General features: G+C 72.0%; 52 protein-coding genes (2 of these 52 running past the window's edge). 21 read left to right on the top strand and 31 right to left on the bottom strand.

Annotated features, from left to right (window positions below):
• From BLW85_RS13040 to pulA, 6 genes are all read left to right on the top strand, one after another.
• Positions 1-966, top strand: the 3' portion of a protein-coding gene (locus BLW85_RS13040) for an extracellular solute-binding protein (protein ID WP_070027498.1). It extends 306 nt beyond the left edge of the window; 966 of the gene's 1272 nt are visible here — the last part of the coding sequence; its start codon lies beyond the left edge, outside the window; its stop codon occupies positions 964-966.
• A gap of 101 nt (positions 967-1067) precedes the next feature.
• Complete coding sequence (locus BLW85_RS13035; protein ID WP_070027497.1) at positions 1068-2072, top strand: carbohydrate ABC transporter permease; 1005 nt, start codon at positions 1068-1070, stop codon at positions 2070-2072.
• A gap of 19 nt (positions 2073-2091) precedes the next feature.
• Entirely contained in the window at positions 2092-2997 is a 906-nt protein-coding gene (locus tag BLW85_RS13030) for a sugar ABC transporter permease (RefSeq protein WP_070027496.1), read from the top strand.
• A 198-nt stretch (positions 2998-3195) separates the two neighbouring features.
• On the top strand, positions 3196-4884 hold the full coding sequence (locus BLW85_RS13025; protein ID WP_074992122.1) for a glycoside hydrolase family 13 protein: 1689 nt from the start codon (positions 3196-3198) through the stop codon (positions 4882-4884).
• 134 nt (positions 4885-5018) lie between these two features.
• Positions 5019-6392 carry an alpha-amylase gene (locus BLW85_RS13020; protein ID WP_208624836.1) on the top strand — a complete coding sequence of 458 codons (1374 nt, stop codon included), beginning with the start codon at positions 5019-5021 and terminating at the stop codon, positions 6390-6392.
• Positions 6393-6585: 193 nt separating this feature from the next.
• Positions 6586-11994, top strand: coding sequence for a pullulanase-type alpha-1,6-glucosidase (gene pulA / locus BLW85_RS13015; RefSeq protein WP_074992121.1), 5409 nt, complete (start codon positions 6586-6588; stop codon positions 11992-11994).
• A gap of 59 nt (positions 11995-12053) precedes the next feature.
• Here the strand turns inward: pulA and BLW85_RS13010 are convergent, their stop codons facing one another.
• The 11 genes from BLW85_RS13010 to glnII form a co-directional block, all read right to left on the bottom strand.
• A complete protein-coding gene (locus BLW85_RS13010) occupies positions 12054-12752 on the bottom strand; it encodes a TetR/AcrR family transcriptional regulator (protein ID WP_071828851.1) in 699 nt (232 codons plus the stop codon).
• Positions 12753-12820: 68 nt separating this feature from the next.
• Entirely contained in the window at positions 12821-13870 is a 1050-nt protein-coding gene (locus tag BLW85_RS13005) for a PDR/VanB family oxidoreductase (protein ID WP_074992120.1), read from the bottom strand.
• Positions 13870-14784: a metal-dependent hydrolase gene (locus BLW85_RS13000; RefSeq protein WP_074992119.1), complete on the bottom strand. Its 915-nt coding sequence runs from the start codon at positions 14782-14784 to the stop codon at positions 13870-13872. The genes BLW85_RS13005 and BLW85_RS13000 overlap by 1 nt, the downstream gene beginning before the upstream one ends.
• A 78-nt stretch (positions 14785-14862) precedes the next feature.
• The gene (locus BLW85_RS12995; protein WP_074992118.1) at positions 14863-16779 is read right to left on the bottom strand and encodes a hypothetical protein; all 1917 of its coding nucleotides are present in this window, start codon (positions 16777-16779) and stop codon (positions 14863-14865) included.
• Between the two features lie 49 nt (positions 16780-16828).
• Complete coding sequence (locus BLW85_RS12990) at positions 16829-17335, bottom strand: tetratricopeptide repeat protein (RefSeq protein ID WP_244174853.1); 507 nt, start codon at positions 17333-17335, stop codon at positions 16829-16831.
• 48 nt (positions 17336-17383) lie between these two features.
• Positions 17384-18043: a LuxR C-terminal-related transcriptional regulator gene (locus tag BLW85_RS12985; RefSeq protein ID WP_074992116.1), complete on the bottom strand. Its 660-nt coding sequence runs from the start codon at positions 18041-18043 to the stop codon at positions 17384-17386.
• On the bottom strand, positions 18028-19287 hold the full coding sequence (locus BLW85_RS12980; protein WP_074992115.1) for a sensor histidine kinase: 1260 nt from the start codon (positions 19285-19287) through the stop codon (positions 18028-18030). Before BLW85_RS12980 ends, BLW85_RS12985 begins: the two co-directional genes overlap by 16 nt.
• A 31-nt stretch (positions 19288-19318) precedes the next feature.
• On the bottom strand, positions 19319-20359 hold the full coding sequence (locus tag BLW85_RS12975) for an NAD-dependent epimerase/dehydratase family protein (protein WP_208624835.1): 1041 nt from the start codon (positions 20357-20359) through the stop codon (positions 19319-19321).
• A 62-nt stretch (positions 20360-20421) separates the two neighbouring features.
• Positions 20422-20997, bottom strand: a complete 576-nt coding sequence (locus BLW85_RS12970; protein ID WP_074992113.1) for a winged helix-turn-helix domain-containing protein — start codon at positions 20995-20997, stop codon at positions 20422-20424.
• A 119-nt stretch (positions 20998-21116) separates the two neighbouring features.
• Positions 21117-21239, bottom strand: coding sequence for a hypothetical protein (locus BLW85_RS40585; protein WP_257585698.1), 123 nt, complete (start codon positions 21237-21239; stop codon positions 21117-21119).
• A gap of 320 nt (positions 21240-21559) precedes the next feature.
• A complete protein-coding gene (gene glnII, locus BLW85_RS12965; protein ID WP_074992112.1) occupies positions 21560-22591 on the bottom strand; it encodes a glutamine synthetase in 1032 nt (343 codons plus the stop codon).
• A gap of 193 nt (positions 22592-22784) precedes the next feature.
• On the opposite strand from glnII, the gene BLW85_RS12960 reads away from it, so the two are divergent.
• Entirely contained in the window at positions 22785-23645 is an 861-nt protein-coding gene (locus BLW85_RS12960; RefSeq protein ID WP_074992111.1) for an alpha/beta fold hydrolase, read from the top strand.
• Between the two features lie 45 nt (positions 23646-23690).
• On the opposite strand, the gene BLW85_RS12955 is transcribed toward BLW85_RS12960, so the two are convergent.
• On the bottom strand, positions 23691-24065 hold the full coding sequence (locus BLW85_RS12955; RefSeq protein WP_074992110.1) for an arsenate reductase family protein: 375 nt from the start codon (positions 24063-24065) through the stop codon (positions 23691-23693).
• Between the two features lie 164 nt (positions 24066-24229).
• On the opposite strand from BLW85_RS12955, the gene BLW85_RS12950 reads away from it, so the two are divergent.
• On the top strand, positions 24230-24544 hold the full coding sequence (locus BLW85_RS12950) for a hypothetical protein (protein WP_070027640.1): 315 nt from the start codon (positions 24230-24232) through the stop codon (positions 24542-24544).
• On the opposite strand, the gene BLW85_RS12945 is transcribed toward BLW85_RS12950, so the two are convergent.
• Together BLW85_RS12945 and ectB are read right to left on the bottom strand one after the other, a co-directional pair.
• Positions 24532-25293, bottom strand: coding sequence for an alpha/beta hydrolase (locus tag BLW85_RS12945; protein WP_239697923.1), 762 nt, complete (start codon positions 25291-25293; stop codon positions 24532-24534). The genes BLW85_RS12950 and BLW85_RS12945 overlap by 13 nt on opposite strands.
• 97 nt (positions 25294-25390) lie before the next feature.
• Positions 25391-26662, bottom strand: coding sequence for a diaminobutyrate--2-oxoglutarate transaminase (ectB, locus tag BLW85_RS12940; protein ID WP_074992109.1), 1272 nt, complete (start codon positions 26660-26662; stop codon positions 25391-25393).
• A 545-nt stretch (positions 26663-27207) separates the two neighbouring features.
• On the opposite strand from ectB, the gene BLW85_RS12935 reads away from it, so the two are divergent.
• The 7 genes from BLW85_RS12935 (at position 27208) to ectA (ending at position 32237) form a co-directional block, all read left to right on the top strand.
• Positions 27208-28494, top strand: coding sequence for a type III PLP-dependent enzyme (locus BLW85_RS12935; protein ID WP_070022035.1), 1287 nt, complete (start codon positions 27208-27210; stop codon positions 28492-28494).
• Positions 28491-28877, top strand: coding sequence for a holo-ACP synthase (locus tag BLW85_RS40115; RefSeq protein ID WP_074992108.1), 387 nt, complete (start codon positions 28491-28493; stop codon positions 28875-28877). Before BLW85_RS12935 ends, BLW85_RS40115 begins: the two co-directional genes overlap by 4 nt.
• 63 nt (positions 28878-28940) lie before the next feature.
• The gene (locus BLW85_RS40110; RefSeq protein WP_167381403.1) at positions 28941-29417 is read left to right on the top strand and encodes a 3-aminobutyryl-CoA ammonia lyase; all 477 of its coding nucleotides are present in this window, start codon (positions 28941-28943) and stop codon (positions 29415-29417) included.
• Positions 29414-30919, top strand: a complete 1506-nt coding sequence (locus tag BLW85_RS12925; RefSeq protein WP_070021995.1) for a class I adenylate-forming enzyme family protein — start codon at positions 29414-29416, stop codon at positions 30917-30919. Before BLW85_RS40110 ends, BLW85_RS12925 begins: the two co-directional genes overlap by 4 nt.
• 14 nt (positions 30920-30933) lie before the next feature.
• Entirely contained in the window at positions 30934-31203 is a 270-nt protein-coding gene (locus BLW85_RS12920; protein WP_070021996.1) for an acyl carrier protein, read from the top strand.
• A 105-nt stretch (positions 31204-31308) separates the two neighbouring features.
• Positions 31309-31713, top strand: a complete 405-nt coding sequence (locus BLW85_RS12915; RefSeq protein WP_070022000.1) for an ectoine synthase — start codon at positions 31309-31311, stop codon at positions 31711-31713.
• Positions 31710-32237: a diaminobutyrate acetyltransferase gene (gene ectA, locus BLW85_RS12910; protein WP_070022002.1), complete on the top strand. Its 528-nt coding sequence runs from the start codon at positions 31710-31712 to the stop codon at positions 32235-32237. Before BLW85_RS12915 ends, ectA begins: the two co-directional genes overlap by 4 nt.
• A 45-nt stretch (positions 32238-32282) precedes the next feature.
• Here the strand turns inward: ectA and BLW85_RS12905 are convergent, their stop codons facing one another.
• A complete protein-coding gene (locus tag BLW85_RS12905) occupies positions 32283-33266 on the bottom strand; it encodes a GlxA family transcriptional regulator (protein ID WP_070022004.1) in 984 nt (327 codons plus the stop codon).
• A 71-nt stretch (positions 33267-33337) separates the two neighbouring features.
• Here BLW85_RS12905 and BLW85_RS12900 point away from each other — a divergent pair, with 71 nt between their 5' ends.
• A complete protein-coding gene (locus BLW85_RS12900; RefSeq protein ID WP_074992107.1) occupies positions 33338-34654 on the top strand; it encodes an MFS transporter in 1317 nt (438 codons plus the stop codon).
• 31 nt (positions 34655-34685) lie between these two features.
• Here BLW85_RS12900 and pspAB read toward each other — a convergent pair whose 3' ends face one another.
• The 3 genes from pspAB to BLW85_RS12885 all read right to left on the bottom strand — a co-directional run bounded on the left by pspAB (position 34686) and on the right by BLW85_RS12885 (position 36662).
• Complete coding sequence (gene pspAB / locus BLW85_RS12895; protein ID WP_074992106.1) at positions 34686-35270, bottom strand: PspA-associated protein PspAB; 585 nt, start codon at positions 35268-35270, stop codon at positions 34686-34688.
• A 56-nt stretch (positions 35271-35326) separates the two neighbouring features.
• Positions 35327-36253, bottom strand: a complete 927-nt coding sequence (gene htpX, locus BLW85_RS12890) for a zinc metalloprotease HtpX (RefSeq protein WP_074992105.1) — start codon at positions 36251-36253, stop codon at positions 35327-35329.
• Positions 36254-36404: 151 nt separating this feature from the next.
• Positions 36405-36662, bottom strand: a complete 258-nt coding sequence (locus BLW85_RS12885) for an SCO2583/SCO2584 N-terminal domain-containing protein (RefSeq protein WP_070022013.1) — start codon at positions 36660-36662, stop codon at positions 36405-36407.
• A 327-nt stretch (positions 36663-36989) separates the two neighbouring features.
• On the opposite strand from BLW85_RS12885, the gene BLW85_RS12880 reads away from it, so the two are divergent.
• The gene (locus tag BLW85_RS12880; RefSeq protein ID WP_070022014.1) at positions 36990-37244 is read left to right on the top strand and encodes a hypothetical protein; all 255 of its coding nucleotides are present in this window, start codon (positions 36990-36992) and stop codon (positions 37242-37244) included.
• 201 nt (positions 37245-37445) lie between these two features.
• Here BLW85_RS12880 and glnA read toward each other — a convergent pair whose 3' ends face one another.
• Complete coding sequence (glnA, locus tag BLW85_RS12875; RefSeq protein ID WP_070022015.1) at positions 37446-38855, bottom strand: type I glutamate--ammonia ligase; 1410 nt, start codon at positions 38853-38855, stop codon at positions 37446-37448.
• 211 nt (positions 38856-39066) lie between these two features.
• Between glnA and BLW85_RS12870 the strand changes: the two genes are divergently transcribed.
• Entirely contained in the window at positions 39067-39534 is a 468-nt protein-coding gene (locus BLW85_RS12870; RefSeq protein ID WP_070022017.1) for an RDD family protein, read from the top strand.
• 80 nt (positions 39535-39614) lie between these two features.
• Here BLW85_RS12870 and BLW85_RS12865 read toward each other — a convergent pair whose 3' ends face one another.
• The 4 genes from BLW85_RS12865 to lipB form a co-directional block, all read right to left on the bottom strand.
• Complete coding sequence (locus BLW85_RS12865) at positions 39615-40316, bottom strand: DUF4191 domain-containing protein (protein WP_070022019.1); 702 nt, start codon at positions 40314-40316, stop codon at positions 39615-39617.
• 74 nt (positions 40317-40390) lie between these two features.
• Positions 40391-40588, bottom strand: coding sequence for an SCO2195 family GlnR-regulated protein (locus BLW85_RS12860; RefSeq protein ID WP_070022020.1), 198 nt, complete (start codon positions 40586-40588; stop codon positions 40391-40393).
• Between the two features lie 242 nt (positions 40589-40830).
• Positions 40831-41796, bottom strand: a complete 966-nt coding sequence (gene lipA / locus BLW85_RS12855; RefSeq protein WP_070022022.1) for a lipoyl synthase — start codon at positions 41794-41796, stop codon at positions 40831-40833.
• A 116-nt stretch (positions 41797-41912) separates the two neighbouring features.
• Positions 41913-42710: a lipoyl(octanoyl) transferase LipB gene (gene lipB, locus BLW85_RS12850; RefSeq protein ID WP_070022023.1), complete on the bottom strand. Its 798-nt coding sequence runs from the start codon at positions 42708-42710 to the stop codon at positions 41913-41915.
• A gap of 229 nt (positions 42711-42939) precedes the next feature.
• Here lipB and BLW85_RS12845 point away from each other — a divergent pair, with 229 nt between their 5' ends.
• A complete protein-coding gene (locus BLW85_RS12845) occupies positions 42940-44415 on the top strand; it encodes an NsdA family TPR-like regulatory protein (RefSeq protein WP_070022024.1) in 1476 nt (491 codons plus the stop codon).
• A gap of 12 nt (positions 44416-44427) precedes the next feature.
• Here the strand turns inward: BLW85_RS12845 and BLW85_RS12840 are convergent, their stop codons facing one another.
• The gene (locus tag BLW85_RS12840; protein ID WP_070022025.1) at positions 44428-45792 is read right to left on the bottom strand and encodes an NAD(P)/FAD-dependent oxidoreductase; all 1365 of its coding nucleotides are present in this window, start codon (positions 45790-45792) and stop codon (positions 44428-44430) included.
• Positions 45793-46069: 277 nt separating this feature from the next.
• Between BLW85_RS12840 and BLW85_RS12835 the strand changes: the two genes are divergently transcribed.
• Complete coding sequence (locus BLW85_RS12835; RefSeq protein ID WP_177330021.1) at positions 46070-46558, top strand: GNAT family N-acetyltransferase; 489 nt, start codon at positions 46070-46072, stop codon at positions 46556-46558.
• 16 nt (positions 46559-46574) lie between these two features.
• Here the strand turns inward: BLW85_RS12835 and BLW85_RS12830 are convergent, their stop codons facing one another.
• On the bottom strand, positions 46575-47756 hold the full coding sequence (locus tag BLW85_RS12830; RefSeq protein ID WP_074992104.1) for a MarP family serine protease: 1182 nt from the start codon (positions 47754-47756) through the stop codon (positions 46575-46577).
• 332 nt (positions 47757-48088) lie between these two features.
• Between BLW85_RS12830 and BLW85_RS12825 the strand changes: the two genes are divergently transcribed.
• Positions 48089-48874, top strand: coding sequence for a peptidoglycan recognition protein family protein (locus BLW85_RS12825; RefSeq protein ID WP_074996054.1), 786 nt, complete (start codon positions 48089-48091; stop codon positions 48872-48874).
• On the opposite strand, the gene BLW85_RS12820 is transcribed toward BLW85_RS12825, so the two are convergent.
• The 6 genes from BLW85_RS12820 to lpdA all read right to left on the bottom strand — a co-directional run.
• A complete protein-coding gene (locus tag BLW85_RS12820; RefSeq protein ID WP_070022027.1) occupies positions 48841-49359 on the bottom strand; it encodes a DUF4240 domain-containing protein in 519 nt (172 codons plus the stop codon). The two genes, BLW85_RS12825 and BLW85_RS12820, sit on opposite strands and share 34 nt — an antisense overlap.
• Before the next feature lie 54 nt (positions 49360-49413).
• Positions 49414-50397: a helix-turn-helix transcriptional regulator gene (locus BLW85_RS12815; protein ID WP_074992103.1), complete on the bottom strand. Its 984-nt coding sequence runs from the start codon at positions 50395-50397 to the stop codon at positions 49414-49416.
• Positions 50398-50480: 83 nt separating this feature from the next.
• Positions 50481-53183 carry a pyruvate dehydrogenase (acetyl-transferring), homodimeric type gene (aceE, locus tag BLW85_RS12810; protein ID WP_074992102.1) on the bottom strand — a complete coding sequence of 901 codons (2703 nt, stop codon included), beginning with the start codon at positions 53181-53183 and terminating at the stop codon, positions 50481-50483.
• Between the two features lie 303 nt (positions 53184-53486).
• Positions 53487-54110: a GntR family transcriptional regulator gene (locus BLW85_RS12805; RefSeq protein ID WP_070022031.1), complete on the bottom strand. Its 624-nt coding sequence runs from the start codon at positions 54108-54110 to the stop codon at positions 53487-53489.
• Positions 54111-54319: 209 nt separating this feature from the next.
• Positions 54320-56137, bottom strand: a complete 1818-nt coding sequence (sucB, locus tag BLW85_RS12800; protein ID WP_074992101.1) for a 2-oxoglutarate dehydrogenase, E2 component, dihydrolipoamide succinyltransferase — start codon at positions 56135-56137, stop codon at positions 54320-54322.
• 60 nt (positions 56138-56197) lie between these two features.
• A protein-coding gene (lpdA, locus tag BLW85_RS12795) for a dihydrolipoyl dehydrogenase (protein WP_070028667.1) crosses the window boundary here: on the bottom strand, positions 56198-56543 show its 3' end. It continues 1043 nt past the right edge of the window; only the last 346 of its 1389 coding nucleotides appear in the window; its start codon lies off the right edge, out of view; it ends in the stop codon at positions 56198-56200.

The following is a 56543-nucleotide window of genomic DNA, read 5'->3' as shown; positions in this document are numbered from 1 at the left end:
GCCTTCGCCAAGAAGGGCTACTTCCTGCCGCTGGACGGCACCGAGGCCCTCGCCGACCAGTCCAAGTTCGAGCCGAACCTGATCAAGCAGGCCCAGTACGAGGGCAAGACCTACGGCGTGCCGCTGGTCACCGACACCCTGGCCCTCGTCTACAACAAGGCCCTGTTCAAGAAGGCCGGCATCACCACGCCGCCCAAGACCTGGGACGAGCTGAAGTCGGACGCCGCCAAGGTGCAGGACAAGACCGGTGCCTACGGCTACTGGGGCTCCACCCAGGGCTACTACGGCCAGCCGTTCCTGTACGGCGAGGGCAGCGACACCGTCGACGCCGCCGCCAAGAAGGTCACCATCGACACCCCGGCCGCCAAGAAGGCGTTCGGCACCTGGCTGAGCCTGTTCTCGGGCAAGGGCCTGCACAAGGCCGACACCACCCCGGACGCGTACGCCCACATCGAGGACGCGTTCATCAACGGCAAGGTCGCCTCGATCATCCAGGGTCCCTGGGAGGTCACGAACATCTACAAGGGCAGCGCCTTCAAGGACAAGTCCAACCTGGGCATCGCCGTCGTCCCGGCCGGTTCCACCGGCAAGGCGGGCGCCCCGACCGGCGGCCACAACCTCTCGGTCTACGCCGGCTCCGACAAGGCGCACCAGGCCGCGGCCCTGAAGTTCGTGAAGTTCATGACGTCGGCCTCCGCCCAGGAGACCATCGCCCTGAAGAACGCCACCCTGCCCACCCGCTCCGACGCCTACACCGCGAAGGTCACGGCCGACCCGGGCATCGCCGGCTTCCAGGGCGTGCTGTCCGCCGCCCAGCCCCGCCCGGCGCTGCCCGAGTACGGCTCGCTGTGGGCTCCGCTGGACACCGAGCTGCCGAAGATCGCCAGTGGCAAGGAGTCGCTGGACACGGGCCTGAACAACGCCGGTGTGGCCATCGGCAAGCTGGTCCCCGACTTCAGCAAGTGAGCCCGGCAGGCCGTCGGTTGCCCCCACCCACGAGGGGGGCAACCGACGGCCGCCGCCCTGTGCCCGGCCCCCCGTTCTTGAACCATTGAAGGTGTCGAACCATGACAGTCGCCATCGACCGCGCGACCGGCAAGCGCCGCGGTGACCGCGCGCCTCGGCCCGGGCTGGGGCAGCGCATCAGAAACGGCTACCAGAAGTACTGGTACGCCTACGCGATGATCGCCCCGGTGGTCGTCGTGCTCGCCGTCCTCGTCGGCTATCCGCTCGTGCGGGGCTTCTACCTCACCCTGACCGACGCCAACAGCCTCAACTCGGCGCGCACCATCGGCGTCAACCACATCGCTGCGACCTACAAGTTCGTCGGGCTGTCCAACTACAAGGAAATCCTGTTCGGCCCGCTGTCCTACGACCGGTTCTGGTCCCACTTCCTGTGGACGGTCGTCTGGACGGCCGCCTGTGTGACCCTGCACTACACCATCGGTCTCGGCCTCGCGATGATGCTCAACCAGAAGCTGCGCGGCCGCACCCTCTACCGGGTGCTGCTGGTGCTGCCCTGGGCCGTGCCGACCTTCGTCACCGTGTTCTCCTGGCGGATCATGCTCGCCGACTCCGGCGCGCTCAACCAGGTCCTGCACGCGCTGCACCTGCCGCAGCCGCAGTGGCTGGAGGACACCTTCTGGCAGCGCTTCGCCGCGATCATGGTCAACACCTGGTGCGGTGTGCCGTTCATGATGCTGTCGCTGCTCGGCGGGCTCCAGTCCATCGACACCTCCCTGTACGAGGCGGCGAAGATGGACGGCGCGAACGCCTGGCAGCGCTTCCGGCACGTGACCCTGCCCGGTCTGCGCGCGGTCAGCTCCACCGTGGTCCTGCTCGGCGTCATCTGGACCTTCAACCAGTTCGCCATCATCTTCCTGCTGTTCGGGCCGACCAGCGCCCCGGACGCGCAGATCCTCGTCACCTGGTCCTACTACCTGGGCTTCGGCCAGCAGCCGCGCGACTTCGCCCAGTCCGCCGCCTACGGCGTGCTGCTGCTGTCCATCGTGACCGTCTTCACCTCCTTCTACTTCCGCTGGCTGAAGCGCAATGACCAGCTCGCCGTCTGACGCCGCAGGAGCCGCCGCCATGAGCACCACCACCCTCGACACGCCGGCCGACGCACCGGCCCCCGCCGCCGAGCCCGCCCCGCGGGGCCGCCGGCCGGGCGAGCGCGGCCCCCTCGGAACCGCCCTGCTGCACGCGGGCCTCGTCGTCGCGAGCCTGATCGCGCTGGCCCCGGTGGCCTGGCTGATCTACCTCTCGCTCGGCCCGGCCAAGGACGACTACCTCCACCCGGGCAAGATCGCCGGGAAGATGAGCTTCTCCAACTACAGCTTCGTGCTGGAGCACACCGAGTTCTTCGACTGGTTCAAGTCCACGATGATCGTGGCCCTCGGCACCACCGTGGTCGGCGTGCTGCTCGCCGCGACCACCGGCTACGCGGTCTCCCGGATGCGGTTCCCCGGCTACAAGCAGCTGATGTGGATCCTGCTGCTCACCCAGGCCTTCCCGATCGCCGTGCTGATCGTGCCGATGTACCAGATCTTCAGCGACCTGGGGCTCATCGACTCCTACTGGGCGCTGATCCTCGTGAACTGCACCACCGCGGTGCCGTACAGCGCCTGGCTGCTCAAGGGCTACTTCGACACGATCCCCTTCGAGATCGACGAGGCCGGCCGGGTCGACGGGCTCACGCCGTTCGGCACCTTCTTCCGGCTGATCCTGCCGCTGGCCCGCCCGGGCCTGGCCGTCGCCGCCTTCTACAACTTCATCACCGCGGTCGCCGAGGTCGCCTTCGCGACCACCTTCATGCTGGACGACTCCAAGTACACGTTCTCCGTCGGCCTGCAGACCTTCGTCAGCCAGCACGACGCCGAGTGGAACTACATGGCCGCCACCGCGGTGCTGATCGCGATACCCGTGGCGGTGTTCTTCTACCTCGTGCAGAAGAACCTGGTCACCGGTCTCACCTCCGGCGGCACCAAGGGCTGACGCCCTGAGCACACGAGGCTCCCGCGCGTTCCACCGCGCGGGCAGGCGGCCGCGGTGCCCATCCGACCCCGCCGACACCGCGGCCGCCTCCTTCCGCCTCCGGTCCGCCGGCACCGCCGCACCCCACGGGCCCGCCACCGCGGGCGCCCGTGGCACCCACGCGTCCATGACCCGTTTCCCGTCACCACCAAGGAAGCCATGAGCCAGCAGCACTCTGCCGCCCCGGCCACCGACTCCGCCACCGCCACCGTCGCCGCGCGCCGCCGCGACTGGTGGCGGGAGGCGGTCATCTACCAGGTCTACCCGCGCAGCTTCGCCGACAGCAACGGCGACGGCATGGGTGACCTGGAGGGCGTGCGCTCCCGCCTGCCGTACCTGCGCGACCTCGGCGTCGACGCGGTGTGGCTGAGCCCCTTCTACGCCTCCCCGCAGGCCGACGCCGGCTACGACGTCGCCGACTACCGCGCGGTCGATCCGATGTTCGGCACCCTGCTGGACGCCGACGCGCTGATCCGCGACGCGCACGGGCACGGCCTGCGCATCATCGTGGACCTGGTGCCCAACCACTCCTCGGACCAGCACGAGTGGTTCAAGCGCGCCCTCGCCGAGGGTCCCGGCTCCCCGCTGCGGGAGCGCTACCACTTCCGCCCCGGCAAGGGCGAGAGCGGCGAACTGCCGCCCAACGACTGGGAGTCCATCTTCGGCGGCCCGGCCTGGACCCGGGTCACCGAGCCCGACGGCACGCCCGGCGAGTGGTACCTGCACCTGTTCGCCCCCGAGCAGCCCGACTTCAACTGGGAACACCCGGCCGTCGGCGACGAGTTCCGCTCCATCCTGCGCTTCTGGCTGGACATGGGCGTCGACGGCTTCCGCATCGACGTGGCCCACGGCCTGGTGAAGGCCGAGGGCCTGCCCGACCTCGGCTCCGGCGACCAGGTGAAGCTGCTGGGCAACGATGTCATGCCGTTCTTCGACCAGGACGGCGTGCACGCGATCTACCGGCAGTGGCGGACCATCCTCGATGAATATGCGGGGGAGCGAATTTTCGTGGCGGAGGCGTGGACGCCGACCGTCGAGCGCACCGCCAACTACGTCCGCCCGGACGAGCTGCACCAGGCGTTCAACTTCCAGTACCTGTCGACGGCCTGGGACGCGGCCGAGCTGCGCGCGGTCATCGACGGCACGCTGGAGGCGATGCGCCCGGTCGGCGCCCCGGCCACCTGGGTGCTGTCCAACCACGACGTCACCCGGCACGCCACCCGCTTCGCCAACCCGCCGGGGCTCGGTACCCAGATCCGCACGGCCGGCGACCGCGACCTCGGCCTGCGCCGGGCCCGCGCCGCCACCCTGCTGATGCTGGCGCTGCCCGGCTCGGCCTACCTCTACCAGGGCGAGGAACTGGGCCTGCCCGACGTGGTCGACCTGCCCGACGAGGTGCGCCAGGACCCCGCGTACTTCCGCGGCGCGGGCCAGGACGGTTTCCGCGACGGCTGCCGGGTGCCGATCCCGTGGACCCGCACCGGGCCGTCGTACGGCTTCGGGGACGGCGGCAGCTGGCTCCCGCAGCCGGAGGTCTGGGGCGAGCTGAGCGTGGCCGCGCAGACCGGGCGGCCCGGCTCCACCCTGGAGCTGTACCGCGCCGCGCTCGCCGCGCGCCGGGCGCAGCCGGACCTCGGCGCCGGGGACGCGGTGGAGTGGCTGCGCGCCCCCGAGGGCGTACTGGCCTTCCGCCGGGGCGAGTTCGTCTGCGTCACCAACACCACGGGGGAGTCGGTGACGACCCCGGCGTACGGCCGGGTGCTGCTCGCCAGCGACGAGGTGGCCCGGGCCGGCGACGAGGCGAAGACGCCCGCCGACACCACCGTCTGGTGGACGACGGCGGTCTGACGGCCGTGTGAGTTTTCTTGCAACAACTTCTCGGCGGCCCGCTGCCTTTTCCGGCAGCGGGCCTCTAACATCTGCGTGACCGCAAGGTTTCAGCAACCTTGCGCAATCCCCTTCAGCGACGAAGGAACCCCCACATGGTGCGCAGAATCCTTTCGGGAGCGGTCGCCCTCGCGGCCGCCGCCCTTGTCATGACCCCGACTAACGCCGACGCCTCCCCGCCCGGCACCAAGGACGTCACCGCCGTCCTCTTCGAGTGGAACTACGCCTCGGTGGCCCGCGAGTGCACCAACACCCTGGGCCCCGCCGGCTACGGGTACGTGCAGGTCTCGCCGCCCGAGGAGCACATACAGGGCTCCCAGTGGTGGACCTCGTACCAGCCCGTGTCGTACAAGATCGCGGGCCGGCTCGGTGACCGGACCACCTTCAAGAACATGATCTCGACCTGCCACGCGGCCGGGGTGAAGGTCGTGGTGGACACCGTCATCAACCACATGACCTCGGGCAGCGGCACCGGCACCGGCGGCACGCAGTACACCAAGTACAACTACCCGGGCGTGTACTCGGATGCCGACTTCCACACCTGTAGGACGTCGATCAGCAACTACCAGGACCGCACGAACGTCCAGACCTGCGAACTGTCGGGCCTGGCGGACCTGGACACCGGCGCGGAGCACGTCCGCGCGACGATCGCCGGGTACATGAACGACCTGCTGTCGCTCGGCGCCGACGGCTTCCGGATCGACGCGGCCAAGCACATCGCCGCCAGTGACCTGGCGAACATCAAGAGCCGGCTGACCAACCCGAACGCCTACTGGAAGCAGGAGGTCATCTACGGCGCGGGCGAGGCCGTCCAGCCCACCGAGTACACGGGCGACGGAGACGTCCAGGAGTTCCGCTACGGCTACGACCTCAAGCGCGTCTTCAACAGCGAGAAGCTCGCCTACCTGAACAACTTCGGCGAGGGCTGGGGCTACCTGCCCGGCAACGTGGCCGGCGTCTTCGTGGACAACCACGACACCGAGCGCAACGGCGCCACCCTGAACTACAAGGACGGCGCCAACTACACCCTGGCCAACGTCTTCATGCTGGCCTGGCCCTACGGCTCGCCCGACATCAACTCCGGGTACGAGTGGAGCGACGCGGACGCCGGGCCGCCCAACAACGGCCAGGTCAACGCCTGCTGGCAGGACGGCTGGAAGTGCCAGCACGCCTGGCCGGAGATCAAGTCCATGGTCGCCTTCCGCAACGCCACCCGCGGCCAGGCGGTCGCCAACTGGTGGGACGACGGCGACAACCTGATCGCGTTCGGCCGCGGCGGCAAGGGCTATGTGGTGATCAACCACGAGGGCACGACGGCCAACCGCTCGTTCCAGACCTCGCTGCCCGCCGGCACCTACTGCAACGTGCAGAACAACACCACGGTGACGGTCAACTCCACCGGCTGGTTCACGGCGTCGGTGGCCCCGAACACCGCGCTGGCGATCTACGCCGGCAAGTCCTCCTGCTGAACCGGAACCCGGCCCGCACCGCACCCCCATGGCGGTGCGGGCCCACCCTCCTGAAATCCCTTGCCGATGTTTTCAGGACTCTTGCTGCAACCCTTTCGCGGGCGGTACGGTCGCGCGGACGCCCGGCATCGATGCCGAGCCGAGGCGTGGGGTCGGACCCGAACTGAGCCGTCATCGCAAGGAGTTCCCACCTGTGATACCGAGATGGCCGGCGTCCCCCGGGCGCCGCACCACCCGCCGCAAGAGAGCCGCGGCCCTCGTCGTCGCCGCCCTCGCGGCCGCCCTCGTGCAGCCGCTCACGGCCCACGCCGACCAGGCCGCCGCCCCGCCCCCGCCCCCGTCGGACGCGGCCCTCGCCGCCCAGCCGGCCCGGCACGACGACACCCGTGAGCAGTTCTACTTCGTCATGCCGGACCGTTTCGCCAACGGCGACAAGGCCAACGACCAGGGCGGCCTCACCGGTTCGCGCATGACGACCGGCTACGACCCCACCGACAAGGGCTTCTTCCAGGGCGGCGACCTCAAGGGCCTGACCCGGAAGCTGGACTACATCAAGGGGCTCGGCACCACCGCCCTGTGGCTGGCGCCGATCTTCAAGAACATCCCGGTGCAGGGCACCGGGGCCAACGCCTCGGCCGGCTACCACGGTTACTGGATCACCGACTTCACCCAGGTCGACCCGCACTTCGGCACCAACCAGGACCTGGCGCACCTCATCTCCACGGCGCACGCCAAGGGCATGAAGGTCTTCTTCGACGTCATCACCAACCACACCGCCGACGTGGTGAAGAACGAGGAGAACTCCTCCGACTACCGCACCAAGGGCGCCTACCCGTACCTCACCGAGGACGGCAGGCCCTTCGACGACGCCGACTACGCCGGCGGCGGCGGGACGTTCCCCGCCGTCTCCGCCGCCTCCTTCCCGTACACCCCCCGTGTCACCGCCCGAACCAAGGTCCCGGCCTGGCTCAACGACCCGACGATGTACCACAACCGGGGCGACTCGACCTTCGCCGGCGAGTCCGGCACCTACGGCGACTTCTCCGGCCTGGACGACCTGTGGACCGAGCGGCCCGAGGTCGTCCACGGCATGGAGCGGATCTACGAGCGGTGGGTGAAGGACTTCGCCGTCGACGGCTTCCGCATCGACACCGCCAAGAACGTCGACATGCCCTTCTGGACCCAGTGGGCCACCGCGCTCGACACCTACGCGGCGGCGCACGGCCGCAAGAACTTCTTCCTGTTCGGCGAGACCTACGACACCGACACCTCGGTCACCGCCCCGTACGTCACCCAGGGCCGGCTCGACGCCACCCTCGACTTCCCCTTCCAAGACGCGGCCCGCGGCTACGCCTCCCAGGGCGCGAGCGCGCGGAAGCTGGCGAACGTCCTCGGTGACGACTACAAGTACACGACCGACAAGGCCAACGCGTACGAGGAGGTCACCTTCCTCGGCAACCACGACATGGGCCGCATCGGATACTTCCTCAAGCAGGACAACCCCGGCGCCTCCGACGCCGAACTGCTGAAGAAGGACCGGCTCGCCAACGAGGTGATGTTCCTCAGCCGCGGCAACCCGGTCGTCTACTACGGCGACGAACAGGGCTTCACCGGCTCCGGCGGCGACAAGGACGCCCGCCAGACCATGTTCGCCTCCCGGGTGCCCGACTACCTCGCGGACGACGAGATCGGCACCGACCGCACGGCCGCGAGCGACTCCTACGACACGAGCGCCCCGCTCTACAAGGACATCGCCGCCCTGTCCGCGCTGCGCAAGGCCAACCCGGCCCTGGCCGACGGCGTGCAGACCGAGCGGTACGCGGCCGACGGCGCCGGGATCTACGCCTTCACCCGCACCGACGCGCGCACCGGCCAGGAGTACGTCGTCGCGTTCAACAACGCGGCCGAGGCCAAGTCCGCGACCTTCGCCACCGGTTCGGCCCGGATGCCCTACCGGGGCGTCTACGGCGCCGACGGCACCCTGACCTCCGACGGCGACCACAAGGTCACCGTCACCGTCCCGGCCGAGTCCGCCGTCGTCTACAAGGCGTCGCGTCCCCTCGACAAGCCGGCCGCCAAGCCGTCCCTCACCCTGGACGCCCCGGCCGCCGGGGCCACCGGCACCGTGACGGTCCGTGCCGGCGTCGAGGGCGGCGGCCTGAACCGGGTGGTCTTCGCCGCCCAGACCGGCAACGGCAAGTGGCAGGTCCTGGGCTCCGCCGACCACGCGCCCTACCAGGTCACCCAGACCCTGAACGCCAAGGTCCCGGCCGGTACCGCCCTGCGCTACAAGGCCGTCGTGATCGACAGCGCCGGGCACACCGCGAGCGCCCTGGCGAGCAGCACCACCGGCACCCCGCCCGCGCCCGCGCCGCCCACCGCGTCCTCCCGCGACTACGCGATCGTCCACTACCGGCGCACCGACGGCGACTACGCCGACTGGAACCTGTACGCGTGGGGCGACCTCGCCGACGGCGAGGCCACCACCTGGCCGGCCGGCCACCCCTTCGTCGGCCGCGACGCCTGGGGCGCCTTCGCCTACGTCAAGCTCAAGCCGGGCGCCTCCAGCGTCGGCTTCCTGGTGGTCGACAAGAACGGGAACAAGGACGTCTCCGCCGACCGGACCATCGACGTCACCAAGACGGGTGAGGTCTGGGTCGAGCAGGGCAAGACCGACACGCTGACCCAGCGGCCCGCGTATCCCGCGCCGGACACCACCAAGGCGGTCGTCCACTACCACCGCGCGGACGGGAACTACGACGGCTGGGGCCTGCACGTCTGGACGGGCGCCGCGAACCCCACCGACTGGTCGGCCCCGCTGAAGCCGGTGAAGACTGATGCCTATGGCGCGGTCTTCGAGGTCCCGCTCGCCGCGGGTGCCACCAGCCTCAGCTACATCATCCACAAGGGCGACGAGAAGGACCTCGCCGCCGACCAGTCCCTGGACCTCGGGGCGGACGGCTACGAGGTGTGGCTGTTGAACGGCCAGGACGAGCACCTGCTGCCGCAGCCCGCGGGCAACGCGGCCGCCCTCGACCTGACCACCTCCAAGGCGGTCTGGATCGACCGGGACACGGTCGCCTGGAACGGCGTGGACGGCGCCGTCTCCACCCAGCTCCTGTCCTCCCGCGACGGCTCGATCACCGTCAAGGACGGGACGCTGACCAGCGACGACGAGCGCTGGCTGCGGCTGGAGAAGACCACCCTGACCGACGCGCAGAAGGCGAAGTTCCCGTACCTGAAGGACTACACCGCCTGGTCGGTGGACCCGCGTGACCGCGACCGGGTGCGCGCGGCGCTGACCGGTCAGCTGGTCGCCTCGCAGCGCGCCGCGAACGGGGCCGTGCTGGCCGCGACCGGGGTGCAGACCGCGGGCGTGCTGGACGACCTCTACCCGGCCGCCACCAAGGCCCGGCTGGGCCCGGTCTTCCACGACGGCAGGCCCACCCTCTCCGTGTGGGCGCCGACCGCCCAGAGCGTGTCCCTGGAACTGGACGGCGCGCTCAGGGCCATGCACCGGGACGACACCACCGGCGTCTGGTCGGTCACCGGCCCCGCGTCCTGGAAGGGCGGTCGGTACCGGTACGTGGTCAAGGTCTGGGCGCCCAGCGTCGGCAGGATGGTCACCAACAAGGTCACCGACCCCTACTCGGTCGCCCTCACCGCGAACTCCGAGCGCAGCGTCGTCGCCGACCTGGACGACGCGTCCCTCGCCCCGGGCGGCTGGTCCGCGCTGCGCAAGCCCAAGGCCGTGCCGCTGAAGGACGCCCAGATCCAGGAGCTGCACGTCCGGGACTTCTCGGTCGCGGACAAGACCGTCCCGGCGAAGGACCGGGGCACCTACCTCGCCTTCACGGACAAGAACAGCGACGGCTCCAAGCATCTGAAGGAACTGGCGAAGTCCGGGACGTCGTACGTGCACCTGCTGCCCGTCTTCGACTTCGCCACCGTGCCGGAGAAGAAGGCCGACCAGCGGAGCCCCGACTGCGATCTCGCCTCCTACCCGGCCGACTCCGACCGGCAGCAGGCGTGCGTGGCGAAGAGCGCCGCGCAGGACGCCTACAACTGGGGCTACGACCCGTACCACTTCACGGTGCCCGAGGGCTCGTACGCCACCGACCCCGACGGCACCGCGCGCACCCGGCAGTTCCGGCAGATGGTGCAGGGGATCAACCAGGACGGCCTGCGGGTCGTGATGGACGTCGTCTACAACCACACCTCGGCCAGTGGTCAGGCGGACACCTCAGTCCTGGACAAGATCGTGCCCGGCTACTACCAGCGGCTGCTCGCCGACGGCTCGGTCGCCAACTCCACCTGCTGCTCCAACACCGCGCCGGAGAACGCGATGATGGGCAAGCTGGTCGTGGACTCGATCGTCACCTGGGCCAAGGAGTACAAGGTCGACGGGTTCCGCTTCGACCTCATGGGCCACCACCCGAAGGCCAACATCCTCGCGGTCCGCAAGGCCCTCGACGCGCTCACCCTCGAGAAGGACGGCGTCGACGGCAAGAAGATCATCCTGTACGGGGAGGGCTGGAACTTCGGCGAGGTGGCGAACGACGCCCGCTTCGTGCAGGCCACGCAGGCCAACATGGCCGGCACCGGCATCGCCACCTTCTCCGACCGGGCCCGGGACGCGGTGCGCGGCGGCAGCCCCTTCGACGCCGACCCCGGCGTCCAGGGCTTCGCCTCCGGCCTGTTCACCGACCCCAACGGCTCGGCGGCGGGCGGCACCGCGGCCGAGCAGAAGGCCCGGCTGCTGCACTACCAGGACCTGATCAAGGTCGGGCTGACCGGCAACCTCGCCAAGTACCGCTTCACGGACACCGACGGCAAGGAGGTCACCGGCGCGGAGGTCGACTACAACGGAGCGCCCGCCGGATACGCGGCCGCGCCAGGCGACGCCCTCGCCTACGTGGACGCGCACGACAACGAGTCCCTGTTCGACGCGCTCACCTACAAGCTGCCCCGGGGCACGTCCGCGGCGGACCGGGCCCGGATGCAGGTCCTGGCGATGGCCACGGCCACCCTCTCGCAGGGGCCGTCCCTCTCCCAGGCGGGCACCGACCTGCTGCGCTCGAAGTCGCTGGACCGCAACTCCTTCGACAGCGGGGACTGGTTCAACGCCATCCACTGGAACTGCGCCGACGGCAACGGCTTCGGCCGGGGACTGCCCATGGCCGCCGACAACCAGGACAAGTGGCCGTACGCCGAGCCGCTGCTGACCTCCGTCAAGGTCGGCTGCCCGCAGATCACCGGCGCCTCGGCCGCCTACCAGGACCTGCTGCGCATCCGCACGACGGAGAAGGCGTTCTCGCTCGACACCGCCGGACAGGTCCAGGACCGGCTGTCCTTCCCGCTGTCCGGCAAGGACGAGACGCCGGGCGTGATCACCATGAGGCTCGGCGATCTGGTCGTCGTCTTCAACGCCACCCCGCAGCGCCAGGAGCAGAAGGTCGCCGCCCTGGCCGGGGCGCACTACCGGCTGCACCCGGTGCAGGCCACCGGCGCGGACCCGGTGGTGAAGACCTCCGCCTACGCCGCCGGCAGCGGCACCTTCACCGTGCCGGCCCGGACCGTGGCGGTGTTCACCCGGTCCTAGGTGTGCTGTCCCGGGACGTTGGTGACACGCGTGCTGGGTGCTGATCCAAACGAAAGACCCTAGAGAGGCGGGGAAGCCAGGGTGGACAGCCGGCCGACGAGCTCCGCGAAGGGGCCGTCGGCCGGCTCGTCCTTGAGCATGGCGCGCAGCACGTCCGCCATGCCCTCGTCCTGGACGGCGCTGACGGCGACCAGCGCGGCGAAGTCGTGCACCAACTGGACCTCCAGCTCCGCACGCGGAATGCGCCGGCCGTCCAGCCAGATCAGCGCGGTGGACTCGGCCAGCGAGATCCAGGAGCGGATGACCAGCTCCAGCCGCGGCGGCGCGTCGGCGATCCCGAGATGGGCGAGCATCTGGTCGTACGCCGCCTGCCGCACGGAGTCGATCAGCGCGTTGGTGGTCGTCGAGCCCACCGCGGGGCCGCCGCGCATCAGGGCCGAGAAGCCGGGGCCGTGCTCGTCCACGTGCTCGAAGAAGCGGCCCATCACATGCAGCAGCCGCGTCCCGAGCGGACCCTCGTGGGGCTCGGTGAAGCGGGCCTTCAGCTCCTCCGAGGCACGCTGCAGCGCGGCCTCGTACAGGCTCATCTTGCCGGGGAAGTAGTGGTACACCAGCGGCCGCGAGATGCCCGCGGCCGCCGCTATCTCGTCGATGGAGACCTCGTCGGGCGAGCGGCGGCTGAACAGGTCGAGGGCGACACCGATCAGCTGCTGCCGCCGCTCCTCGACGCCCATCCTGCGGCGAACCCCGGTACTCATGCGAACACCTTACCGAGCGGATCCGGCCGCCAACGGTCCGGACCCGAATGGGTGTTCACATCGCTGGGTCACAGGTCCAGGACAAGACGCTCCCCCCGGGCCCTGGAGACACAGATCAGCATCGAGTCGGCACGCTCCGCATCCGAGAGCAGCTCGTCCCGGTGCTCCACCTCGCCCTCCAGCACCCGCTGCTGACAGGTCCCGCAGAAGCCCTGCTCGCAGGAGTAGGCGAGGTCCGGCAGTTCCCGGCGCACGGCGTCCAGCACGGTGGTGCCGACGGGCACGGCCACCGTCCGCCCGGTGCGCCGCAGTTCGACCTCGAACGCGGCGTCGCCGTCCGCCGGAGCACGCGGCGCGAACCGCTCCAGATGCAGCGCGGCACCCTCGGGCACCCGCTCGGCGACCGCGTCCATCAGCCCCTCGGGGCCGCAGCAGTACACCGCCGTGCCCGCCGCCACGCCCTCGAACAGGGCGTCCAGGTCCGGCCGCCCCTCCTCGTCCTCGGCGACGACCGTCAGCCGGTCCCCGGCCAGCTCGCCCAGCTCCTCCAGGAAGGGCATCGAGGCCCGGGTCCGCCCGCAGTACAGCAGCCGCCACCCGGCGTGCTCCGGCAGCGCGCGCAGCATCGGCAGCACCGGGGTGATGCCGATGCCGCCCGCGACGAAGACGTACGACTCCGCCTCGGCCAGCGGGAAGCGGTTGCGCGGCCCGCGCACCTCCAGCTCCATGCCCTCGGCCAGCTGCTCGTGGACCTCCCGGGAGCCGCCCCGGCCGTCCTCGACCAGCCGGGTGGCGACGGTGTACGACGAGGTGTCCCCGGGGTCCCCGCACAGCGAGTACTGCCGCACCAGCCCGGAGGGCAGCACCAGGTCGAGATGCGCCCCGGGCGTCCAGCGGGGCAAGTCGTCCCCCTCCAGACACAGTCGGACGACGCCGTCGGCGATCGTCTCGTGCGCGGTGAGCAGCAGCCGCAGGGCCCGGGGGCGCGGCCGGCCGGACAGCGGCGGGTCCAGCGCGGGCAGCGGCCACAGCGGCGAGACCCGGACCCGGCGGGCGAGGGCACGGCGGGTGAGCAGGGCGGCGCCCGCGACCAGGGCGACGGCAGGCAGCCTCGGCATCACGCGGCCTCCCGCGCGGACGGCTCGGCCCGCTGTGCGGCGAGCGCGGCGGGGGAGGCCTCCAGATAGGCCACGGCCTGGGCGGTGGAGAACTCGTGGGACGGGTGGTAACCGCGGGCGAGATAGCGCGGGATGGACCTCAGCATGGCGCCGGTGGCTGGCAGCACGCCCTGCCGGCCGCGGTCGTGGAAGTCCTTCACGGAGTACCTGGGGGCGGTCAGCGTCGGGTCGTTCTCCATGAAGAAGCGCACCCCGCGCTGCCAGAGGAAGACCAGGGCGGTGAAGGCGGCCGCCCAGGTGCGGGCCCGGCGCCGGTAGCTCCCGTCGAGGTGCTGGAAGAGGTCGAAGGCGACCGAGCGGTGCTCGACCTCCTCCGCGCCGTGCCAGCGCAGCAGGTCCAGCATGGTGGGGTCGGCGCCGCGCCGGTCCAGCTCGGCCGCGCCCAGCACCCAGTCGCCGAGGAAGGCGGTGTAGTGCTCGATGGCCGCGATGAGCGCCACCCGCTCCAGCAGCCACCAGCGGCGCGCCCGGCCCGGCGGCAGGGTGCGGTCGCCGAGCAGCTTCTCGAAGAACCAGTCGACCTGCGCGGTGTACGGCGTCGGGTCCAGGCCCTGCTCGCGCAGGTGCGGCAGCACCTCGTCGTGGGACTGGGAGTGCACGGCCTCCTGGCCGATGAACCCGATGACGTCCGCGCGCAGCCGCTCGTCCTCGATCAGCGGCAGCGCCTGCTTGTACACGTGCACGAACCAGCGCTCCCCGGCGGGCAGCAGCAGGTGCAGCACGTTGATGGTGTGTGTGGCGAAGGGATCGCCGGGCACCCAGTGCAGCGGCGTGTCCTCCCACGAGAAGGACACGTTGCGGGCCTTGAGCGGCACGCGCTCGGACTCCACCGGCCGGGCCTGCGTATTAGACATGGCGTCAATGTACTGACGGGTACGGCGGGTGAGAACCCCCTCGGTGCCTCTTGTTGACGCGGATGTCACGCAAGTCGGTCAGTGCAGCCCGTCGATCTCCCGGCCGCCCGCCAGCGAGCCCTTCAGCTCCGCCCGCGCCCCCCGCGTGGCCTTGGCGATCAGCAACGAGCCCGGCGCGGAGGCGGTGATCCCGCCGCTCGCGTGGATCGCCACCGTGTCCGGGCCGCCCGCAGCCAGCAGGTACCAGTGCCCGCCCCGGGACTTCCACAGCACCCCGGCCAGCACGTGCGGATCACGCGGACCGCACGCGGTGACGTCCGTGCCCTTGGCGGTGACCGCCCCGTACCGCGCGCCGGGCGTGCGGAACTGGGCCAGCGCCGCGGTGCCGTCGCCGCGCCAGGTCTCGGCCCGGGTGCACACCCACTGGCCCGCCCCGCTGCCGTCGGGCAGCGGCTGCTCCGCGAACTCCCAGGCGTTGACGCCGCGCACGCCCGAGGAGCGCTCGGTCGCCAGCGAGCAGGCGAACGGCGCCCACGCCTGGAGCCCCTCCGGCCCGGCGGCCTCGCCCACCGCGCCCGGCCGGCCCGCGGTCAGATGCGCCGGGACCAGCTCGCCGAGGTCGGTGGAGAGCTGGGTGCCCGCACCGTCGGACAGCTGGAGCACGGTCCACGAGGTGCAGTCGCCGGTGGACAGGGCGGGGCTGGTCAGCGGGGCGGTGACGCCGTCGGCGACCTTCAGGGCGCTCGGCGCGGAGGCCGGCTTCATCAGGTCCCGGGTGGCCGCCGTCTTCACCCAGGGGGCCAGCAGGTACTGCACATTGCCGTCCGAGCGGCCCAGCACCAGCGCGCTCGCCTCGGCGCCGGTCGCGCCGTCCACCCGGGCGAAGTCCAGGGCCGCGCCCGCGGTGCCGTCCGCCGGTTCGGCGTAGCGGGCGATGCGCAGCCCGTCGTAGAAGACCACCACCCGGGCGGCGTCCACCCGGCCCGCGTACAGCAGCTGGGGCGGGCCCGCCGGGCCGCCGGTCTGGGTGCCGGGGGTGGCCGAGACCCGGACGTTCCCGCCGGGCCGCGCCCAGACGGCCAGCGCGCGGCGCAGCAGGTCCCGGTCGCCGGTGAGCGCGCCGCGCGCCGGCCAGGCCGAGAAGTCGGTGCGGGCGGCGGAGCGCCAGGCGGTGGGGGAGACGCGGGCCAGCTTGGCCGGGTCGAGGGCGGCCTCGGCGGCCGGGTTGCCGGCGTAGACGGGCGCGGCGGCGCCGTCCGGACCCCAGCCGCCGCCCGGCAGCGCGACCAGCGCCCCGCACACCGCGAGGGCGGCCAGCGCGCCCAGCGCCGCCCTGGTGTGCTGGCGGCGGCGCATCAGATCGGTGGGCCGGGCCTGGAGGGCGCACGGGTCGAACTCGGGGGAGGCGAGCAGCCCCGGCTGCGCGGGCACGCTGTTCGCCGAGGCCAGCGCGCCGCCCGGGTCGGCCACCCCGGCGGCCTTGAGGACCTTGCGGACGGCGGCGTCGGGCAGCCGCTCCAGACCGCGCAGCACATAGGCCGCGCGGGCCGGCCCGGACAGCTTCGACAGCCGTTGCTCCAGGGCGCGTTCGTCCGCGCCGCCGGTGCGCGGGGCCAGCCGCAGGCCCCACACCCGGGGGAGCGGCCGGGGCCGGCCCGTGCGCGGGCGGGCCGCCGCCAGGGCCGCGCGCAGGACCCGCTCGCGGAGGTAGGCGTACCCGGGGTCGTCGTCCGGGGCCTCGCCGGCCGCGGGCGTCCGGCGCGGTGTCTGGGCCGGGATCAGGGACGCCTGCTTGCGGCCCCGGGGCAGGGCGCGCTGGGCGAGGGCGTGTGCGGTGAGCACCCGGCGCTCGCGGCCGAGGTCCGGCGGCAGCACCAGATAGGCGAGCCGGACCAGCCGTGGGTAGTGCTCCACGAGCGAGGCCTCGGCCTGCTCCAGGCCGGCCGGGCGGCCGGAGGCGGGGGCGTGACGCTGGGCTACATCCTGTGACTGCACGTCCGGGAAAACGAGCGAGCCCTTGGTAGGTCACCGTCAAGCGGCGCGCTCATGCCTCCGGATCGACCAGGGCGCGGGCGTAGTTGGCCATCGACCGCTGGTAGCGCGGCAGATGGGCAGCCAGCGCGCCGAGCACGAGCGACAGCCCCTCGCGGTCCCGGCCGAGGCTGGACAGGCACAGCGCCAGACAGGCCCGCACGGCGTCGTCCAACTCGTCGCTCGGCGCGTCCAGTTCGGGGGTGAGCAGCTTGACGCCCTCCTCCGCCTGCCCGGTGTTGCGCAGCGAGCTGGCCAGCTGGATCCTGGCCCGCCGCCCCCGGTAGCCGTCCAGGCCGCGCGCCAGTGCCTCCCGGTACAGCGGCACGGCGCGGTCGGAGTGCCCGGTCGAGTCCAAGGCGCAGGCCCGTTCGAAGGGTCCCAGCGGGCTGTCGTCGGGCAGTTCGGCCACGAGTCCGTCGATCAGCGCGCGGAACTCCGCCGCCCGCTCCTGCGGGTACTCGTCACGCGCGAAGGCGGCCCAGGCGGCGGCCGCACGGTCTTCCCAGTCCTCATTCACCGCGTCACCCTCGCACACCCGTGCCGCCGAGCACAGCGGTTTCCCGTCTCAGCGGTGGCCGCCGTCGAGATACGCCAGCACCGCGAGGACACGCCGGTTGTCGTCGTCCGACACCTCCAGGCCCAGCTTGCCGAAGATGTTGGAGGTGTGCTTGGCCACCGCCCGCTCGGTGACCACCAGCTGGGCGGCGATGCCCGCGTTCGACCGGCCCTGCGCCATCAGCTCCAGCACCTCCCGCTCGCGTGGGGTGAGCCGGTCGAGCGGCCGGTCGCCGGCCGGGCCGCCCCGGGCCAGCAGCTGCTGGATGACCTGCGGATCCATCGCCGTACCCCCTGCCGCCACCCGCCGTACGGCGTCCACGAACTGGTCCGCGTCGAAGACCCGGTCCTTGAGCAGATAGCCGATCGCCCCGTCCCCGTCGGCGAGCAGCTCGCGCGCGTACAGCTGCTCCACGTGCTGGGAGAGGACCAGCACCGGCAGCCCCGGCCGCGCCCGCCGGGCGGCCAGCGCGCACTGCAGGCCCTCGTCGGTGTGGGTGGGCGGCAGCCGTACGTCGACCACCGCCACGTCCGGCCGCAACTCGGCGAGCGCGCGGGACAGTTCGGGGCCGGACTCGACTGCCGCCGCGATCTCGAAGCCGTACGCCTCGAGCAGCCGGACCAGTCCGTCGCGCAGCAGGAAGAGGTCTTCGGCTAGGACAACACGCACGGGATCTCCATGGTCACCATGGTGGGGCCGCCCGGGGGACTGCTGACGGCCAGGACGCCGTCGAATGTACCGAGCCGCCGCTCCACCCCGGCGAGCCCGGTGCCCGCGCCGATCGCCGCGCCGCCCCTGCCGTTGTCGGTGACCGTGATCCGCAGCCGGCCCTCGCCGTGGTGCAGGTCCACCCAGATCCGGTCGGCGCCGGAGTGCTTGACCGCGTTGGTGAGCACCTCGCTGACCGCGAAGTAGGCGGCCGACTCCACGGGCGCGTCGGCGCGGCCCGTCTGCTCCACCGTGACCTCGGCGGGCAGCGGCAGCCGCAGCGCCAACGCCCGCACCGCGTCCCCGAGTCCGCGTTCGGCGAGGACCGGCGGATGGATGCCGCGCACCAGGCCGCGCAGCTCCTCCAGGGCGTCGGCCGAGTTGCGGCGGGCCTGCGCGAGCAGCGTCCGGGCCTGCGCCGGGTCCTTGTCGAGCAGCATCTCGATGGTGCCGAGGTCCATGCCCATGGCGACCAGCCGGGCCTGCGCCCCGTCGTGCAGGTCCCGTTCGATGCGGCGCAGCTCGGCGGCGGAGGTGTCCACCGCGTCCCGCCGGGTCTCGGTCAGCACCCGCACCCGTTCCGCGAGTTCGCCGTTCCCGTTGTCCAGCATCGCCCGGGTGAGCCGGAAGTGCGCGGTCAGCAGGAGCGGGGTGACGCGCCAGGAGACGGCGAGCAGAATGAGGGCGAGCACGCCCGCGGCGAGGGCGCCGGCCTCCCCGGTGACCGGGACGAACGCGTACCAGTAGGTGCCGCCGTGTGCGTACGCCCGCCACAGGCCGGCCGGCAGCAGCAGCCCCTCGACGGGGTAGAGCAGCAGCAGGGCCGGGAGCAGCGCGGTGACGAAGCCGGCCGTGGTGTCCACCGGCAGCCAGCGCACGTCCCGCCAGGTCTGGGGGTCGCCCAGCATCGTGAAGGTGCGGGTCCACGGATTGGCGCCGCGCGGGACGGGCCGGTAGGCCGCCCGGATGCGCACCCCGCACCACTCGGCCGCGAGCCTGCGGCGCGCGTCCGCCAGCGCCCTGAGCCCGGTGAGCACGGCCGGAGTCGTCACCAGCCCGATGCCGAGCGGTATCAGCGCGAGGGACAGCGGGATCAGTACCAGGAAGGCCACGCCGAAGGGCAGCACGATGAGGGACAGCACCAGCCCCCGGACGGCGGCCAGCAGTACCCGCCGGGCGTGGCCGCTCTTGTCTTCGCTGTTCATGCGGCCAGTCTCGCCGACCCCCGGCCGGGGGTCACTGGCCCGAGGCCCCCTCTCGGGGGGTGGTGCCAGGTACACCCCCGCGCAGGCCGGCCAGCACCTTCGCCGCCACCTCGGGGGCGAGCCGCGGGGTCGTGCGGTCGGGCCTTCGGGGCGCCACACCGCCGATCGCGGTCAGCCACCGCCAGGTGTCCGAGACGGTCTCCGACACCGGCCGGCACACCAGTCCGGTCGCCAGCGCCCGCCCGACGTCGGCCCGGTGGACGGCGTCGTACGTCTCGCCGCCCGGCGGCACCCACACCGGCAGCTCGGTCCACGGCTCGATCCCGGCCTCCAGGATGCGCTCCGGCTCGGCCCAGCACAGCTCCGCGTCCGCGCCGGTCGCCGCGACGCACGCGTCGAGCAGTGCGCCCATGGTGGTGTGCCCGGGCGGGCTCACCAGGTCGTACGGTCCGCTCAACTCCTGCTCCAGGGCGCCGAGCAGCCACTCGGCGAGGTCGCGGGCGTCGACGTACTGGATCGGCAGGTCGCGCGGGCCCGGCGCCAGGACCGGACCGCCGCGGGCGACCTGGTCCAGCCACCAGGGCAGCCGGCCGACGTTCTCGTACGGGCCGAGGATCAGCCCGGCCCGCACCAGCAGCGAGCGCTCGGCGCCGAAGGTCTCCAGGACGGCCAGTTCGCCGCCCCGCTTGTCCTGGGCGTACTCCGTCGCCCCGGCGTCCGCCGCGCCCTCGACCACCGGGGCGTCCTCGCCGGCCCCGGGCGGGCGGGGCCAGGCGTACACCGACCGGCTGGAGACGTATGCGTACCGCCCGGCGCGGCCCCGCAGCAGCCGCGCCGCCTCCAGGACCGCGCGGGGCGCCGCCGACCAGGTGTCCACCACCGCGTCCCAGTCGCCCTCGGCGAGCGCGGCCAGGCCGCCCTCGGCGGTGCGGTCACCGGTCGACACCCGTGCGCCGGGGGGCGCTTCGTGACGTCCGCGGTGGAACACGGTCACCTCCCAGCCGCGCCCGAGCGCCGCCTCCACCACGGCCCGCCCCACGAACTCCGTTCCGCCCAGCACGAGAAGTCTCATGCCGGGCAGCCTGCCCGGTCCGGGCACGGAGCGCACCACGGTCCGCCGAGGGCGGAAAGGGGTCAACCGGCGGTCGGCGGAATGTACTTGTAGCCGACCCGGCGCACGGTCTGGATCGTCCGGCGGTGCTCGGCGCCCAGCTTGCGGCGCAGCCGGGCGATGTGCACGTCCACGGTGCGGCCGTCGCCGACATGGCCGTACCCCCACACCGTGGTGACCAGCTGGTCGCGGGTGTGCACCCGGTGCGGGTGCGCCACCAGGTGCGCGAGCAGTTCGAACTCCAGGTAGGTCAGGTCGAGTTCACGGCCGTCGACGGCGGCGGTGCGGCGCACCGGGTCGATCCGCACCAGCGGCTCGGGGGCCCGGTCCGGGGCCTGTTCGGTACGGTCCGCCCGGTCGGGCACCGCGACCGGCGCGAACGGCGGCCGCTGGTCCGCCGGGACCAGCACCAGGTAGCCGACCATCGGCGGCCGGCCGGGCAGGACGGGCAGGGTGTGCTGGGGGGCCGGCAGCCAGGTGGCGCCCGGCGGCAGGAAGTCCGCGACGTCCACGACCTCGTCCCGGTCGACGGCGCGCAGCCGGTGCCGGGCGGGAGCGGCGGGCGGGGAGGCGGGGGTGACGGAACGGGTGGTCGCCATGGGAGGTCAGCTCTTTCGCGCGAGAGGTTCGTCGGGAGGGGCGACGGCCGCGATTCGTGGTCGGGGCGCGCCGGGGACGTACGTCGTTCCGCGCTGGCCGAAGGCCGGGGTGTACGGCTTCAGAGGGCCCGCGCGGTCATCGCGCGACAACACACCCGGTCGAAGTCGTGGTGCTGGCGGGAGGGCCAGAAGGGCTCGAGGTCATGGCGACCCGTCGCGGTGATCTTCTGGAAGCTGGCCATGCGCCCATTGAAGCAGAGGCGCGCGCCGGGCACGAGGGTTCTCTCACAAGGTGGACGTGACCGTGGCGTGAAGTCGGCGTCACGGGAGCCGCCGGGGCCGTGGTGGCGGCCCTGATCAGCGGGTTGCGGGCCCGAATGCGGCCGGATCGCTGTCTCGGCATGCGGACACCGGGTGAGGGAAGGGCACTCGTGGGCGTGCGCCGGAGGCACCCGCGGGCATGGGCGACGGGCGGGCGTGAGCCTGTGGGAGGGGTGTCCGCCGGGCGTGCGGAAGGGGCGCCCGCCGTGACGGCGGGCGCCCCTTCGCGAGCCGGGGCGGATCAGACCTGGCCGGCCTTCTCCAGCGCCGAGCAGCAGGTGTCCACCAGCAGGCGGGTCACCACGTAGGGGTCGACGTTGGCGTTCGGGCGGCGGTCCTCGATGTAGCCCTTGCCCTCCTGCTCGACCTGCCACGGGATGCGGACCGAGGCGCCGCGGTCGGAGACGCCGTAGGTGTACTTGTCCCAGGGGGCGGTCTCGTGCAGACCGGTCAGGCGCTCGTCGATGCCGGCGCCGTAGTTCTTGACGTGGTCCAGCGGCTTGGAACCCTCGCCCAGCGACTCGCAGGCGGTGATGATCGCGTCGTAGCCCTCGCGCATCGCCTTGGTGGAGAAGTTGGTGTGCGCGCCCGCGCCGTTCCAGTCGCCCTTGACCGGCTTGGGGTCGAGGGTGGCGGAGACCTTGAAGTCCTCGGCGGTGCGGTAGAGCAGCCAGCGGGCCACCCACAGCTGGTCGGAGACCTCCAGCGGGGCGAGCGGGCCGACCTGGAACTCCCACTGGCCCGGCATGACCTCGGCGTTGATGCCGGAGATGCCGAGACCGGCCTTCAGGCAGTTGTCGAGGTGCGCCTCGACGACGTCCCGGCCGAAGATCTCGTCGGCGCCGACACCGCAGTAGTAGCCGCCCTGCGGGGCCGGGAAGCCGCCCTCGGGGAAGCCCAGCGGGCGGGTGCCGGCGAAGAAGGTGTACTCCTGCTCGATGCCGAAGATCGGCTCCTGCGCGGCGAACCGCTCGGCGACCTCGGCCAGTTCGGCGCGGGTGTTGGAGGCGTGCGGGGTCATGTCCGTGTTCAGGACCTCGCACAGCACCAGGATGTCGTCGCCGCCGCGGATCGGGTCCGGGCAGCTGAAGACCGGCTTGAGCACGCGGTCCGAGGCGTGGCCCTCGGCCTGGTTGGTGGACGACCCGTCGAAGCCCCACAGCGGCAGCGCGTCGAGACCGGCCGGGGCACCCGTGATGATCTTCGTCTTGGAACGGAGCTTGGCCGTCGGCGCGGTGCCGTCGATCCAGATGTACTCGGCCTTGAAGGTCACGGGGGGCACTTCCTTCGGGTGGTTCGGGCGCACTCGCGGGCGCTGCGGCGCGACGGCGCCGCCTCGATCTGCCCGGAGACTGTCAACAGGCCGTTTCCCGGCCATTGCCCTTGTGTGAACCCCGTGTTACCTGGGCGTATTGTGTCGCGGATCACGAAGTGGTGGTACCGGCGAGACATCAGGGGGCCGTACGGTGACCGGTTACGACAGTGACGCCTTCCGGAGCGCGTACGAGGCGGTTTGGGCGAAGTGGCCCGCCGACCGCGAGGCGCTGAGCATACCCACACCCCACGGCACCACCCGCGTCAACGCCTGCGGCCCGCGCGACGCGCCCCCGCTGCTCCTGCTGCCGGGCGGCGGCGGGGCCACCTCCCTCACCTGGTACGCCCAGGCCGGGCCGCTGTCCGCCGCCCGCCGGGTCTACGCCGCCGACCTGCCCGGCGCCCCCGGACTCAGCGTGCCGCCGCCGGGCCGGCACCCCCGCACGGTCGCCGACCTGACCGGCTGGCTGGACGCGGTCCTGGACGGCCTGGGCCTGGCCTCGGCCGACGTGGGCGGGCACTCGTACGGCGCCTGGATCGCCCTGCACCACGCCCTGCGCGCCCCCGGCCGGGTCCGCCGCCTGTTCCTGCTGGACCCCACCCAGTGCTTCACCGGGTACCGGCCGGGCTATGTGCTGCACGCCCTGCCGATGCTGCTGCGGCCCACGCCGGGCCGGGTCCGCGCCTTCCTGGAGTGGGAGACCGGGGGAACGGCCCCCGACCCCGACTGGCTGCGCCTCCAGGAGGCCGCCGCCGGCTTCCCGGCCGCCAAGCCGGTCACCGGCCCGCGCCCGGCACCGGACGCGCTGCGCGCCCTTACGGTGCCGGTGCTGGTGCTCGTGGCCGGGCGCGGCAGGGCCCACGATCCGCTCCGGGTGACGGCGGGCGCCGAGGCCCTGCTGCCGCGCGTGACGACCGCCGTGCTCCCCGGCATCTCCCACCACGCCCTGCCGCAGTCGGCCCCACCCGCCCTGGCGGCCCGGCTCACCGGCTTCCTGGACGCCCGCGACTGACCGGGACGAGGCCGGCGCGCCGGTTCCCCGGGCGGGCCCGGTCGGTCAGGACGAGGTCCGGCCGTGGCCGATGGCCTCCTGGACGGCCTCGTCCGTGCGGGCCACCAGGGCGGTCCCGTCGTCCGCGGTGATGATGGGCCGCTGGATCAGCTTCGGGTGCTCGGCGAGCGCCTTGATCCAGCGGTCCCGGGACCCCTCGTCCCGCGCCCAGTCCTTGAGGCCCAGCTCCTTGGCGACCGCCTCCTGGGTCCGCGTGATGTCCCAGGGCTCCAGTCCCAGCCGCCCGAGCACGGCCTTGATCTCGTCCTCGCTCGGCACATCCTCCAGATAGCGCCGCACGGTGTACTCGACCCCCTCGGCGTCGAGCGTGCTGATCGCGCTGCGGCACTTCGAACAGGCCGGATTGATCCAGATCTCCATGCCCTAACGGTACGCGAGAAACCGTCCGTCACCCGCGTCCCGGGCGCCCCGAAAGCCCTTGTGGCCAGGGGCTTTTGTCAGTGGTCGGCCGTAGAATAGAAGCAGTGTTCGAGGGTGCCGCCGGGCTCGCCGGCCGGTGCCCTGATCGCGTCAGGAGGATGCCCGTGCCCGCTGCCGCCCTACAGCCGAAGCCCTCGCCGACCCAGTCCACCGCCAAGCGTCCCGTGCTGTTCGACTCGCCGTACGAGCCCCTGACGAAGCGGCCCCTGCCGGCCGGCCGCCCCCGGGAGTGGTACGTCACGCACAACCGGCGCCTGAAGGCCATGCGCCTGGCCATCGCCCTGCTCGACTCCGGGACCTATCTGCCGGACCAGGCGGGCAACGACACCATCCGCGCCACCGCCGAGACGATCGGCATGCGCCCGCCGTCCGACATCACGTGCCACATGGTGCGGGCGTTCATGCGCTACAACCGCTGATCCACGACGGCGCCGGGCACTTCGCCGGCCGGCCCGCCCGGCGCCGTCAGCAGCGCGCTCACCAGCCGCCGCCGGTCCCGCGCGTGCTCGCGGAACCACAGGCCCAGCTTGTGGTCGGCGTCCGGGAGTTCGAGCCGGGTGTAGTCGGCGCGCGCGGACAGCGCCTCGTGCAGCGCCCGGGTCACGGCCGCCGGGATCACCGTGTCGGTGCCGGGCACGGTCAGCACCGCCCGGCCCGCGTACGCCCCGTACACCCGGAGCGCCGGGGAGTCCCGCCAGCTGTCCGGAGTGCGCAGGATCTCGGTGAACCGGCCCCGGCCGTCCCCGAAGGGCAGGTCCCAGGCGTCCGGCGCGTAGACGGCGGGCGCGCACAGGGCGAGTCCCGCCACCCGGCCGCCGTAGTGGCGCACCAGGTCGGCGACCGTCTGCCCGCTCATGCTGAAGCCGACCAGAAGCAGCGGATCGGCCGCCGGCGCGTGCGCGTCGATCACCGCCACCGCCTGCTCGAACCGGCGCCGCAGGCTCAACCGCGCGAGCGTGCCGCTGCTTTCACCGTGACCCGAGAAGTCGAACGCCAGCGCGTGACAGCCGGCGGCGGCGAACTCGCCCGCCAGCGGCAGCAGCCGCTCCTTGCTCCCGTTGCCCGCCCCGTGCAGCAGCACCACCGTGGCCCGCCCGCGAGGACCGCCGCACACCCCGCTGAGCCGCTCGCCGTCGTACTGCCCCGTGAAGCCGCTGAGTTCGCCCATGGGGGCCATTCACTCACGCGCGCGCACGCTCGTGGAGCGCACCGAGACGGCCCACCGGTTCCTGACGACGCGCGGGCGAGAGCCGGACCGGGACCCTCTAGTCCGCGACCTCCCGGGCGGCGCGGGCCAGCGTGCCGAGTCCTTCGTCCAGTTCCTCAGGGGGGATCGTGAGGGCCGGGAGCAGCTTGACGACCTCGTTGTCAGGGCCGGACGTCTCGACGAGCAGGCCGAGTTCGAAGGCGCGTCGCGCGATCAGCCCGGCGCGCCTCTTGTTGTGGAACTCGAGGCCCCACACCAGGCCGCGGCCCCGGTAGCGGGCACCGGCGGCGCGGTGTTCGTCGCAGATCGCCAGGAGGGACTGCTCCACCTGTCGGCCGAGTAAGGCCGTCTGGCGGGTGATATGAGGATCGGTCCAGTAGGTCTCCAGGGCCGCGGTGGCGGTGACGAACGCGGGGTTGTTGCCGCGGAAGGTGCCGTTGTGTTCGCCGGGCTCCCAGACGTCGAGTTCGGGCCGGAACAGGCACAGGGACATCGGCAGTCCGTAGCCGCTGATCGACTTGGAGACGGTGACGATGTCGGGGGTGATGCCGGACTCCTCGAAGGAGAAGAAGGCGCCGGTGCGGCCGCAGCCCATCTGGATGTCGTCGACGATCAGCAGCATGTCCTGCCGTTCGCACAGTTCCTTGAGGGCGCGCAGCCACTCGGGGCGGGCGACGTTGATGCCGCCCTCGCCCTGCACGGTCTCCACGATCACCGCGGCGGGTTTGTTCAGGCCGGAGCCCTGGTCCTCCAGGAGCCGCTCGAACCACAGGAAGTCGGGGACGGTGCCGTCGAAGTAGTTGTCGAACGGCATCGGGGTGCCGTGCACCAGGGGGACGCCGGCGCCGGCCCGCTTGAAGGCGTTGCCGGTCACGGCGAGCGAGCCCAGGGACATGCCGTGGAAGGCGTTGGTGAAGGACACGATGGCCTCGCGGCCCTTGACCTTGCGGGCCAGCTTCAGTGCCGACTCGACGGCGTTGGTGCCGGTCGGGCCGGGGAACATGACCTTGTACGGCAGATCGCGCGGGCGCAGCACCAGGTCCTGGAAGGTCTGCAGGAACGAGCGTTTGGCCGTGGTCGACATGTCCAGGCCGTGGGTGATCCCGTCCCGGGACAGGTAGTCGATCAGCGCCCGTTTGAGCACCGGGTTGTTGTGGCCGTAGTTGAGTGATCCGGCACCGGCGAAGAAGTCGAGGTACGCATGGCCGTCCTCGTCGTACAGCCGGCTGCCCTGCGCGCGGTCGAACACGGTGGGCCAGCCACGGCAGTAGCTGCGCACCTCGGACTCCAGGCTCTCGAAGGTGCTCAGGTCCGGTTGGGTGATGGTCATGCCTACTCCTCAACGGCAGTGACGTCAGGACTGATTCGGCGGACCGGTGGTGAGACCAGCGGATGCGCCGGACGGGAGACCGGGGCCGTGCGGCCGGGAGTCGGTGCGTGAGGGCCAGGAGCCGGCCGGTGGCTGCCCCGCGAGCCGTCTGGAATCACCGCGGTCCGATACCGCGTATCCGCTTGGCCCCCTTGCGCTGCCCATGCCTCAGACCTCACACCCGTATGCCTGTTCGGCGGTGAGTCCTCCTGGGCTTCGATGACTTCTGGCCACGCTGCAGCCCGGCCTGCCGTGCGATTGTCACTGTATGTCTGTATAGCCCTTTATGAACCTTTAGTTACGAAGATGGATAGTTGCCGTGTGGCGTGGGTCACAACTGTCGGTCGATGGCGCATGACGTCGGGAACCTCGGGGATACACGGCCGCCCTTCATCCATCGCACGCCGTCCCAAGTTGGCCGGATTCCCCGGTGCGCGATATGACGCCGCTCGGCTCCTCCCCTACGGTTTTGGGAACAGCAAGCCGAGACAGCGGGAGGGGTGCACTTGCCCGAAAATCCGAAGGCGCACATCCAGGGCCTTCCTGTCGAAGACATCGTGGACGAGTTCGGAACACCTCTATTCATCTACGACGCGCAAGTTCTCAGCGAAACGTATCGGAGGCTTGCGGAAGCGCTGCCGGACGGAGTGGAAGTCCTCTATTCCCTGAAAGCGAATCCGAACATCAGCGTGTGCGGCTTTCTCGGAGCCCAGGGCGCAGGCGCGGAAGTGTCGTCGCTGACGGAACTGATGACCGCCATGCGGGCCGGGGTGGACCCGGCGGACATCATCTTCCTCGGGCCGGGAAAGAGCCGGGCCGACCTCGAGGCGTGTGTCTCGGCCGGCATCTCCGCCGTGGTCTGCGAGTCGCTCGCGGAACTCCGGCTCCTGGACGAGGTCGCGGCCGCGCGGGGGGCCGCCCCGTTCCCCGCGGTGCTGCGGGTCAACCCGAGCTTCCACAGCAAGGGGTCCGGGCTGTCGATGGGAGGAAAGCCGCGGCAATTCGGTGTGGACGAGAAGGAAGTCCGTCAGGCGCGGCCCTTGCTCGACGCCTTGAGGCACGTCGAGGTGAAGGGTTTCCATGCCTATATGGGTACCCGTTTTCTCGATCACCGGGACGTCGTCGCGAACACGGAGAGCATTCTCCGGATGGCGGAAGACCTCGCCACGGAGCTGGGTGTAGACCTTTCCTTCGTGGATTTCGGGGGCGGTCTGGGTGTGGCCTACTTCGAGAACGAGTCGGACCTCGACACCGCCGAACTCGGCAAAGGTATGCGGGGTCCGGTGGGCGAATTCCGTGCCCGGCACCCGTCCTGCCGGATCATCATGGAGCTGGGCCGGTTCCTCGCGGCCGACGCCGGTATCTATGTGACACGGGCCGTCTATGTGAAGGAGTCGATGGGGGAGTTGTTCGTCGTGGCGGACGGCGGCACCAATCACCATATGGCCGCAGTGGGCATCGGGAGTTTCGTGAAACGGAACTTCCCCGTCGTCCACCTGGGCAGCCCCTCGGCCGAGCCCACCGGCACCTACACCGTCACCGGACCGCTGTGCACCCCGAACGACACGCTCGTGAAGAAGGTCAGGCTTCCCGAAGTCCGGCCCGGCGACCTGCTCGGCATCGAGCGGTCCGGCGCCTACGGCCCCACCGCCTCGCCCGGGCTGTTCCTCGGTCACGGCTACCCCGCGGAAGTCTTCGTGCACGACGGACAGGTGACCCTGGTGCGGGAGCGGGACACGCCCGAGGAACTGCTGTCCCGGCAGCGGCTGGCGGTCTTCAAGGACGCCTCGTGACATCCGGGCGGCCCGTAGGCGTCGGTCTGGACGTTCTCGACCGCGACGAACTGAAGAGGCTCGTGACGCGCGGCTGGTTCCTGCGCTACTGCTACGCGCCGGAGGAGATCGAGCAGGCACGGGCTCTCCAAGGCGTCAGGCGCCTGGAGTACCTGGCCGGCCGCTTCGCCGCCAAGGAGGCCGTCCTCAAGGCGCTGGGCAGGGGTCTGCTGCAGGGGATCGCACCTCGGAACATCCGCGTCGAACGCGCCGCGGACGGGTCCCCGCGCGTCGAACTGCGTGGGGAGGCCGCCCGGGTCGCGTCGCGGCGGACCGTGCGTGTCTCGATCACGCACAAGAAGACCGTGGTCGCCGCCGCGGCTCTGCTCGTGCAGCCCGAATGAGGGACGCGCCCGTCAGCACGCTCGTCAGCCTCCCACGGCAACGGAAGAAGGGATGACATGCCCATGACTATCGCTGAAGGCTCCGCCGACGGCGACGCGCACGTCACAGCGCGGCTGCGCGTCAGAATCGGTCAGGAAGAGGCCCACTACGCAGGTGAACTCGTCGACGGCGCAAGGCTGCTGCGCCTCTTCGGCGACCTCGTCACCGAGATCACCATCCGCACCGACGGCGACGAGGGACTGCTCTCCGCGTACTCCGACGTCCGCTTCACGGCACCCGTCCGCCCTGGCGACTACATCGAGGCCACCGCCAGGCTCACCCGCAGCACCAGACTGCGCCGCTTCGTCGCACTGGAGGCCCGGAAGGTCATCGCCTCCCACGACACGAGCACCAGCGCGGCACAGGTGCTCGCCGAACCGGTCGTCGTCTGCACGGCGAACGCGGTGACCGTCGTTCCCAAGCCGAAGCGCACCGGATCGTCCGACAGCGTCCGGAGCCCCGGCGAGAAGGAAGCCGTACCGATGGGAGGACGCCAGTGACCCAGCCGCTCACCCTCCATTCCCTGCTCGACGACGCCGCCGCCGTGCACAGTGACCGGTGTGTCCTGAGCACCGGGTCGGACGCCATCTCCTACGGAGAGTTGGCGCTCGCCTCCCGCCGAGCCGCGCACCTGCTGCGGGCGTGCGGTGTTCGCCGCGGTGACCGAGTCGTCGTCTCCTCGCCCGACGCCATCGCCGTCGCGGTCGCCGTGCACGCCGCCTCCCGCGCGGGTGCGATGTTCAGCGTCCTGCACCAAGACGTTCGGGACCGCCCGCTCGAACACGTCCTGGGCGACTGCGAGCCGACCGCGATCGTGACAGACGACCCCGGTGTGTCCACCACCGCGCAGGCACATGGCGTACGCGTCATCTCCTCCAGGGAGTTGCGCCACGCCCCGGAGCCGGGGCCGGATGCCGACGGGCAGACGATGCCCGCTCCGCTCGGGGTCGACGGGGCATGCCTGATCTACACCTCGGGCACCACGTCGCTGCCCAAGGCCGTCGTCAGCACCCACCAGCAGATGCTCTTCGCCGCACGCGCCATCCAGGACTGTCTGGGCTACCGCGCGGACGACATCGTCTTCAGCCCCCTGCCGCTGTCCTTCGACTACGGCCTCTACCAGCTGTTCCTGACTTTCCTGGCCGGTGCCCAGTTGCGCGTGGGCGACGTCGCGGAGGCCGGACCGCCGCTGCTGCGCGCCCTCCAGGAGAGCGAGGCGACCGTGCTCGCTGCGGTTCCCTCCGTCTCCGACCGCCTGGCCTGGCTGGTGCGGCGGGCGAAGAACAAGCCCAAGCTGCGTCTTCTGACCAACACGGGGGCGGCCCTGTCCGACCGGACCATCGCCGACCTGCGCGAGGCGATACCCGGCCTGTCCGTGCAGCTGATGTACGGACTCACCGAATGCAAGCGGGCCACGATCATGCCCCCGGACGGAGACCTCCTGCGGCCCGGCGCGTCCGGACGGGCGCTACCCGGCACGGAGGTCTTCACCGTCGACGACGACGGCGAGCGGCTGCCCGCCGGAGAGGTCGGCCAGTTCGTCGTCCGCGGCCCGCACGTCATGGCCGGCTACTGGCGCCGTCCGGAGCTGACCGCCGAGCGCTTCCACCGGCGGGACGGCCTCTTCCCGGAACTGCGGACCGGCGACTACGGCTGGATGGACGACGACGGCTACCTCTACTTCTCCGGCCGCCGCGACGACCTCTACAAGGAACGCGGTTTCCGCGTCAGCGCCACCGAGGTGGAGGCCGCCGCCCGCCGCGTCGAAGGCGTGACCTCCGCGGCCGTGCTGCCCCCCGGCCCCAGGACCGGGAAGACCGCGGTCCTGGCCGCGGTGACCGAGTTGGAGGGTTCCGACGTGCTGGCCCGGATGCACGGCCTGATCGAGGACTACAAGATCCCCCGCCGCTGCGTCCCGGTGCCCGGACTGCCCACCAACAACAACGGCAAAGTCGACCGACAGGCCCTGACCGATCTCGTTCAGGACCCCGCACACCTGTGAAAGGAGCACGCACGATGACCCTCAAGCGCACCGACGTGACCGCCGCCATGGAGACCGCGCTGAGCAGCGTGCTGGAGAGGCCGGTGACCGGGCTCTCCGGACAGACCAGGCTCTTCGACGATCTCCACCTGGACTCGACCACGATGCTGGAGATGCTGATGGAACTGGAGGACTCCCTCGGCCTCGAGGTCGACCCCGAGGAACTCGAAGCCGACGACTTCGAGACGGTCGACACGTTCACCGACTTCGCCATCACCCAGCTCGAGACCCGCAGCGCGGCCTGAACAACCCACCCCACCGACCTCTCACACCGGTGGCCGCGCCCTCGCGTCCCCTGAAGCCGCACGGGACGTCAGGCACGAGGCCGATTCGAGAAAGGAAAGCCGCACATGATCGTCCGCTCGTTCCAGGACGTCGAAGGCACCGACAGGCACGTCAAGTCCCGCTCCGGCACATGGGAGAGCAAGCGGATCGTCCTCGCTCGCGAGGGAGTCGGCTTCTCCCTGCACGAGACGACCGTCTACGCCGGCACCGAGACGACCATGTGGTACGCCAACCACATCGAGGCCGTTCTGTGCGTCGAGGGCGAGACCGAACTCACCAATGAGGAGACCGGCGAGAAGCACCTGATCACACCCGGCACCATGTACCTGCTGGACGGGCACGAGAAGCACACGCTGCGCCCGAAGGTGGACTCCCGTTTCGTCTGCGTGTTCAACCCGCCGGTCACCGGCCGCGAGGACCACGACGAGAACGGCGTCTACCCGCTGCTCACCGAGGAGGCCACCGCATGACCGCGCCGGTGTCCGACGCCACCGCGACCCGAGTCCGCCCCGAGTACCGCCCGCCGCGTGCCGAGGACGCCCAGGCCATGTGGCAGATGGTGCACGAGTCCGACGAACTCGACGACAACAGCCCGTACTACTACGCCCTGTGGTGCCGCGACTTCGCCGAGACCTCTCTCGTGGCATCCCTCGGCGACGAGATCGTCGGCATGCTGACCGGCTACTTCCGCCCCGAGCAGCCCGACACCTATCTGGTCTGGCAGGAGGCCGCCAAGCCCCGGCACGGCATCCCGATGCTCGGGGTGCAGCTCTTCGAGCGGGCGGCCGAGCGCGCGGTCGCCCAGGGCGCGCGCTACATCGAGGCGACCGTGTCGGCCGACAACAAGGCCATCATCATGGTGCTGAAGAAGTGCGCCAAGCGGTACCGGGCCCCCGTGCACACCGAAGTGCTGTTCCCGGCCTCCCTCTTCCCCGAGGCACACCACGACGAGGTGCTCTACCGGATCGGCCCCATCGAACCGGTTCCCGGCTGAGCCGGCACGCGGTTCCGCCGAGGCGGTGTCACCGCGCCCGTGCCCTCACGCTTCCCCGCGGAAGGTGTTGCGGTACGCGCGCGGTGACACGCCCAGCGCCTCCCGGAAGTGCTGACGCATCGCCGTGCCCGTGCCGAAGCCGGCTTCGGCCGCGATCCGGTCCACCGGCTCGTCCGTGCGTTCCAGCAGCCGCCGGGCGTACTGCAGACGCTGCTGGGCGAGCCACTGCATCGGTGGCAGCCCCGTCTCCTGCCGGAACTTGCGCGTCAACGTCCGCACGCTCGTCGCCGACCGGCGCGCCAGGTCCTCCAGGGTGAGGCCCTCACCGAGGTGTTCCAGGGCCCAGGCGCGGGCGGCGGCGGTGGAAGTGTCGCCGGGTTCGGGCACGGGACGGTCGATGTACTGGGCCTGGCCGCCCTCGCGGTGCGGCGGCACCACCGTGCCGCGGGCGACGGTGTTGGCGACGTCGGCGCCGTGGTCACTGCGGATCATGTGCAGGCACAGATCGATCCCCGCGGCCACACCCGCGGACGTGAGCACACCCTGGTCATCGGTGTACAGCACGTCGGGGTCCACGTCGATCTCCGGGTAGAGGGCGGCCAGTTCGGGACAGGACTTCCAGTGCGTGGTCGCCCGCCGGCCCGTGAGCAGGCCCGCTGCCGCCAGCACGAACGACCCGGTGCAGATGGAGGCCAGACGCGCTGTCGGGGGGATCTCCGCGAGCGCCGCCCGCACCAGCGGGCTCAACTCGCCACGCCGCTGCGGGCGGTAGTCCTCGATCGCGGCGGGCACGATCACCGTGTCCGCGTCGCGCAGCGCCTGCGGTCCCAGCGGCACGTTGACCGTGAAGTCGGCGTCCGTGCGCACCTCACCCGGTTCCACGGCACACGTCACGACCGAGTACAGCGGCCGGCCGGCCGCATCCGTCGCGGTCCCGAACAGGCGGTGCACGATCCCCAGCTCCATGGGCAGGAGACCGGACCGCACCAGAACCGCCACCCTGTGCGGAGACTCATCACCCACCGTCATGTCCAGATTCTTTCACTAGTCGGCCAAACGGCCAGTGGTTCCCGGGCTCCCTCTCGCCGAAGGATGAAGACATGGATGACATGATCGGCCGACACACGAAGGATGCCGGGCACCGCGCCTGGTGGGTGGCCGCCGTCGCCGGAGTGGCGATCGTCGTCGCGGGCGCCTTCTCCACCATGCCGGGCATTCTGCAAGACCCCCTGCGCGGGGAGTTCCACTGGTCCCGCGGCTCCATCGGCCTGGCCGCCTCGGTCAACATGCTGCTCTACGGACTCACGGCCCCCTATGCCGCCGCCCTGATGGACCGGTTCGGCATCCGCCGGGTCGTCGTCGCGGCGCTCGCGACCGTCGCCGCCGGAGCGGTCCTCACCACGATGATGAGCGCCGCATGGCAGTTCACGCTCTTCTGGGGCTTCCTCGTCGGCCTCGGGACCGGATCACTGTCGATGACCCTCGGCACCACCGTCACCAACCGCTGGTTCACCGCCCGCCGCGGCCTGGTGACCGGCATCCTCTCCTCCGGCAGCGTTCTGGGGCAGATGGTCTTCCTGCCCGCACTGTCCTGGACCATCGACCACTACGACTGGCGGCCCGCCCTCGTCACCCTCGCCCTCGCCGCCGTCGCGGTCACCCCCCTGGTCCACCTCGTGCTGCGCGACCACCCCGCCGACATCGGACGACGCCCCTACGGCAGCGACACCTTCACCCCCCGACCCGACCCCGTTCCCGGCGCCGCCCGCCGCACCGTGACCGTGCTGTGCGGCGCCGCGCGAACCGTTCCCTTCTGGCTGCTCGCCGCTACGTTCGCCATCTGCGGAGCGTCCACCAACGGCATCATGTGGACCCACTTCGCCCCCGCGGCCCACGACCACGGCATGCCCGTCACCACGGCCTCGACCCTGCTGGCGTTCATCGGCGTCTTCAACGTGGCCGGCACCATCCTCTCCGGCTGGCTCACCGACCGCCGGGACGCCCGCCGGCTCCTCGCCGTCTACTTCCTGCTGCGGGGCCTGCTCATGGTCAGCCTGCCGCTGATCATGACGGCCACCGTCAGTCCGCCCATGATGGTCTTCGTGGTCGCCTTCGGCCTGCTCGACCTGGCGACCGTGCCGCCGGTCATCGCCCTGTGCCGGACCTTCTACGGCGAGGACAGCGCCATCGTCTTCGGCTGGACCAACGCGGCACACCAGGTCGGCGCGGCGTCGGCCTCCTTCCTCGGCGGCGTGGCCCGTGACACGTTCGGCAGCTACGACCCCGTCTGGCTCGCCCTGGGCGCGGCCTGCGCGAGCGCCGCCCTGCTGTCGCTCTGCATCCGTGCCCACGGTGCGCCCACGGACACGGTCGAGGCCGACGAGAAGACGTACGCGTCGTCGGCCCCGCGGCGGTGACAGCCGCCGCCGGCACACCGGAGCGGCGGATTCACAACCCGGGCGCGCCCCACACCGGGAACCAGCGGCCCAGATCCTGCTCGATCCGCAGATCGCTCGCGAGCGTGGACCTCACCTGGAGCTCCAGCGCGTTGTCCCGCCGCTCACCGCTCCCGGCCAGCGGGGCGAACGGATAGAAGGCGGCTCGCTTGTACAGGTACACCAGGGCCAGCCGGCGCCCCGAGTCGTCGGTGAAGCCGGCCAGCGAGCACAGCAGCTGCGGGCCGAAGCCGTTGACCTCCATGGAGCTGTTCACCGCGTGCAGATCGTTGACGAGCTGCGGCAGCTGGTCGGGGGAGCGCCGGGAGACCAGCCACGAGTAGCCGTAGTCGTCCCGGCGCAGCTCCACCGGCGAACCGGCGCGGTCGGCGTCCGCGTCCAGCAGTGCCTGCACCTCCCGGTGGGTCTGCTCGAAGGCCGCGCCCTCCACCGTGGCGAAGCACACCGCCCCGGTCCCGGTCGGGGTGAAGCCCATCGCGGCCTGGAGCGTGACGGCGGCCGAGGGCAGCGCGAAGAGCTGGTCGAGATCGGGGGCGACGGGTTTGGTGCGCCCCAGCAGGATGTCCAGCAGCCCCAACGCTCAGCCCGCCTTCCGCCGTACCGTGCCGCTTTCCGGCCTGTCCTGTGCCGTGCTCATGCCCGGTCGGCCTCCCCGGGTACGGCCGCCTCGCCCAGCTCGGCCGAGATCCGGCCCAGCTGCTCCAGCCGCTGCTCCAGGGTGGGGTGGGTGGAGAAGAACCGCTCGATGCCGGGCTCCTTGCCGGTGGCCGGGGTGAAGTAGAAGGCGTTGAACGCCTGGGCCGTGCGCAGGTCCTTGGTCGGGATGCGGGCGATGTCCCCGGTGACCTTGGTCAGCGCCGACGCCAGCACCGAGGGCCGGCCGGTCAGCAGCGCGGCGGCGCGGTCGGCGGCCAGCTCCCGGTACCGGGACAGGGCCCGGATCAGCAGGAAGCTGATCGCGTACACGGCCGCCGAGACACCCATCACGCCGGCGAAGACCAGGGCCGTGTTCTGGTCCCTGCGGCCCCCGCCGAACAGCTGCGAGTAGAAGGCGAAGCGGACGATCAGTCCGGCGATCACGCCCAGGAAGGAGGCGATCGTGATCACGGCGACGTCCTTGTGCGCCACGTGGGACAGCTCGTGCGCGAGCACGCCCTCCAGCTCGGCGGGCTCCAGGCGGCGCAGCAGGCCGGTGGTCACGCAGACCACGGCGTGATCGGGGTTGCGTCCCGTCGCGAAGGCGTTCGGCATGTCCATGTTGGATACGGCGACCACCGGTTTGGGCATGTCGGCCATGGCGCACAGCCGGTCCACCACCGCGTGCAGCTCCGGATACTCCTCGCGCTCGACGACCTGCCCGTGCATGGCGAACATCGCGATCCGGTCGGAGAACCAGAACTGGGCCACGAACATCGCGCCCATCACGACGACGACCAGCAGCCAGGACTTCAGCAGCACGAGCAGCGCGGCGATGAAGGCCACGTACAGCAGTCCGAGCAGGAACATCGTGACCGTCATCCGCACGGTCAGTCGCCGGTCGCTCCTAAAGCGGCTCCGCATCTCGCATCACCCCGCAGTCAGGCACTCGTCCCGCTGTCCAGTGTGCACCTGCCGCCTCCCATGAACAGGTCCCGTACGTCCCTGTTGCGGGCAAAGCTTCCCGGTGGGAGCGGTGGGAGCGGTCCCGGGCCCCACCGGGAAGCCGGCGCGCTCAGTAGCCGTTGCGTATCCGGGCGTACCCCAGCAGCAGGATCACCGCGGCCACGCAGCCCAGCACCACCGCCGTCGACACCCAGGAGGGACGCTCCGGGCGGGCGCTGTCCGGGTCGGCGCGGAACGGGGCCGGGTCCGGAGGGTTCTCCTTCCAGCGGGCGGCGAGCATCCGGGCCCGGGCGGAGGGCTCCTTGTGCTCGGCGGAGTTCGCCCAGCGTTGATCGAACTCCCGCTCCCACTCGTCCTGTTCTGCCATTGCCCGGTCGACCTCTCTCGTTCGGCGCGTGCGGGGAGCATGATCCCCGGAAGTAGGAATCACGGGACGGCCGAAAGGTTGCACAGCCTCCCCGGGCCGGGGCCGCCCCGCGTCCGGATGCCGGGTCCGCACCCGGCCGCTAGCATTTTCAGCAGAGCCGCGCCGCAGGGTGCGCCGGACGTGCGCCATCCCCGCCGACCAGGGGAACGTCAGCCCTGCTTCCTGAATCCAGGCGGCACCACCCAGACCGCGTCCCGCCCACGGCGGAGCCGCGGCCGTCTTTCCGCGCCCGAGGCGGCGCGGGAGGAATGGAAGGAGGGCAGTTCGATGAAAGCACAGCGCGCGAGGCGTCTCGCCGCGGTGTCCGCCGTCGGCGTTCTGCTGGCAGGCGGAGCCACCATCGCCACCGCCGGGTCCGCGTCGGCGGCCACCCAGACCCACGTGACGACGAACCGGGGCTGCTACGGCCACAACTGCTTCGGCTTCAACCGGGGCTTCGACCGCGGCGGCTTCTTCTTCAACAACGGCTTCAACCGCTTCGGCTACGGCAACACGCCGGTCGTGGTGGTCGTGGTGCCCTGACCGGCACCGAACCGTCGCACGGACACGGCCGGGGCCGCCTCCCACGGGAGGCGGCCCCGGTGCGTGCGGGCACCTGTGCCGTCGACGCATGCGCACACGCGCGCGGGCCGTCGGCCGTGCCTTTCCACGCGGGAAGAACACGGCCGACGGCCCACGGACGGTCCGGGCCGGAGCGGCTGCCCGCTCCGGCCCGGGGCCACATCACACGTCGAAGTACAGCTCGAACTCGTGCGGGTGCGGGCGCAGGGCCAGCGGGGCGATCTCCTGGGTGCGCTTGAGGTCGATCCAGGTCTCGATCAGGTCGGACGTGAAGACGTCGCCCTGGAGCAGGAACTCGTGGTCCGCCTCCAGCGCGTCGAGGACGGCGCCGAGGGAGGTCGGGACCTGGGCGACGCTCGCGTGCTCCTCGGGAGCCAGCTCGTAGAGGTCCTTGTCGATCGGCTCGGCCGGCTCGATCTTGTTCTTGATGCCGTCCAGGCCCGCGAGGAGGAGGGCCGAGAAGGCCAGGTACGGGTTGCCGGAGGAGTCGGGCGCGCGGAACTCGACGCGCTTGGCCTTCGGGTTGGAGCCGGTGATCGGGATGCGCATCGCGGCGGAGCGGTTGCGCTGCGAGTACACCAGGTTGATCGGCGCCTCGAAGCCCGGCACCAGGCGGTGGTAGGAGTTCACCGTCGGGTTGGTGAAGGCCAGCAGCGACGGGGCGTGCTTGAGGATGCCGCCGATGTAGTAGCGGGCCATGTCCGACAGGCCCGCGTAGCCGGCCTCGTCGTAGAACAGCGGGTCGCCGTTGCTCCACAGCGACTGGTGGACGTGCATGCCCGAGCCGTTGTCACCGAAGATCGGCTTCGGCATGAAGGTCGCGGTCTTGCCGTTGCGCCAGGCGACGTTCTTCACGATGTACTTGAAGAGCTGGAGGTCGTCGGCGGCGGCGAGCAGCGTGTTGAACTTGTAGTTGATCTCCGCCTGGCCGGCCGTGCCCACCTCGTGGTGCTGGCGCTCCACCTTCAGGCCGGACTTCTCCAGCTCCAGGGAGATCTCCGCGCGCAGGTCCGCGAAGTGGTCCACCGGCGCGACTGGGAAGTAGCCGCCCTTGTAGCGGACCTTGTAGCCGCGGTTGTTCTCCACCGCACCGGTGTTCCAGGCGCCCGCCTCGGAGTCGATGTGGTAGAAGGACTCGTTGGCGCTGGTCTGGAAGCGCACCGAGTCGAAGACGTAGAACTCGGCCTCGGGGCCGAAGAACGCGGTGTCCGCGATGCCGGTGGAGGCGAGGTAGGCCTCGGCCTTGCGGGCCACGTTGCGCGGGTCACGGGAGTACTGCTCGCCCGTGATCGGGTCGTGGATGAAGAAGTTGATGTTGAGCGTCTTGTCCCGGCGGAACGGGTCGACACGGGACGTGGACAGGTCGGCACGCAGCGCCATGTCCGACTCGTGGATGGCCTGGAAACCGCGGATCGACGATCCGTCGAAGGCCAGCTCCTCGTCCGGGTCGAACGCCTCGACGGGCACCGTGAAGTGCTGCATGACGCCCGGCAGGTCGCAGAAGCGGACGTCGACGAACTTGACGTCCTCGTCCGCGATGAACTTCTTGGCCTCGTCGGCGTTCTGGAACATCCAGCTCCTCCTACTCCCGACCGTCCTCGCCGGGGTGGTAGATCGTTCGTGCGGCCAGTGCGGTGGCGCACGTTCGTCCTGACCCTAGGGACGGGTGATTTCTCCGGCGTGACCCGATTGTTTCGCAGAAGTTAACCGGCCACGCTTCCCACCGTAGCCCCCGGATACCCCGGCGTCCCCCGGTCATATACGGACGCAGTACCGTGGTCGGGTGGACAACAGGCAGGCAATCGGATCGTGGCTCTCCGGCCCGCGCGCGGCCATGGAAGAGGCCGGCGCGGACTTCGGGTACCGGGGCGAACAGCTGGGTCTGCCGGAGGACGGGCCGAACTCCCTCGCCCGGCCCGGCAGGCGACTCGGCGCCATCGCGGTGGACTGGGGCCTCAGCGTCCTGATCGCATACAGCCTGATCACGCACGGCTACAGCCAGGCCACCAGCAACTGGGCGCTCGGCGTCTTCTTCGTGATGAGCGTCCTGACGGTCGGCACCATCGGCTTCACCCCGGGCAAGCGCCTGTTCGGCATCCGGGTCGTGGCCCTGGAGACCGGCACCGTCAACCCGCTGCGTTCGCTGCTGCGCACGGTCCTGCTCTGCCTCGCCATCCCCGCCCTGGTCTGGGACCGCGACGGCCGCGGCCTGCACGACCGGCTCGCCAAGACCGTCGAGGTCCGCGCCTGAGCGGCCGTACCGCGCGGGTACGACGAAGGGGGCGCCCGGTGTCACACCGGCGCCCCCTTCGTCGTAGCGCGTCGTGGGGCCTAGCGGCCGCGCGGGCCGCCCTTCGGCAGCTTCATGCCCTTGGGCATCGGGCCCTTCGGCACCGGCATGTTGCTCATCAGGTCGCCCAGGGCGCGCAGCCGGTCGTTGGTGGCGGTGACCTGGGGGCCGGTGAGCACGCGCGGGTACTTGAGCATGGTGGTGCGCAGCTTCTTCAGCTCGACCTGGCCCTCGCCGGTGCCCACGATGATGTCGTGCACCGGGACGTCGGCGACGATGCGGTTCATCTTCTTCTTCTCGGCGGCCAGCAGGCTCTTCACCCGGTTCGGGTTGCCCTCGGCGACCAGCACGATGCCGGCCTTGCCGACCGCGCGGTGCACGACGTCCTGGCTGCGGTTCATCGCCACCGCCGGGGTGGTGGTCCAGCCCCGGCCGACGTTGTCCAGCACCGCCGCCGCGGCGCCCGGCTGGCCCTCCATCTGACCGAAGGCCGCCCGCTCGGCCCGGCGGCCGAACACCACCGCCGTCGCCAGCAGGCCGACCAGCAGACCGAAGACGCCCAGGTACACCGGGTGGCCGATCAAGAAGCCGATCACGAGGAACACCGCGAGCGTGCCGAGACCGACGGCCGCGAGCACCAGGCCGATCTTGGTGTCGACCTTGCGGGTCATCCGGTACGTGAGGGCGATCTGCTTCAGTCGCCCGGCATTCGCGGCGTCCGCCGCGGTTTCCTTCCTCGCCATGCCACGAAGTCTACGTGGCCCCGGGAGCGCGGACGACGGCAGTGCCCGCGCGGGCGGCTCGTGCGCGCGGGGCGTTACCGGCGGTCCGCGGACCGCTCCAGGAAGCGCTGCGCCTCCACCCGGTCCCTGGCCCGGCGGCGGTCCTCCAGGACGGAGTTCCAGGCGTTGCGGCGGGCCGTGCGCTGGCCGCCGCTCATCAGCAGCGACTCGACGGCGCGCAGGGCGTCGGTGAGGGACGGGAGGGCGGTGGCGCGTACCGGCGGGGCCTGCATGACCGGGATACCCCCTGGGAGCGGGCGGTGTACGAATCGTGATAAGAGCGTCACTGAACGGTGTTACCAGGGCGTGTCCGACCGGTCAAACGCCGGTGAAACCTCGATGGGGCGGCCGCGAACGCCGACGCGGCCCTGACGGGCGCCCTCATCAGCGAGGACGGTCAGGACCGCGTCGAGTCGGCCACTACTGGCCGGTAATCACTTGTGCGCGAATTCACACGTCCGGAACCGGGCGCCGCTCACACCGCCTGGCTGGCGACGTAGCTGCCCCGCTTCTCGATCGCCATCTGGTACAGGCGGCCGGCGCGGTACGAGGAGCGCACCAGCGGGCCGGACATCACACCGGAGAAGCCGATCTGCTCGGCCTCCTCCTTCAGCTCCACGAACTCCTGCGGCTTGACCCAGCGCTCCACCGGGTGGTGGCGCACGGAGGGGCGCAGGTACTGGGTGATGGTGATCAGCTCGCAGCCGGCCTCGTGCAGCTGCTTCAGCGCCTCGCTGATCTCCTCGCGGGTCTCGCCCATGCCGAGGATCAGGTTGGACTTGGTGACCAGGCCGAAGTCGCGGGCCTCGGTGATCACCCTCAGGGAGCGCTCGTAGCGGAAGCCGGGGCGGATCCGCTTGAAGATCCGGGGCACGGTCTCCACGTTGTGCGCGAAGACCTCGGGGCGGGAGTCGAAGACCTCGGCCAGCTGCTCCGGGACCGCGTTGAAGTCCGGGGCCAGCAGCTCGACCTTGGTGCGGCCGCCCTCGCGCCCGGCCGTCTGCCGGTGGATCTGGCGCACCGTCTCGGCGTACAGCCAGGCGCCGCCGTCGTCGAGGTCGTCGCGGGCGACGCCGGTGATGGTGGCGTAGTTGAGGTCCATGGTGACCACGGACTCGCCGACGCGGCGGGGCTCGTCGCGGTCCAGCGCCTCGGGCTTGCCGGTGTCGATCTGGCAGAAGTCACAGCGCCGGGTGCACTGGTCGCCGCCGATGAGGAAGGTCGCCTCGCGGTCCTCCCAGCACTCGTAGATGTTGGGGCAGCCGGCTTCCTGGCAGACCGTGTGCAGGCCCTCGCTCTTCACGAGGTTCTGCATCTTGGTGTACTCGGGGCCCATTTTCGCCCGGGTCTTGATCCACTCGGGCTTGCGCTCGATGGGGGTCTGGCTGTTGCGGACCTCCAGGCGCAGCAATTTGCGTCCGTCGGGTGCGACTGCGGACACGACCGGCTCCCTCAGCTTTGATTCTTCGGCGTTCCCCAGGGTACGCCCGTGTTCTTCACGCCCTGGCGATGAGACAACCTCATGACCGCAGGGCACATTCCCCTCGGCGGGGTCGGTCAGGCCGACGCCTTCTCGATCGGCCTCGGCCGCAGGTCCGCGTTCTCCAGGACCTCGCGCAGGTGCTTCTCCACCACCGGTACGACCTCCTCGACGGTGATCTCGCGGCCCAGCTCCCCGGCGAGGGAGGCCACGCCCGCGTCGCGGATGCCGCACGGGATGATGCGGTCGAACCACTTCATGTCGGGGTTCACGTTGAACGAGAAGCCGTGCATGGTGACGCCCTTGGCGACGCGGATGCCGATCTGGGCGATCTTGCGGTCCTCGCGGCGCTGACCCGCGTTGGACGGGGCGTACTCGGGGCCGTTCAGCCGGGGGTCGAACTCCTCGTCGGTCAGCCGCGGGTCGAAGTCGAGGGAGAGGCCGCCGAGCGAGGGCCGCTGCTCGAGGGGGTCGCCGAGCACCCAGACGCCGCTGCGGCCCTCGACCCGGGTGGTCTCCAGGCCGAACTCGGCGCAGGTGCGGATCAGGGCCTCCTCGAGGCGCCGCACGTGCGCGACGACGTCCACCGGGCGCGGGAGCTGCTGGATGGGGTAGCCCACCAGCTGGCCCGGGCCGTGCCAGGTGATCTTGCCGCCGCGGTCCACGTCGATGACCGGGGTGCCGTCCAGCGGACGCTCGCTGTCCTCGGTGCGCCGCCCGGCCGTGTACACCGGCGGGTGCTCCAGGAGCAGCACGGTGTCCGGGATCTCACCGGCGAACCGGGCCGCGTGCACGCGGCGCTGCTCGTCCCAGGCCTCCTGGTAGTCGACGGCATCCGCGCCGAACCCCATGCGGACGAACCGCAACTCACTCACGGCAAGCGCCTCCCTCGGTGTCAGGCATGTCACGCGCCCACGCCACTGTACGTCCGTCCGTGGCGCGTCAGCCCTGCGGGCGGCCCTCACACGAACGGATGAATGAACGCTGAAGCATCCGAGCCGGTGTTCACTCTCCGCTACATTCGCGCCGTTCGTACGGCCAAATGGGCTGCTCACAGGCAATCCCGGCACTTCACTGGCCCGGAGGCAGGAGACCGCACCACAGATGACGGACCGACCCGCGCAGCGCACCCCCAACCGTCAGCTCGCCGCGCTCATCGCAGAGGCGGGGTTCTCCAACGCGGGTCTGGCCCGGCGCGTCGACCAGCTCGGCCTCGAACACGGGCTGGACCTGAGATACGACAAGACCTCCGTCACCCGCTGGCTGCGCGGTCAGCAGCCCCGGGGCACGACCCCCGCCCTGATCGCCGAGGTCTTCACCCGCCGGCTCGGACGCCGGCTCACGGCGCAGGATCTCGGCCTGGACGCGTGTGCGCCGGTGTACGCCGGGCTGGAGTTCGCGGCCACCCCGGAGGAGGCCGTGGACATCGTCGGCGGGCTGTGGCGCAAGGACTCCGGCAGCCATGCGGAGCTGCGCAAGATCGCCTTCACCCCGGCTGGGCTCGTCGTGCCCAGCCGGGACTGGCTGATCGGCCGGCCCGACGACCGGGTGGCCCGGGAACCGGCGCCCCGGGTGCCCGCGCAGGGCCGGCCGGCCGGGCTCGGTGCGCCGGCGCGCGGCCCGGCGGCGCCGGTGGCCCGGACGCGGGCGCGCGGACCGCTGGAGCGCGTCCCCGGCCACCGGGTCGGCGGCGGCGACATCGCGGCGCTGCGCTCGGTGGGCGAGCTGTTCCGCGCCCTGGACGACCGGTTCGGGGGCGGGCACGCCCGGCAGGCGCTGGTGCGCTACCTGGAGCACGAGTGCGAGCCGATGCTGCGCGGCAGCTACGACGAGCAGACCGGGCGGCGGCTGTTCGCGGCCGCCGCCGATCTGACCCGGCTCGCGGGCTGGACGTCGTACGACATCGCCGCGCACGGGCTGGCCCAGCGGTACTTTGTGCAGGCCCTGCGGCTGGCCCAGGCCGCGGGGGACCGGCCCTACGGCTCCTTCGTGCTGGTCACCATGAGCCGGCAGGCCGTCTACCTCGGGCACGGCAGGGAGGCCGTGCAGCTGGCGCGGGTCGCCCAGCAGGGGATCGGCACCGGCGGGCCGCCGGCGGTGCAGTCGCTGCTGCACGCGGCCGAGGCCCGGGCGCACGCGGTGCTCGGGGAGGTGCGGGCGTGCACCGCGGCGCTGGTGCGGGCCGAGCGCGCGCTGGAGGCGGCCCGGCCCGGGGACGACGTGCCGTACTGGGCGCGGTTCTTCGACGAGGCGCAGCTCGCGGACGAGCTGGGGCACTGCCACCGGGACCTCCAGCAGTACCGGGCGGCCGCCCAGCACGCCGAGCGGTCCCTCCAGTTGCGGTCCCCGGCGTACGCCCGCAGCCGGCTGTTCTGCCGGGTCGTGCTCGCCACGGCCCGGCTCGGCCTCGGCGAACTCGACCAGGCCTGTGCGCTGGCGGCCGAGGCCGCGGCCCAGGCGGCCGACATGCGCAGCGCCCGGGCCATCGAGTACATCCGCGACTTCGAACGCCGCCTGGAGCCCCACAAGGACGCCGCCCCGGTCAGGTCCTACCGGGAGAAGGCGGCGGTGCTGGGCTGAGGCGCCGCCGGCTCAGGCCGCCTCGGGCAGCGTGGGCGCGGGGTCGGCCCGGTGGATGGAGCCGGCGGCGCCCAGATCGGTCAACAGGGCCCGCACGGCCCGGTGGGAGGAGTGCAGGGCGCCCTGGACGGTGCTGGTGTCGCGGTGGTCGCCGCAGACGTAGAGGCCGGCCAGGAGCCGTACCGGGCGCCGCAGGTCGTGCGGCGGGCGCATCACCGGTATCGCCTCCGGGGTGTGGTGCACGGCCAGCGTCTCCCAGCGGCGCGTGGAGGTGCCGTACAGCCGCGAGAGGTGGATGCGCACCGCGGTGTCCACGCCCTCCGGCGGCGTGCCGAGCACCGTCGAGGAGATCAGCACCCGCCCGGCCGGCGCCCGGCTCGGGTCCACGTTGCTGAGCACCGAGGTGTGCGCCACCGGCCCGCCCCGGTCCGCGTCCAGCAGCAGCGACGACCCGGTGGCGAACGCCGCCGCGGGCTCGTCCGTGGTGTGGTGGACCACGGTCACCGGGTGGAACTCCGGCACCCTGAGCCCCGGCAGCAGTTCGGCCGCGGCGCGCGCGTCGGTCGCCAGCAGCACCGCCCGGCAGCGGATCTCCCCGTGCTCGGCGGTGGCCACCGAGGTCGTGGAGACCGAGGTGACCCGCACCCCGGTGTGCACGGTGCCCGGCGGCAGGGCCCGCGCGAGCAGTTCCGGCAGCATCTCCGCGCCGCCCTCGGGCACACACAGCCGCCCGCTCGCGAAGGCGCGCAGCGCGAGGTCGGCGCACCTGCTGGAGGTGGTCAGCCCCGGGTCGCACAGCAGCGCGGCGAGCAGCGGCCGCAGGAAGCCGTCGACGGTGCGGGCCGGCACGCCCCGGGCCGCGAGCGCCTGGGCGGCGGGCAGTTCGGGACGGGCGAGGAGCCGTTCGACCGGCGTCGCGGCGATCCGGCTCAGTGCCGCGCCCAGCCGCGCCTGGTCCATCGCCCCGCCCACCGGCGCCCCGCCCCGGCCGGGCGGCGCCGTGGCGCCCCTCGGGGCGCTCGCGAGGGCGCGCACCACATGGAGTGCGCCCCTTGCGCTCCCTCCGCCCGCCGGCGCGCCCGCCCGGTGCACGCGCCCGTCGCGGTGCAGCAGGACGCCCGGCGCGAAGCGCCGCAGGACCAGGGAGTCCAGCCCCGGGGTCAGCCGGAGTGCGGGATACGACGTGGACAGCAGCTGTCCGATGCGGTCGAGCCGGAAGCCGTCGACCTTCTCCGTCGACATACGGCCGCCCGCGTAAGGGGCGGCCTCCAGGACTGCGGTCGTTACTCCTGCGCTGATGAGCCGGTGTGCCGCCGAGAGGCCGGCGATTCCGGCTCCCACGATGACGACGTCCACCTGGTTCGCGGGCTCAAGCACGAGGCCCCTCCTGCTGTGGTTGCGCGGCCGGTGGAGGCGTCACGCCCCGACCGGCCCCAGGGATACCCGAGTTCGCGTCGAGTATCAGTGCCGTGATTGGTCGTAAGGAGTCGCGCATCGACAGGGCACGGTCGCATAGAGGTCGCATTCAGTCACATCCGTTCCGCGGGCCGCAGAGCACCCCCACGCGCCACGGCGGAGCCCTCGCAGAGTGCCCCCCGCCGCCTTCGCGGAAACCCGCTGGGCCGCCCCGAACCGCGGCCGTAAGGTGATCACCATGCCCGAGCCGCACATACGCCCCGCCGTGCCCGACGACGACGAGCACCTCGCCCTCCTCGACGGGTCCCTCTGGTCCACCCTGCACGCGGTCACGCCCCGCCCCGAGCCGCCGTACCCGCCGTTCTTCGGCGAGCGCCACCCCGTCGGGGACTTCCTCGTCGCCGAGGTGGACGGGCGCGTGGCCGGCTACGTCCGCCTCGCCCAGACGATCCCGCTCGCCTCCCACGCCCACGTGCTCAGCATCCAGGGCTTCGCGGTCGCCGAGGAGGCCCGCGGCCGGGGAGTGGGCCGGGCGCTGATCCGGGCCGCCGTCACCGAGGCCCGCGCGCGCGGGGCGCGCCGCCTCACCCTGCGCGTGCTCGGCCACAACACCCCGGCCCGCAGGCTCTACGAGTCCGAGGGCTTCGCCGTGGAGGGCGTCCTGCCCGGCGAGTTCCTGCTCGACGGCGCCTACGTGGACGACGTCTGCATGGGCCGCTCCCTGTGACGCCCTGAGCGCCGCGTCAGCCCACCAGCGCGCCCGTGTCCACCGGTTCGGTCGCCGTGGCCGCCCGCCGGGCGTCGGGCGCCACCTCGGCCGCCGTCAGTACGTACCCCGTCTCGGCGTCCGAGGTGGAGCGGGCGAAGACCACCCCGAACACCCGCCCGTCCGTGGTCAGCAGCGGGCCGCCGGAGTTGCCCGGCCGGACCGTGGAACGGATCGAGTAGATCTCCCGGGTGACCGCGCCGTCGCTGTAGATGTTCTGCCCGGTCGCCCGCACCAGGTTCCCCACCGTCGCGGCCTGGAGGTTCAGGCTGCCGTCCTGCGGATAGCCCGCCACCACGGCCGAGTCCCCACGCGAGGCACCGGTGTCGAAGTGCAGCACCGGCGCGCGCAGCCCCGGTACGTACAGCACCGCCACGTCCCGGTCGGGGTCGAAGAGCACCACCCGGGCCGGGTACGCCACCCCGACCCCGCCCACCCGCACGCTCGGGTGCGCGATGCCCGCCACCACGTGCGCGTTGGTCATCACCCGCTCCGAGGCGAAGACGAAGCCGCTGCCCTCCCGGCCCTCGCTGCCCGAGATGCCCTCGATCTTCACCGTGCTCAGCTTGGCGGCGTTCGTCGCGGCGGGCGTCACGCTGTCGCCGGTGGGGCGCGGCACCCGGGCCGTCGACTCGTTCTCGAACGGGTTGAAGACCTGCGGGAAACCCGCGTCCGTCAGCGCCGAGGTGGCCCGGGAGAACCAGGCGGGGGTGGTGTCCGGCATCGTCCGCTGCACCGCGCCCAGCAGCGAGGAGTCCCGGATCGCCGTGGTCAGCGCGGGCGAGGGGGCCGCGCTGAGCACGCTCGCCGCCACCCAGGCCACGATCAGCACGGCCACCGCGTTGGCCGCCGCGCCCCCGATCCCGTCCACCACCCGCAGCGGGCCCCGGTCCAGGCCGCCGCGCAGCCGCAGCGCGAGCCGGCCCGCCAGCTCGTGCCCCACCGCCGCGGGCACCAGCACGGTCAGCACCGCGAGCACCGTCGCCGCCGCCGAGCCCCGGGCCACGTGGCCCGTCACCCAGGGCAGCGCCCACACGCCGACGACCGCGCCGCCGACGAACCCGGCCAGCGACACGCAGCCGGCCACCAGGCCACGCCGGTACCCCGACGCGGCGTACAGGAGGATCACCAGCACCAGCAGCAGGTCGAGCAGGTCCACGGAGCCGCCTTTCTCTCGGGCACCGGCACGCGCCGTCGGGCCCGTCGAACGGTCACAGGTACATGATCGGCCGCCGGAGGCGAACCGGCCACGCGTGCCGGTACCACCGGAAACGTCCCGGACCGGGACGATGGTTCCGCCAGGTGGCACAGCGCACATCGCGGGCGGGCGCGGGCGGGCCGAGAGTGGGGGCCATGTCCCTCGCCCGAAGAGCCCGAACGGCCCGGGGAACGGCCCCGGGAACGGCCCGGGAAGACCGGAGACCCCGGAGGGCCCGGGGAACCCGGTCGGTGCCCGCGGCGCGACCGCCGCGGTTTCCCGGCCCGCCGCTGGTGCTGCTGGGCTCCCTGCCCGGCCTCCTGGCCCTCCTCGTGCTCGCCCTGTACGCGTGGGGCGGGAGCCGTCCCACCCGGGTGCCGCCCGACCGGCCCGCCGCCCTCGACCTCGGGCGCCCGGCCGCCGTCCACCGCGCCGGCCGGCCGCTCATCGTGCCCCGCTCCGTCTGGGCCGGCACCACCGCCGGGCACTCCCAGCCGCCGCCGCGCTACGACGACAAGGTGATCGCGGTCTTCGTGCACCACACCGACTCGCCCAACGGCTACCGGTGCGCCGACACCCCCGAGATCATCCGCCGCCTGTACGCCGGGCAGACCGGCCGGCGGCGGTGGGACGACATCGGCTACAACTTCCTCGTCGACCGCTGCGGCACCGTCTACGAGGGCCGCGCCGGGGGCGCCGACCGGCCCGTCGTCGGCGCCCACGCGCAGGGCTTCAACCACCGCACCGCCGGGATCGCCGCCATCGGCACCTTCACCGCGGGCGTGCCGGTGCCACACGCCCTGACCGACGCCATCGCCGCGCTGGCCGCCTGGAAGCTGGGCCTCTCCGACGTCGATCCGCGCGCCCGGGTGCGCCTGGTCTCCAGCAACGGCCTGAGCCGCTTCCGCGCCGGCACCACCGCCACCCTGCCCGCCGTGGCGGGACACGACGCCGGCTTCATGACCAGCTGCCCCGGCGCCGCCCTCACCGCCCGCCTGCCCGAGATCAGACAGACGGCCGCGCGCCTCCAGGGCCGGACCGGACCTCAGTCCCTGAACCGGTCCCACAGCCGCGGGTAGCGCGCCGCGAGGGCCGACTCGTCCTCGAAGTCGACCGGGGTGCCGGCCGGCTCCGCGGGCGCGGGCGGCAGCCCCAGGTCGGCCGCCACGGTGCCGGTGAGCCGCTCGTACGCCTCGTCGGCCGCGTAGCCCAGCTCCTCGCCGTCGCCGTCGACCTCCTCGTCGAAGTCGTCCAGCAGCTCCGCCAGCGCGTCCGGGTCCTGCAAGGCGCCCTCGAACACCTCCCGGCCCTGGCCGATCAGCCAGCACCGGAAGAAGTCGAACGCGTCGTCGCCGGCCCCGTCCAGCAGCACCCAGGCGGCACCCCACAGGTCCCAGCGGTAGGCGCGGTTGTAGCGGGCCTCGAAGTGACGGGCGAAGTCCAGGACCTGCTCCGGGTCCAGCCGGACCAGCCGGTCCACCAGAAGTTCGGCCTGGTCCTCGGGATCGCCCTCGGCGGCCTCACGGGTGGTGTCGACCAGCGCCCAGAACTCCGTCTCGTCCATCACCGCTCCAGCATCGGGCCTCGGCCCCCGGGACGCACGCGGAGGTACCGCCGCTCACGCCCCCGCGCCCCGGTACAGCTCCGCGAGCCGGGCCGCGTCCCGCGCGAATTGCTCCCGCAGGCTCCGCGGCGCCAGCACCTCCGCCTCCGGCCCGAGCGCGGTCAGCTGGGCGTGCGCGACCTCCTCCGACTCCACGGGCAGCGTCACCGTCACCCACCCCGCCGCGTCGGGCTCCCCGGCACCGGCCAGCCCCTCGCGCGCCGACAGCGCCTCGACGGCGTACGGCAGCCTGCGCACGCCCTCCGGGGACAGCCGCACCACCGCCTCGGCGCGCAGGATCGACCGTGCGAACCGCTCCGCCTGCGCCGCCCAGTAGCCGGGCAGGTCGAAGTCCTCGTCGCGCCGGAAGCCGGTGTCGGCCGGCACGACGGCGGTGAAGCGGTCCACGCGGTACGTACGGAAGGCGTCCGCGTCCGGCACCCGGGCGCACAGGTACCAGGCACCCGCCTTCAGCACCAGCCCGTACGGCTCCAGCAGCCGCTCCACCTCGCCGTCGCCGCGCCGGTAGCGGGCCGTGACGCACAGGTCGTCCCACACCGCCTCGGCGACCGCCGGCAGCAGCGCGGGGGTCTCGGGCTCGCGGAACCAGCCGGGCGCGTCCAGGTGGAAGCGCTGGGCCGCCGTGCGCGGGGCGTCCCGCAGGGCGGGCACCAGCGCAGCCGACACCTTCAGCCGGGCCGCCGACGCCGCGTCCGCGAGCCCCATGTCCCGCAGCGCGCCCGGCACCCCGCTGAGGAACAGCGCCTCGGCCTCGCTGCGGCCCAGCCCCGTCAGCCGCGTCCGGTACCCGCCGACCAGGCGGTACCCGCCGGCCCGCCCCCGGTCCGCGTACACCGGCACCCCCGCCTCGGACAGCGCCACCGCGTCCCGTGTCACCGTCCGCTCCGACACCTCCAGCTCCCGCGCGAGTTCGCCGGCGGTCATGGACGCCCGCGCCTGGAGAAGCAGAACCATCTTGATGAGCCGCGCCGCACGCATGGGGACATCATGCCGGGTGGCACCGACAAGGAAGGGGCACGGCGAACCGCCGTGCCCCTTCCCCGCATCCTGCCGACCGGTGACTACAGGCCGTACTTCTCCCGGGCCTCCTTCACCGCCGTCGCCTTGACCTCGCCGCGCCGGGCGAGCTGGGCGAGGGCGGCGACGACGATGGACTCCGCGTCCACGCCGAAGTGGCGGCGGGCCGCCGGGCGGGTGTCGGAGAGGCCGAAGCCGTCCGTGCCCAGCGAGGACCAGTCCTGCTCCACCCACTGCGCGATCTGGTCCGGGACCTGGCGCATGTAGTCGGAGACCGCGAGGACCGGGCCCTCGGCACCCTGGAGCGCCCGGCGCACGAACGGCACGCGCTCCTCGCCGCGCAGCAGGGCGGCGTCCGCCTCCATCGCGTCACGGCGCAGCTCGGACCAGGAGGTCGCCGACCAGACGTCGGCCGCGACGCCCCACTCCTCGGCGAGGAGCTTCTGCGCCTGGAGCGCCCAGTGGATCGCCGTGCCGGAGCCCAGCAGCTGGATGCGCGGGGCGTTGGCCGGGACGGTGACGCCCGCCGACTCCGCGGTGTTGAAGCGGTACAGGCCCTTGACGATGCCCTCGTCGATGCCCGCGACACCCGGCTTCGCCGGCTGCGGCAGCGGCTCGTTGTAGACGGTCAGGTAGTAGAAGACGTTCTGGTCCTCGCCCGGCTGCGCCTCGCCGTACATCCGGCGCAGACCCTCGCGCACGATCACCGCGATCTCGTAGGCGAACGCGGGGTCGTACGACAGCGCCGCCGGGTTGGTCGCGGCGATCACCGGCGAGTGGCCGTCGGCGTGCTGCAGGCCCTCGCCCGTCAGCGTCGTCCGGCCCGCCGTCGCACCGACCAGGAAGCCCCGGCCGAGCTGGTCGCCGAGCTGCCACATCTGGTCGGCGGTGCGCTGCCAGCCGAACATCGAGTAGAAGATGTAGAACGGGATCATCGCCTCGCCGTGCGTCGCGTACGCGGTGGACGCGGCGATGAAGTCGGCCATCGACCCGGCCTCGGTGATCCCCTCGTTGAGGATCTGGCCGTTCTTGGCCTCCTTGTAGAACATCAGCTGGTCGCGGTCGACCGGCTCGTACGTCTGGCCCTTGGGGGAGTAGATCCCGAGCGACGGGAAGAGCGACTCCATACCGAAGGTGCGCGCCTCGTCGGGGACGATCGGCACCCAGCGCTTGCCGGTCTCCTTGTCGCGTACCAGGTCCTTGACCAGGCGGACGAAGGCCATGGTGGTGGCCACGTTCTGCGAGCCGGAGCCCTTGTCGAAGGAGGCGAACGCCTTCTCGGCGGGGGCCGGCAGCGGGGCCAGCGGGTGCGTGCGACGGGCCGGGGCGGGACCGCCCAGGGCCGCGCGGCGCTCCTGGAGGTAGCGGACCTCGGGGGAGTCGGCGCCCGGGTGGCCGTAGGGCACCACGCCGTCGGTGAAGTCGCTGTCCTTGATCGGCAGGTCGAGCAGGTCGCGCATCGCCTTGAACTCGTCCACCGTCAGCTTCTTCATCTGGTGGTTGGCGTTCTTGGACGCGAAGCCCTGGCCGAGGGTGTGGCCCTTGACCGTCTGGGCGAGGATCACGGTCGGCGCGCCCTTGTGCTCGACGGCCGCCTTGTACGCGGCGTAGACCTTGCGGGCCTCGTGACCACCGCGCGAGACGTGGAAGCACTCGAGGATCTTGTCGTCCGAGAGCAGCTTCGCCATCTCGACCAGCGCCGGGTCGGCGCCGAAGAAGTCCTGGCGGATGTAGGCGGCGTCGCGGGTCTGGTACGTCTGCACCTGCGCGTCCGGCACCTGGCGCAGCCGGCGGACCAGCGCGCCCGTGGTGTCGAGGGCGAACAGCTCGTCCCAGGCGGTGCCCCACAGCGTCTTGACGACGTTCCAGCCGGCGCCGCGGAACTGGGCCTCCAGCTCCTGCACGATCTTGAAGTTGGCGCGGACCGGGCCGTCCAGGCGCTGCAGGTTGCAGTTGATGACGAAGGTGAGGTTGTCCAGCTCCTCACGGGCGGCGAGCGCGAGGGCCGCCGTCGACTCCGGCTCGTCCATCTCGCCGTCGCCGAGGAACGCCCACACGTGCGAGGACGAGACGTCCTTGATGCCGCGGTTGGTGAGGTAGCGGTTGAAGCGCGCCTGGTAGATCGCGGAGAGCGGGCCGAGGCCCATGGAGACCGTGGGGAACTCCCACAGCCAGGGCAGCCGGCGCGGGTGCGGGTAGGACGGCAGGCCGTTGCCGCCGGCCTCCTGGCGGAAGTTGTCCAGCTGCGCCTCGGACAGGCGGCCGTCCAGGAAGGCGCGGGCGTAGATGCCGGGGGAGGCGTGGCCCTGGATGTACAGCTGGTCGCCGGAGCCGTCCCCCTCCTTGCCCTTGAAGAAGTGGTTGAAGCCGGTCTCGTAGAGCCAGGCCGCGGAGGCGAAGGTGGCGATGTGGCCGCCGACGCCGTGCTTGCTGCCCCGGGTCACCATGGCGGCCGCGTTCCAGCGGTTCCAGGCGGTGATGCGGGCCTCCAGCTCCGGGTCACCGGGCACGCCCGGCTCGGCGGAGGTGGGGATGGTGTTGACGTAGTCCGTCTCCAGCAGCTTCGGCAGCGCGATGCCGCCCGCCTCGGCGCGCTCCAGCGTGCGGCGCATCAGGTACGCGGCGCGATGCGGGCCTGCCTCCCTGGCCACGGCGTCCAGGGAGGCCTGCCACTCGGCGGTCTCCTCGGGGTCGCGGTCCGGGAGCTGGTCCAGCTCGCTCGGCTGGATGGCGTTGGGGTCGGTCATGTCGCCGCCTTCCTCAGTCGAAGGGGGTTCCCTCACAGGCAAGGGTTCGGGGGTGCCCTAGGTCTTTGGCAGGACAGGGCAGAGGACTTCGGGTGGAAGTCCGTCCGTGACTGTAACTCCCTGATCGATGATCGATCAAAGGGTGGAGAGGGAAAATCTCTCGATTTCAAGAAAGTCGGCACCCGGTGCCTTGGAAGAGGGCACCCGGTGCCGGTTTTGATCAGGGAATTCGCAGGTGAGCGGGGACGCGCTCGGGTACGCGGCGCGGCCGGCCCGGTATGCCCGCGGGCGCCCCGGGGTGTCTCAGGCGCGCGGGGCGCAGCCCAGGACGTGCGCCTTCACCAGCTCCGCGATCCGCGGGTCCCGGCGCTTGAAGGCCTGCACCAGCTCGTCGTGCTCCTCGGCGTACGACTGCTGCACCGTGCCCAGCCAGCGGATCGACAGCGCCGTGAAGACCTCGATGCCGAGCCCCTCCCAGGTGTGCAGCAGCACCGAGTTGTCGGCGGCGCGCACCAGTTCGCGGTGGAAGGCCACGGTGTGCCGGACCTGGGCGGTGCCGTCGGCCGCGCTGTCGGCCTCGTACAGGGCCAGCACATGGGGTTCCAGGGCCGAGCAGTCCCGGGCGAGGCGGTCCGCGGCCAGCTCCGCCGCGATGGCCTCCAGACCGGCCCTGACCGGGTAACTCTCCTCCAGGTCGGCCGCGGTCAGATTGCGCACCCGCACGCCCTTGTTCGGCGCGGACTCGATCAGCCGCAGCGACTCCAGCTCCCGCAGCGCCTCCCGCACCGGGGTCTGGCTGACCTCCAGCTCGGTGGCGATCCGCCGTTCCACGATCCGCTCGCCCGGCTGCCAGCGCCCGCTGACGATTCCCTCCACGATGTGCTCGCGGATCTGTTCGCGCAGCGAGTGGACTACGGGCGCGGTCATGAGGGCTCCTCCCGGGGGCAGACATTTAGACAATACGGCGGCTTCGCTCCGCGGGTAGGGCGCGTGGGGGTGCTTTTGCGCAGGTGAGACAAGGCTTACACGGGGTGCGGGGGCGCAAACGGCGCATACGCTCCCAGCCACGGAAAACGCCGGTGCCCCCGCCCGGAAGTTCCGGGCGGGGGCACCGGCGTGTGCGCGGTGACCGGTGATTACAGGCCGAGCTCGACCTCGAACTCGCCGGCCTCCAGGATCGCCTTGACGGCCGTCAGGTAACGGGCCGCGTCGGCGCCGTCGACCAGGCGGTGGTCGTAGGAGAGGGTCAGGTACGTCATGTCGCGGACGCCGATGACCGTGCCCTCCTCGGTCTCGATGACGGCCGGACGCTTGACCGTGGCACCGATGCCGAGGATCGCGACCTGGTTCGGGGGCACGATGATCGTGTCGAACAGCGCGCCGCGCGAACCGGTGTTGGAGATGGTGAAGGTCGCGCCGGACAGCTCGTCCGGGGTGATCTTGTTGGCGCGGACCTTGCCCGCCAGCTCCGCCGTGGCCTTGGCGATGCCCGCGATGTTGAGGTCGCCGGCGTGCTTGATGACCGGGGTCATCAGGCCCTTCTCGGAGTCCACCGCGATACCGACGTTCTCGGTGTCGAAGTAGGTGATCGTGCCCTCGGCCTCGTTGATCCGGGCGTTGATGACCGGGTGGGCCTTCAGCGCCTGGGCGGCGGCCTTCACGAAGAACGGCATCGGGGAGAGCTTGACGCCCTCGCGGGCCGCGAACGAGTCCTTCGCCTGGGCGCGCAGCTTCATCAGGCGGGTGACGTCGACCTCGACGACCGACGACAGCTGGGCCTGCTCGTGCAGCGCCTTGACCATGTTGTCGCCGATGACCTTGCGGATGCGGGTCATCTTGACGGTCTGGCCGCGCAGCGGGGAGACCTCGAGCGCCGGGGCCTTCTTGGCGGCCGGGGCGGCCGCGGCGGCCGGAGCCGGAGCGGCGGCGGGGGCCTTCGCGGCCTCGGCGGCGGCGATGACGTCCTGCTTGCGGATGCGGCCGCCGACGCCGGTGCCCTTGACGGTGGCCAGGTCGACGCCGTTCTCGGCGGCGAGCTTGCGTACCAGCGGGGTCACGTACGCGCCCTCGTCGGTCGCCTGGGTGGCGGTCGGGGAGGTCGGCGCGGTCGCCGGGGTGACCGGGGCCGGGGCGGGAGCCGGGGCCGGGGCCGGGGCGGCGGGCTGCGCCGGGGCGGCGGGCTGCGCCGGGGCGGCGGGGGCCGGAGCCGCGGGGGCGGCCGGAGCCGGAGCGGCCGGGGCCGCCGGGGCGGCGGGGGCCGGAGCCGGGGCGGGAGCGGCGGCCGGGGCCGGGGCGGCCGGAGCCGGAGCGGCGGCCGGGGCGGCACCCGGGGCGCCGATGACGGCGAGCTTGGCGCCGACCTCGGCGGTCTCGTCCTCGCCGACCACGATCTCCAGCAGCACGCCGGAGGCGGGCGCCGGGATCTCGGTGTCGACCTTGTCCGTGGAGACCTCGAGCAGCGGCTCGTCGGCCTCGACGGAGTCGCCCACCGACTTCAGCCAGCGGGTGACGGTGCCCTCGGTGACGGACTCACCGAGCGCGGGCAGGACCACGTCCGTGCCCTGGGCGCCACCGGCCGGAGCGGCGGGGGCGGCCGGGGCCTCGGCGGCCGGGGCGGGGGCCGGGGCCTCCGCCACCGGAGCGGCGGCCGGGGCCGGAGCCTCGGCGGCCGGGGCCTCGGCGGCGGCCGGGGCCGGGGCGGCGGCGGGGGCACCGGTGCCGTCGTCGATCAGGGCCAGCTCGGCGCCGACCTCGACCGTCTCGTCCTCGGCGACCTTGATGGAGGCCAGCACGCCGGAGGCAGGGGAGGGGATCTCGGTGTCGACCTTGTCGGTCGAGACCTCGAGCAGCGGCTCGTCGGCCTCGACGCGCTCGCCCTCGGCCTTCAGCCAGCGGGTGACAGTGCCCTCGGTGACGCTCTCACCGAGCGCCGGAAGGGTTACGGAAACCGCCATGGTTTCGGTTGCTCCTTACGAATTGCGGAAGTCTGTGTCGTCGCGCCCGTTGACCAAAGGTCAGTCGTGGGAGTGCAGCGGCTTGCCGGCCAGGGCCAGGTGGGCCTCGCCGAGCGCCTCGTTCTGCGTCGGGTGGGCGTGGATGAGCTGGGCGACCTCGGCCGGCAGCGCCTCCCAGTTGTAGATCAGCTGGGCCTCGCCGACCTGCTCGCCCATGCGGTCGCCGACCATGTGGACGCCGACCACGGCACCGTCCTTCACCTGGACGAGCTTGATCTCGCCCGCGGTGTTGAGGATCTTGCTCTTGCCGTTGCCCGCCAGGTTGTACTTCAGAGCGACGACCTTGTCCGCGCCGTAGATCTCCTTGGCCTTGGCCTCGGTGATGCCGACGGAGGCGACCTCCGGG

This window comes from Streptomyces misionensis, assembly GCF_900104815.1.
GTDB lineage: Bacteria > Actinomycetota > Actinomycetes > Streptomycetales > Streptomycetaceae > Streptomyces > Streptomyces misionensis.
Note: the sequence above shows the minus strand (reverse complement) of the source record. Positions and strands in the feature narration are given on the sequence as shown.

Bases quoted from the DNA above. Each gene is read 5' to 3' on its own strand.
- BLW85_RS12835 (WP_177330021.1), top strand. From the start codon at position 46,070: ATGCCCGAGCCGCACATACGCCCCGCCGTGCCCGACGACGACGAGCAC.
- BLW85_RS12915 (WP_070022000.1), top strand. From the start codon at position 31,309: ATGATCGTCCGCTCGTTCCAGGACGTCGAAGGCACCGACAGGCACGTC.
- BLW85_RS12970 (WP_074992113.1), bottom strand. From the start codon at position 20,997: ATGGCGACCACCCGTTCCGTCACCCCCGCCTCCCCGCCCGCCGCTCCC.
- BLW85_RS12980 (WP_074992115.1), bottom strand. From the start codon at position 19,287: ATGAACAGCGAAGACAAGAGCGGCCACGCCCGGCGGGTACTGCTGGCC.
- BLW85_RS12880 (WP_070022014.1), top strand. From the start codon at position 36,990: ATGAAAGCACAGCGCGCGAGGCGTCTCGCCGCGGTGTCCGCCGTCGGC.
- BLW85_RS12885 (WP_070022013.1), bottom strand. From the start codon at position 36,662: ATGGCAGAACAGGACGAGTGGGAGCGGGAGTTCGATCAACGCTGGGCG.
- BLW85_RS12975 (WP_208624835.1), bottom strand. From the start codon at position 20,359: ATGAGACTTCTCGTGCTGGGCGGAACGGAGTTCGTGGGGCGGGCCGTG.
- BLW85_RS12820 (WP_070022027.1), bottom strand. From the start codon at position 49,359: ATGGACGAGACGGAGTTCTGGGCGCTGGTCGACACCACCCGTGAGGCC.
- htpX (WP_074992105.1), bottom strand. From the start codon at position 36,253: ATGCGGAGCCGCTTTAGGAGCGACCGGCGACTGACCGTGCGGATGACG.
- BLW85_RS13010 (WP_071828851.1), bottom strand. From the start codon at position 12,752: ATGAGTACCGGGGTTCGCCGCAGGATGGGCGTCGAGGAGCGGCGGCAG.
- BLW85_RS13005 (WP_074992120.1), bottom strand. From the start codon at position 13,870: ATGCCGAGGCTGCCTGCCGTCGCCCTGGTCGCGGGCGCCGCCCTGCTC.
- BLW85_RS12805 (WP_070022031.1), bottom strand. From the start codon at position 54,110: ATGACCGCGCCCGTAGTCCACTCGCTGCGCGAACAGATCCGCGAGCAC.
- BLW85_RS12905 (WP_070022004.1), bottom strand. From the start codon at position 33,266: ATGACGGTGGGTGATGAGTCTCCGCACAGGGTGGCGGTTCTGGTGCGG.
- aceE (WP_074992102.1), bottom strand. From the start codon at position 53,183: ATGACCGACCCCAACGCCATCCAGCCGAGCGAGCTGGACCAGCTCCCG.
- ectB (WP_074992109.1), bottom strand. From the start codon at position 26,662: ATGACCATCACCCAACCGGACCTGAGCACCTTCGAGAGCCTGGAGTCC.
- BLW85_RS12815 (WP_074992103.1), bottom strand. From the start codon at position 50,397: ATGCGTGCGGCGCGGCTCATCAAGATGGTTCTGCTTCTCCAGGCGCGG.
- BLW85_RS40585 (WP_257585698.1), bottom strand. From the start codon at position 21,239: ATGGCCAGCTTCCAGAAGATCACCGCGACGGGTCGCCATGACCTCGAG.
- BLW85_RS12955 (WP_074992110.1), bottom strand. From the start codon at position 24,065: ATGGAGATCTGGATCAATCCGGCCTGTTCGAAGTGCCGCAGCGCGATC.
- BLW85_RS13025 (WP_074992122.1), top strand. From the start codon at position 3,196: ATGAGCCAGCAGCACTCTGCCGCCCCGGCCACCGACTCCGCCACCGCC.
- BLW85_RS12945 (WP_239697923.1), bottom strand. From the start codon at position 25,293: ATGGGCGAACTCAGCGGCTTCACGGGGCAGTACGACGGCGAGCGGCTC.
- BLW85_RS13035 (WP_070027497.1), top strand. From the start codon at position 1,068: ATGACAGTCGCCATCGACCGCGCGACCGGCAAGCGCCGCGGTGACCGC.
- glnA (WP_070022015.1), bottom strand. From the start codon at position 38,855: ATGTTCCAGAACGCCGACGAGGCCAAGAAGTTCATCGCGGACGAGGAC.
- BLW85_RS12920 (WP_070021996.1), top strand. From the start codon at position 30,934: ATGACCCTCAAGCGCACCGACGTGACCGCCGCCATGGAGACCGCGCTG.
- BLW85_RS12860 (WP_070022020.1), bottom strand. From the start codon at position 40,588: ATGCAGGCCCCGCCGGTACGCGCCACCGCCCTCCCGTCCCTCACCGAC.
- BLW85_RS40110 (WP_167381403.1), top strand. From the start codon at position 28,941: ATGACTATCGCTGAAGGCTCCGCCGACGGCGACGCGCACGTCACAGCG.
- sucB (WP_074992101.1), bottom strand. From the start codon at position 56,137: ATGGCGGTTTCCGTAACCCTTCCGGCGCTCGGTGAGAGCGTCACCGAG.
- BLW85_RS12845 (WP_070022024.1), top strand. From the start codon at position 42,940: ATGACGGACCGACCCGCGCAGCGCACCCCCAACCGTCAGCTCGCCGCG.
- ectA (WP_070022002.1), top strand. From the start codon at position 31,710: ATGACCGCGCCGGTGTCCGACGCCACCGCGACCCGAGTCCGCCCCGAG.
- BLW85_RS12865 (WP_070022019.1), bottom strand. From the start codon at position 40,316: ATGGCGAGGAAGGAAACCGCGGCGGACGCCGCGAATGCCGGGCGACTG.
- BLW85_RS13030 (WP_070027496.1), top strand. From the start codon at position 2,092: ATGAGCACCACCACCCTCGACACGCCGGCCGACGCACCGGCCCCCGCC.
- BLW85_RS12900 (WP_074992107.1), top strand. From the start codon at position 33,338: ATGGATGACATGATCGGCCGACACACGAAGGATGCCGGGCACCGCGCC.
- BLW85_RS13000 (WP_074992119.1), bottom strand. From the start codon at position 14,784: ATGTCTAATACGCAGGCCCGGCCGGTGGAGTCCGAGCGCGTGCCGCTC.
- BLW85_RS13020 (WP_208624836.1), top strand. From the start codon at position 5,019: ATGGTGCGCAGAATCCTTTCGGGAGCGGTCGCCCTCGCGGCCGCCGCC.